The 55,918-nt window shown below is 66.3% G+C and carries 53 protein-coding genes, 1 other RNA gene, 2 pseudogenes and 2 riboswitches (1 of these 58 cut by a window edge); of the genes and pseudogenes, 23 read left to right on the plus strand and 33 right to left on the minus strand.

What is annotated here, in order from left to right:
• A partial coding sequence (locus tag F792_RS0109155) for an integrase core domain-containing protein (protein WP_018169329.1) occupies positions 1–333 on the plus strand: 333 nt, incomplete at its 5' end.
• Positions 334–351: 18 nt separating this feature from the next.
• Positions 352–507, plus strand: a pseudogene (locus F792_RS14620) (GGDEF domain-containing protein); the annotation flags it as partial.
• Positions 508–523: 16 nt separating this feature from the next.
• Here the strand turns inward: F792_RS14620 and F792_RS0109165 are convergent.
• The 3 genes from F792_RS0109165 to mscL all read right to left on the minus strand — a co-directional run bounded on the left by F792_RS0109165 (position 524) and on the right by mscL (position 2,734).
• Positions 524–1,291, minus strand: coding sequence for an ABC transporter permease (locus F792_RS0109165; RefSeq protein ID WP_018169331.1), 768 nt, complete (start codon positions 1,289–1,291; stop codon positions 524–526).
• The gene (locus tag F792_RS0109170) at positions 1,288–2,256 is read right to left on the minus strand and encodes a daunorubicin resistance protein DrrA family ABC transporter ATP-binding protein (RefSeq protein ID WP_018169332.1); all 969 of its coding nucleotides are present in this window, start codon (positions 2,254–2,256) and stop codon (positions 1,288–1,290) included. Before F792_RS0109170 ends, F792_RS0109165 begins: the two co-directional genes overlap by 4 nt.
• A 67-nt stretch (positions 2,257–2,323) precedes the next feature.
• Positions 2,324–2,734, minus strand: a complete 411-nt coding sequence (mscL, locus tag F792_RS0109175) for a large-conductance mechanosensitive channel protein MscL (protein ID WP_018169333.1) — start codon at positions 2,732–2,734, stop codon at positions 2,324–2,326.
• A 225-nt stretch (positions 2,735–2,959) separates the two neighbouring features.
• Between mscL and F792_RS0109180 the strand changes: the two genes are divergently transcribed.
• Positions 2,960–4,453, plus strand: a complete 1,494-nt coding sequence (locus tag F792_RS0109180) for a plastocyanin/azurin family copper-binding protein (RefSeq protein ID WP_018169334.1) — start codon at positions 2,960–2,962, stop codon at positions 4,451–4,453.
• Between the two features lie 53 nt (positions 4,454–4,506).
• Here F792_RS0109180 and F792_RS0109185 read toward each other — a convergent pair whose 3' ends face one another.
• Both F792_RS0109185 and F792_RS0109190 read right to left on the minus strand, forming a co-directional pair.
• Positions 4,507–4,854 carry an antibiotic biosynthesis monooxygenase gene (locus F792_RS0109185; RefSeq protein WP_018169335.1) on the minus strand — a complete coding sequence of 116 codons (348 nt, stop codon included), beginning with the start codon at positions 4,852–4,854 and terminating at the stop codon, positions 4,507–4,509.
• A gap of 262 nt (positions 4,855–5,116) precedes the next feature.
• Positions 5,117–5,419, minus strand: coding sequence for a DUF3817 domain-containing protein (locus F792_RS0109190; protein ID WP_018169336.1), 303 nt, complete (start codon positions 5,417–5,419; stop codon positions 5,117–5,119).
• A gap of 109 nt (positions 5,420–5,528) precedes the next feature.
• Between F792_RS0109190 and F792_RS0109195 the strand changes: the two genes are divergently transcribed.
• Positions 5,529–6,146, plus strand: coding sequence for a class I SAM-dependent methyltransferase (locus F792_RS0109195; RefSeq protein ID WP_018169337.1), 618 nt, complete (start codon positions 5,529–5,531; stop codon positions 6,144–6,146).
• A gap of 38 nt (positions 6,147–6,184) precedes the next feature.
• Here the strand turns inward: F792_RS0109195 and F792_RS0109200 are convergent, their stop codons facing one another.
• From F792_RS0109200 to F792_RS0109220, 5 genes are all read right to left on the minus strand, one after another.
• The gene (locus tag F792_RS0109200; protein WP_018169338.1) at positions 6,185–6,454 is read right to left on the minus strand and encodes a hypothetical protein; all 270 of its coding nucleotides are present in this window, start codon (positions 6,452–6,454) and stop codon (positions 6,185–6,187) included.
• A 172-nt stretch (positions 6,455–6,626) separates the two neighbouring features.
• Positions 6,627–7,067: a DsrE family protein gene (locus F792_RS0109205; protein ID WP_018169339.1), complete on the minus strand. Its 441-nt coding sequence runs from the start codon at positions 7,065–7,067 to the stop codon at positions 6,627–6,629.
• Between the two features lie 361 nt (positions 7,068–7,428).
• Positions 7,429–9,063, minus strand: coding sequence for a methyl-accepting chemotaxis protein (locus tag F792_RS0109210; protein WP_018169340.1), 1,635 nt, complete (start codon positions 9,061–9,063; stop codon positions 7,429–7,431).
• A gap of 264 nt (positions 9,064–9,327) precedes the next feature.
• Positions 9,328–9,960, minus strand: coding sequence for a hypothetical protein (locus F792_RS0109215; protein WP_018169341.1), 633 nt, complete (start codon positions 9,958–9,960; stop codon positions 9,328–9,330).
• 69 nt (positions 9,961–10,029) lie between these two features.
• Entirely contained in the window at positions 10,030–10,659 is a 630-nt protein-coding gene (locus F792_RS0109220; RefSeq protein WP_018169342.1) for an alternative oxidase, read from the minus strand.
• Between the two features lie 236 nt (positions 10,660–10,895).
• Here F792_RS0109220 and F792_RS0109225 point away from each other — a divergent pair, with 236 nt between their 5' ends.
• Both F792_RS0109225 and F792_RS0109230 read left to right on the plus strand, forming a co-directional pair.
• Entirely contained in the window at positions 10,896–11,315 is a 420-nt protein-coding gene (locus tag F792_RS0109225; protein WP_018146175.1) for a rhodanese-like domain-containing protein, read from the plus strand.
• Between the two features lie 165 nt (positions 11,316–11,480).
• Positions 11,481–12,407: a hypothetical protein gene (locus tag F792_RS0109230; protein ID WP_018169343.1), complete on the plus strand. Its 927-nt coding sequence runs from the start codon at positions 11,481–11,483 to the stop codon at positions 12,405–12,407.
• Between the two features lie 86 nt (positions 12,408–12,493).
• Here the strand turns inward: F792_RS0109230 and pyk are convergent, their stop codons facing one another.
• Complete coding sequence (gene pyk / locus F792_RS0109235) at positions 12,494–13,957, minus strand: pyruvate kinase (protein ID WP_018169344.1); 1,464 nt, start codon at positions 13,955–13,957, stop codon at positions 12,494–12,496.
• A gap of 294 nt (positions 13,958–14,251) precedes the next feature.
• Positions 14,252–14,836: an ion transporter gene (locus tag F792_RS0109240; protein WP_018169345.1), complete on the minus strand. Its 585-nt coding sequence runs from the start codon at positions 14,834–14,836 to the stop codon at positions 14,252–14,254.
• Between the two features lie 476 nt (positions 14,837–15,312).
• Between F792_RS0109240 and F792_RS0109245 the strand changes: the two genes are divergently transcribed.
• Positions 15,313–15,960 (plus strand): HD domain-containing protein, encoded by a 648-nt coding sequence (locus F792_RS0109245; RefSeq protein ID WP_018169346.1) that lies wholly within the window; start codon positions 15,313–15,315, stop codon positions 15,958–15,960.
• A 445-nt stretch (positions 15,961–16,405) separates the two neighbouring features.
• Here the strand turns inward: F792_RS0109245 and F792_RS0109250 are convergent, their stop codons facing one another.
• The 13 genes from F792_RS0109250 to F792_RS14625 all read right to left on the minus strand — a co-directional run bounded on the left by F792_RS0109250 (position 16,406) and on the right by F792_RS14625 (position 32,575).
• Positions 16,406–17,512, minus strand: a complete 1,107-nt coding sequence (locus F792_RS0109250) for an SEL1-like repeat protein (RefSeq protein WP_018169347.1) — start codon at positions 17,510–17,512, stop codon at positions 16,406–16,408.
• Positions 17,513–17,769: 257 nt separating this feature from the next.
• Positions 17,770–19,566 (minus strand): SLC13 family permease, encoded by a 1,797-nt coding sequence (locus tag F792_RS0109255; protein WP_018169348.1) that lies wholly within the window; start codon positions 19,564–19,566, stop codon positions 17,770–17,772.
• 167 nt (positions 19,567–19,733) lie between these two features.
• The gene (gene modC / locus F792_RS0109260; RefSeq protein WP_018169349.1) at positions 19,734–20,840 is read right to left on the minus strand and encodes a molybdenum ABC transporter ATP-binding protein; all 1,107 of its coding nucleotides are present in this window, start codon (positions 20,838–20,840) and stop codon (positions 19,734–19,736) included.
• Entirely contained in the window at positions 20,837–21,529 is a 693-nt protein-coding gene (gene modB / locus F792_RS0109265; protein WP_018169350.1) for a molybdate ABC transporter permease subunit, read from the minus strand. Before modB ends, modC begins: the two co-directional genes overlap by 4 nt.
• Before the next feature lie 6 nt (positions 21,530–21,535).
• Positions 21,536–22,336 carry a molybdate ABC transporter substrate-binding protein gene (modA, locus tag F792_RS0109270; RefSeq protein ID WP_026305943.1) on the minus strand — a complete coding sequence of 267 codons (801 nt, stop codon included), beginning with the start codon at positions 22,334–22,336 and terminating at the stop codon, positions 21,536–21,538.
• A 254-nt stretch (positions 22,337–22,590) separates the two neighbouring features.
• Positions 22,591–22,977, minus strand: coding sequence for a winged helix-turn-helix domain-containing protein (locus F792_RS0109275; protein ID WP_018169352.1), 387 nt, complete (start codon positions 22,975–22,977; stop codon positions 22,591–22,593).
• A 423-nt stretch (positions 22,978–23,400) separates the two neighbouring features.
• Entirely contained in the window at positions 23,401–25,359 is a 1,959-nt protein-coding gene (acs, locus tag F792_RS0109280; protein WP_018169353.1) for an acetate--CoA ligase, read from the minus strand.
• A gap of 102 nt (positions 25,360–25,461) precedes the next feature.
• Complete coding sequence (locus F792_RS0109285; protein ID WP_018169354.1) at positions 25,462–26,073, minus strand: 3'-5' exonuclease; 612 nt, start codon at positions 26,071–26,073, stop codon at positions 25,462–25,464.
• A gap of 125 nt (positions 26,074–26,198) precedes the next feature.
• Positions 26,199–28,025 carry a putative nucleotidyltransferase substrate binding domain-containing protein gene (locus F792_RS0109290; protein WP_018169355.1) on the minus strand — a complete coding sequence of 609 codons (1,827 nt, stop codon included), beginning with the start codon at positions 28,023–28,025 and terminating at the stop codon, positions 26,199–26,201.
• A gap of 195 nt (positions 28,026–28,220) precedes the next feature.
• Positions 28,221–29,990 carry a sodium:solute symporter family protein gene (locus F792_RS0109295; RefSeq protein ID WP_018169356.1) on the minus strand — a complete coding sequence of 590 codons (1,770 nt, stop codon included), beginning with the start codon at positions 29,988–29,990 and terminating at the stop codon, positions 28,221–28,223.
• A 7-nt stretch (positions 29,991–29,997) separates the two neighbouring features.
• Entirely contained in the window at positions 29,998–30,261 is a 264-nt protein-coding gene (locus tag F792_RS0109300; RefSeq protein WP_018146154.1) for a DUF4212 domain-containing protein, read from the minus strand.
• Positions 30,262–30,304: 43 nt separating this feature from the next.
• Positions 30,305–32,179: a DUF294 nucleotidyltransferase-like domain-containing protein gene (locus F792_RS0109305; protein WP_018169357.1), complete on the minus strand. Its 1,875-nt coding sequence runs from the start codon at positions 32,177–32,179 to the stop codon at positions 30,305–30,307.
• A gap of 231 nt (positions 32,180–32,410) precedes the next feature.
• Positions 32,411–32,575: a DUF1328 domain-containing protein gene (locus tag F792_RS14625; protein ID WP_018146152.1), complete on the minus strand. Its 165-nt coding sequence runs from the start codon at positions 32,573–32,575 to the stop codon at positions 32,411–32,413.
• A gap of 342 nt (positions 32,576–32,917) precedes the next feature.
• On the opposite strand from F792_RS14625, the gene F792_RS0109315 reads away from it, so the two are divergent.
• Both F792_RS0109315 and F792_RS0109320 read left to right on the plus strand, forming a co-directional pair.
• Positions 32,918–33,211 carry a hypothetical protein gene (locus F792_RS0109315; protein WP_018169358.1) on the plus strand — a complete coding sequence of 98 codons (294 nt, stop codon included), beginning with the start codon at positions 32,918–32,920 and terminating at the stop codon, positions 33,209–33,211.
• Between the two features lie 314 nt (positions 33,212–33,525).
• Complete coding sequence (locus tag F792_RS0109320; protein WP_018169359.1) at positions 33,526–34,134, plus strand: porin family protein; 609 nt, start codon at positions 33,526–33,528, stop codon at positions 34,132–34,134.
• Positions 34,135–34,229: 95 nt separating this feature from the next.
• On the opposite strand, the gene gorA is transcribed toward F792_RS0109320, so the two are convergent.
• Entirely contained in the window at positions 34,230–35,624 is a 1,395-nt protein-coding gene (gene gorA, locus F792_RS0109325) for a glutathione-disulfide reductase (protein ID WP_018169360.1), read from the minus strand.
• A gap of 195 nt (positions 35,625–35,819) precedes the next feature.
• Positions 35,820–36,569 carry a glutathione peroxidase gene (locus F792_RS0109330; RefSeq protein ID WP_018169361.1) on the minus strand — a complete coding sequence of 250 codons (750 nt, stop codon included), beginning with the start codon at positions 36,567–36,569 and terminating at the stop codon, positions 35,820–35,822.
• Between the two features lie 264 nt (positions 36,570–36,833).
• Between F792_RS0109330 and ffs the strand changes: the two genes are divergently transcribed.
• From ffs to F792_RS0109355, 6 genes are all read left to right on the plus strand, one after another.
• An RNA gene (ffs, locus tag F792_RS14630) (signal recognition particle sRNA small type) lies at positions 36,834–36,930 on the plus strand.
• A gap of 86 nt (positions 36,931–37,016) precedes the next feature.
• Positions 37,017–38,861, plus strand: a complete 1,845-nt coding sequence (dnaX, locus tag F792_RS0109335) for a DNA polymerase III subunit gamma/tau (RefSeq protein ID WP_018169362.1) — start codon at positions 37,017–37,019, stop codon at positions 38,859–38,861.
• A 51-nt stretch (positions 38,862–38,912) separates the two neighbouring features.
• Positions 38,913–39,239 carry a YbaB/EbfC family nucleoid-associated protein gene (locus F792_RS0109340; RefSeq protein ID WP_018146146.1) on the plus strand — a complete coding sequence of 109 codons (327 nt, stop codon included), beginning with the start codon at positions 38,913–38,915 and terminating at the stop codon, positions 39,237–39,239.
• A 22-nt stretch (positions 39,240–39,261) separates the two neighbouring features.
• Positions 39,262–39,852 (plus strand): recombination mediator RecR, encoded by a 591-nt coding sequence (gene recR, locus F792_RS0109345; protein WP_018146145.1) that lies wholly within the window; start codon positions 39,262–39,264, stop codon positions 39,850–39,852.
• Between the two features lie 34 nt (positions 39,853–39,886).
• The gene (locus F792_RS0109350) at positions 39,887–40,231 is read left to right on the plus strand and encodes a histidine triad nucleotide-binding protein (protein ID WP_018169363.1); all 345 of its coding nucleotides are present in this window, start codon (positions 39,887–39,889) and stop codon (positions 40,229–40,231) included.
• Between the two features lie 30 nt (positions 40,232–40,261).
• Complete coding sequence (locus F792_RS0109355; RefSeq protein WP_018169364.1) at positions 40,262–41,056, plus strand: hypothetical protein; 795 nt, start codon at positions 40,262–40,264, stop codon at positions 41,054–41,056.
• A gap of 311 nt (positions 41,057–41,367) precedes the next feature.
• On the opposite strand, the gene rsgA is transcribed toward F792_RS0109355, so the two are convergent.
• The 3 genes from rsgA to F792_RS0109370 are packed head-to-tail and all read right to left on the minus strand — an operon-like array spanning position 41,368 to position 42,934.
• Positions 41,368–42,264, minus strand: coding sequence for a ribosome small subunit-dependent GTPase A (gene rsgA, locus F792_RS0109360; RefSeq protein ID WP_018169365.1), 897 nt, complete (start codon positions 42,262–42,264; stop codon positions 41,368–41,370).
• Between the two features lie 21 nt (positions 42,265–42,285).
• On the minus strand, positions 42,286–42,621 hold the full coding sequence (locus F792_RS0109365; RefSeq protein WP_018169366.1) for a 4a-hydroxytetrahydrobiopterin dehydratase: 336 nt from the start codon (positions 42,619–42,621) through the stop codon (positions 42,286–42,288).
• Positions 42,614–42,934 carry a cytochrome c gene (locus F792_RS0109370; RefSeq protein ID WP_018169367.1) on the minus strand — a complete coding sequence of 107 codons (321 nt, stop codon included), beginning with the start codon at positions 42,932–42,934 and terminating at the stop codon, positions 42,614–42,616. The genes F792_RS0109365 and F792_RS0109370 overlap by 8 nt, the downstream gene beginning before the upstream one ends.
• A 128-nt stretch (positions 42,935–43,062) precedes the next feature.
• Between F792_RS0109370 and orn the strand changes: the two genes are divergently transcribed.
• Positions 43,063–43,626: an oligoribonuclease gene (orn, locus tag F792_RS0109375; protein WP_018169368.1), complete on the plus strand. Its 564-nt coding sequence runs from the start codon at positions 43,063–43,065 to the stop codon at positions 43,624–43,626.
• 314 nt (positions 43,627–43,940) lie between these two features.
• Here the strand turns inward: orn and F792_RS15005 are convergent.
• The 3 genes and pseudogenes from F792_RS15005 to F792_RS0109385 form a co-directional block, all read right to left on the minus strand.
• A pseudogene (locus F792_RS15005) lies at positions 43,941–44,147 on the minus strand (hypothetical protein).
• Positions 44,148–44,589: 442 nt separating this feature from the next.
• Positions 44,590–45,423 carry a carboxylating nicotinate-nucleotide diphosphorylase gene (nadC, locus tag F792_RS0109380; protein WP_018169369.1) on the minus strand — a complete coding sequence of 278 codons (834 nt, stop codon included), beginning with the start codon at positions 45,421–45,423 and terminating at the stop codon, positions 44,590–44,592.
• A 64-nt stretch (positions 45,424–45,487) separates the two neighbouring features.
• On the minus strand, positions 45,488–46,879 hold the full coding sequence (locus tag F792_RS0109385; RefSeq protein ID WP_018169370.1) for a sodium:alanine symporter family protein: 1,392 nt from the start codon (positions 46,877–46,879) through the stop codon (positions 45,488–45,490).
• Between the two features lie 158 nt (positions 46,880–47,037).
• Between F792_RS0109385 and F792_RS0109390 the strand changes: the two genes are divergently transcribed.
• The 7 genes from F792_RS0109390 to F792_RS0109420 all read left to right on the plus strand — a co-directional run.
• On the plus strand, positions 47,038–47,958 hold the full coding sequence (locus F792_RS0109390) for a ZIP family metal transporter (protein WP_018169371.1): 921 nt from the start codon (positions 47,038–47,040) through the stop codon (positions 47,956–47,958).
• A gap of 328 nt (positions 47,959–48,286) precedes the next feature.
• A riboswitch (glycine riboswitch) is annotated at positions 48,287–48,388 on the plus strand.
• A 1-nt stretch (position 48,389) separates the two neighbouring features.
• Positions 48,390–48,501, plus strand: a riboswitch (glycine riboswitch).
• 120 nt (positions 48,502–48,621) lie between these two features.
• Positions 48,622–49,725, plus strand: a complete 1,104-nt coding sequence (gene gcvT, locus F792_RS0109395) for a glycine cleavage system aminomethyltransferase GcvT (protein ID WP_018169372.1) — start codon at positions 48,622–48,624, stop codon at positions 49,723–49,725.
• A gap of 75 nt (positions 49,726–49,800) precedes the next feature.
• On the plus strand, positions 49,801–50,193 hold the full coding sequence (gene gcvH / locus F792_RS0109400) for a glycine cleavage system protein GcvH (RefSeq protein ID WP_018169373.1): 393 nt from the start codon (positions 49,801–49,803) through the stop codon (positions 50,191–50,193).
• Between the two features lie 84 nt (positions 50,194–50,277).
• Positions 50,278–51,630, plus strand: a complete 1,353-nt coding sequence (gene gcvPA, locus F792_RS0109405) for an aminomethyl-transferring glycine dehydrogenase subunit GcvPA (protein WP_018169374.1) — start codon at positions 50,278–50,280, stop codon at positions 51,628–51,630.
• A gap of 63 nt (positions 51,631–51,693) precedes the next feature.
• Entirely contained in the window at positions 51,694–52,221 is a 528-nt protein-coding gene (gene tpx, locus F792_RS0109410; RefSeq protein WP_018146132.1) for a thiol peroxidase, read from the plus strand.
• 81 nt (positions 52,222–52,302) lie between these two features.
• A complete protein-coding gene (gcvPB, locus tag F792_RS0109415; protein WP_018169375.1) occupies positions 52,303–53,811 on the plus strand; it encodes an aminomethyl-transferring glycine dehydrogenase subunit GcvPB in 1,509 nt (502 codons plus the stop codon).
• A gap of 247 nt (positions 53,812–54,058) precedes the next feature.
• Positions 54,059–55,918, plus strand: the 5' portion of a protein-coding gene (locus F792_RS0109420) for a PAS domain S-box protein (RefSeq protein WP_018169376.1). The gene runs 513 nt beyond the window's last position; 1,860 of the gene's 2,373 nt are visible here — the first part of the coding sequence; the start codon lies at positions 54,059–54,061; the stop codon falls past the right edge of the window.

Here is a 55,918-nt window from a genome sequence, read left to right on the forward strand (position 1 = left end):
CGGGGCTATCCGCAGCAGCTCCGGCTCGATAATGGCCCCGAGTTCGTCTCGGCCGCGATCGCCGACTGGGCCGAACAGCGCGGCGTGGAACTGAGCTTCATCCAGCCGGGCAAACCGATGCAGAACGGCTTCATCGAACGGTTCAACGGCAGCTACCGCCGCGGGGTCCTGGACCTCTACGTCTTCCGAACGCTGACCGAAGTCCGGGAACACACCGAGCAGTGGCTGCAGGACTACAACGAAACCATCCCTCACGATTCGCTGGGGGACCTGACGCCGGTCGAATACCGGCAGTTACACACCCCGGAAACCTCTAGTTATGCGTGGACCTAATCCGGGGAAGTCGACACCTACAAGACCGCCAGCGTGGTGCTGGACGAAGCCGATCAGGCCCTGTACTACGCCAAGGCAAACGGCAAGAACCAGGTCTGTTTGTTCGACCGCCTGGTTGCCGAAGGCGCGATTCAGCCACCCACGATCAGGACCGGGGAAATCGAACTGTTCTGACCGCGCTTGTCGGCCGCTAACCGCGCGCCAGGCGGCGGTTGAGTGCGTAGACCGACAGCGGCGCGAACACCAGCACGATGCCCAGTGCCCAGGCCAGCGACCAAAGTGCCGGCTCAAGGGCCGGACCATCGGCATTCATCAGTGCGCGCGCCGCGTCGGCCAGCAGCGACACCGGGTTGGCCTGCACGAAGCCCTGCAACCACGCGGGCATCGTATCCACCGGCACGAAGGCCGAGCTCACGAAGGTGACCGGGAACAGCGCGGTAAAGCCGAACAGCTGCACGTGTTCCGGGTCGCGTGCGATGACGCCGACCAGCACCATCACCCAGGAAAAGGCCACGGCAAAGGTCAGCACCAGCGCCACCATCGCCAGTAGATGCGCCCACGAAGTCTCGAGGCGAAAGCCCAGCAGGAATCCGACGACCAGCAACAGGGCAATGCACAGCAGCTGCTTGACCACGTCCGCCAGGATGCGCCCGGCCAGCGGCGCCCAGCGCGGGATGGGCAGGGCGCGAAAGCGGTCGAACACGCCGCGGGTCAGGTCGGTGTTCAGGCCGTGGCCCACGTACACGGTGACGAACAGCATGTTCATTACGATGACACCCGGCAGCACGAACGCCAGGTAGTTCTCTGGCGAGCCGGCAATTGCCCCGCCGAATACGAACAGGAACAGCACCAGAAACAGGATCGGCTGGATGCTGTAGTCGCCCAGCTCCCAGGGGTTGCGCCGCACCTGCACCAGGCTGCGCCAGGCGAGCGCCAGGGTCTGATCGAGGGCCTTCATGGCGTGTCCTCCGCGTTGCCCGACTCTTCGCGGCAGGCCCCGCTGCGCCCGGTCAGGGACAGGAACACATCATCCAGACTGGCGCCGCGCAGCCCCAGCTCCGCGACCTCGATGCCGGCGGCGTCCAGCTCTCGCAGCAACGCGGGCAGCAGGGCCGGGTCCGACACCGGTACGCTGATCGTTTCGCCCTCCACACGGGGCGGGGTGCCCACCATCGCGGCGACCCGCTCGCCGGCCGCCGCGGCCTGTTCCGCGCGGGCCACCATCAGGAACAGCGAGCGTCCGCCGACCCGGGCCTTCAGCTGTGCGGCGGTGCCTTCGGCGATCACGCGTCCGTGGTCCAGTACTACGATGGCATCGGCCAAGGCGTCGGCTTCCTCCAGGTACTGGGTGGTCAGCAGCACGGTTGTGCCGTCAGTCTGCAGTTGGCGGACACGCTCCCACAGGTCGCGGCGGGCCCGCGGGTCGAGGCCAGTGGAGGGCTCGTCGAGGAACAGGATGCGCGGGCGCCCGACCAGGCTGGCGGCCAGATCCAGCCGGCGCCGCATCCCGCCGGAGTAGGTCTGGGCCGGGCGCTGACCGGCCTCGCGCAGGTCGAAATCCTGCAACAACTCGTCAGCGCGGGCCCTGGCGTCACGGCGTTTCAGGCCCAGCAGGCGGCCGATCAGGATCAGGTTCTCCCGTCCGGTCAGCTTCTCGTCCACCGAGGCGTACTGGCCGGTCAGGCCGATGATCTCGCGCACCCGAGCGCCGTCGCGAGCCACATCGAAGCCGCCTACACGGGCGACCCCGGCGGTGGGCGTCAGCAGAGTGGCGAGCATACGCACTACGGTTGTCTTGCCGGCGCCGTTGGGCCCCAGCAGGCCCAGCACGTGGCCGGCCGGCACCCGCAGATCCACGCCGTCCACGGCCCGCGTACCGCCAAAGTCGCGCACCAGGCCTTCCACTTCGATGGCGTTGTCCAAACTCGTCTCCCTGTTCGATGCCCTTGCTGAGACGCCGTCTGGCCGTACCGGTTCCTCAGCGTGTCCCTCAGTCACCTTGCCGCACCTTCAACAGGTCGCGGATCTCCGTCAACAGTTTCTCTTCGTTGCTGGGCGCCGCGGGTTCCTCCGCTTTGGCCTCTTCCTTGCGCTGCAGGCGGGCGATCCCCTTGATGGCGGCGAATACCACCACGGCGATAATCAGGAAGTCCACCACGCGCTTGATGAACAGTCCGTAATTGATCGTGACCGCCGCCACGCCGTTCTCCGCCTCGCGCAGCACGATCGCGAGTTCTCCAAAGTCGACCCCGCCGATCAGCAGGCCGATGGGTGGCATCACTACATCGGATACCAGTGATGACACGATCTGGCCGAACGCCAGCCCGATGATGACACCCACGGCCATGTCGACCACGTTGCCGCGCGCCACAAACTGCTTGAACTCGTTCACGATGCCCATGGCCCCTCTCCAGTCGATGACGTTGCTAGATCTATAGGCCACAGCCGGGGCTGTTGCTGTGGAAGGACGGAGGGGGAGACCCAAGTTTGCACGGGGGATACGTCAGTGCGAGTGCCGCGGCGTTGCACTCGACGCGCGTGATTTTTCGGCGCGATGCTGTGAATAGATGCATAGTCTATAAAGGTTATAGCGGAGCGTTGTGGATCCGCTCCAGAGGAGGGGGCAATGAAACGACCAGAATCGGCATATCCTTCGGCCATCGGACGTAATCCACTGGGTGCCCATTTCGCGGCCGGGCTCGCGGTGGTCCTGTTGTGGTATTTCGCCTCAGTGGCCCAGGCGTCGATGGGGCCGGATTTCAGCGAGCTGTTTGGTAACAGCGACTTTATCGAGATCATCGAGCGTGACGAGGGGCTCGAGACCCGGCCGACCGGGTACGTCTCCCAGGAAGCCGAACCGGATCATGTATTCCGGATCGACCTGGACGAGGGGCAGGTGCCGATCGGGCAGGGCGTGGTCTACGACGGCTTCCTGATCGACGGAAAACTGCCCGGGCCAACCTTGCGGGTGACCGAGGGCGACATCGTGCGTATGGAGATCAGCAACAGCGGGGATGTGATGCACGGCGCCTCGATCCACGCGGCCTACACGCAGACCTCGAAGCATGTCGGGCACATCCTTCCCGGGCAGACCAAGTCGATCACCTTCCGCGCGACCACACCGGGGGTCTTTATGTATCACTGTGCCCCGGGTGGTCATGCGATCCCCATGCACGTGATGTTCGGGCAGTACGGCATGATCGTTGTCGAGCCGCGCGACGAACCCTACAAGCTGGAAGCCGACCTGGGGCAGGAGCCGGACCTGAAGCTCTATATGTTGCAGCACGAGCTGTATGCCAGCGGCAAAGAGGCGGTGGAAGGGGATGCCAGTTACACCGCGTTCAACGGCCAGCTGTTTCGCTACGTGGAGAACCCGATCCCCGTCCGTCCGGGGGACTACGTACGCATGTACTTCCTCAACGTGGGCCCCAATCTGCTGTCGACCTTCCATATCGTCGGCATCGTCTGGGATTACGTGTACTGGCAGGGGCATCCCGAGGCACTGTGGCCCGGTGGGCAGACGGTGACCACGGGCCCGTCGGATTCCTGGGTGATCGAGTTCCGTATACCGCCGGAGGAAGGGGTCTACACCATGCTGGATCATGGCGTCGGGGCCACCAGTCGGGGTGCCATTGGGCTGCTGGATGCCCGAGCGGATGCGGATACACCAGCCGCGATTCTGGCCGAGGGGCCCGTTTACGAGTCGGAGGAACGTGTGGAACGGATCAGCGAAGCCCGCCGCATACTTTCACCGTTCGGGATTCCCGAAGTCGAGGCCAATCCGATTCCCGCGCGGGCCGACCGTCCGGTTCGCTTCGGAGCGGATGTGGACGAGGTCGTGATCGAGATGAAAGGCAATTCCTTCTATCCGAAGAGCGTTGAGGTGGCCCCCGGCACGAAAGTCACCTGGGTCAACGAGGATGTCTTCACCTATGGGCTCGGGGAGACCTCGGGCGCTCACAACGCCGTCGCCATGCGGGGGCCACAGTCGTTTTCAACGGCGATGCTGGAGCATGCCGAAAGCGACAGCGTCACGCTGACGGAGCCGGGTACCTACGACTACATCTGTGCCCCGCATCCCTACATGCAGGGGCGCATCGTCGTGCGTGACCCCGACTGAGAGTTGCCTGCCCGACCGCCTGTAGTCGTCCAGGATTGGCGCGCCGGCGGGTTTCAGGATCCGTGGGCGGTGCGCGAGTCTTCAGGCGCCTGGGCGCGCTCGTGCATCCCGTAGTCGCGGACCACCTCGGCCACGCGCAGGCGGTAGTCGGCGAAGATGCCGCCGCGGCCGGCCGCCTGCACCTGGCGGTGTTCCTCGAGGTTGCGCCATTCCCGAACGGCGGCTTCATCCCGCCAGAAAGACAGTGACAGCACCTTGCCCGGCTGGCTCAGGCTCTCGAAACGCTCGATGGAGAGGAATCCGTCGACGTCCTTCAGGTGTTCGCGCAGACTCGCGGCCGCATCCAGGTAGTCCTGTTTGCGTTCGGCGTGTGGTTCCACTTCGAAGATTACGGCGATCATGGTGGGCTTTGGTATGGGGATGAAGGGCCGATTAGACCACGCGAACGTCGGTGTTGGGGAAGGCATTCAAGGGACGAGTGGCCAGTCCGATTCATCGAGGCACACCTGGGGCCGTCATCCCGGACGCCGCGCAGCGGCGATCCGGGATCTCCGGCGCTGGGGGAGTCGCTGACGTAGGAGATCCCGGCTCTGCGCTTCGCTCCGGCCGGGATGACGAGCGGGGGCAGCAGCCGGTTGGGTGGTGGCCCGTGATGAGTGAGCGTCAGGCCGTCCTGGCCGCGCTTGCGTTGGGGATTTCGCGCCGGATCAGGTGGTCGACGTAGAGAAAGCCGAAGGGCACCACCCCAAGGAACAGGACCAGCAGCCATTTCCAGACTGGCCACCCGCTCAGGTGGCTGGCGATCAACGACGTCGCGCCATAGACGATGAACAGGATGCCGTGCAGCCAGCCCACGTAGGTCACCGCCAGTGGCATATCCGCGTAGGTGCGTAGCGGCATGGCGACAAAGAGCAGGGTGACGAGGGAAATGCCCTCGACAATGCTGATCAGGCGGAAGAATTTCATAGGGCTGGCCCGGCGGCATGGGAATCGGCGCGGAGGGTAGCACACGGGGCCCGAACGCCTGATAACCTTCCGGTACGAGAAGCCTTTGCTCCGGTAACCAGGAACCCGCATGAGCACCAAGCCGCACTGGGAAGACGTCTACCAGACCCGCGCCACCGATGCCGTGGGGTGGTATCAGGCGGAGGCGCGGACGTCGCGGGCCCTGATTCGGGCGGTGGCGTCGGCCCCCGATGCCGCGATTGTCGATATCGGTGGCGGTGCCTCGGTCCTGGTGGACGAACTGCTGGCTGAGGGCTATCGCAACCTGACGGTGCTCGATCTGTCCGGGGCGGCGCTCGAGAAGGCGCGCGAGCGGGTCGGGGAGCGCGCCGCAGCGGTCGCATGGCAGGAAGCGGACGTACTGGAACACGCATTCCCGGAGGCAGCGCTTGATGTCTGGCATGACCGCGCGGTGTTTCACTTCCTGATCGCCGCGGATCAACGGGCCCGATACGTGCAGCAGGTGCAGCATGCCCTTCGCCCGGGGGGGCATATCGTAATCGGGACCTTTGCGCTGGATGGCCCGGAAAAATGTTCCGGCCTGCCGGTGCAGCGGCATTCCCCGGAGACCCTGCAGGACGCGTTCGGTCCGGGTTTCGCGCTGGTCAAGTCGCAACGCGAGGTCCACGTGACCCCGGGCGAGACCGAGCAGCCGTTCAACTGGTGCGTGTTCCGCAAGAACGCCTGATCCCGACCGCACCACGTTCAGCGGTGCCGCCGCGGCGATCAGCGGCGTTTGACCTCCGCGGCATGGGCCTTGGCCCGGGAGCGGATCTCCTCGAAAAACAGTGCCTCCCAGCGGGTGTTGCGTTCGTCCCTCGACAGGGCGTTGTCCTGCGCCTCGCGCTTGAGGCGCTCATCCGCCCCCGCCTCCGCAGCGTCCAGGATCTGCTTGAAGCTCTCCTGTGCCGCGGCCGCCTTCGGGTCGATCCCTTGGCGTTGCAGGACATCGGCCAGCAGTGCCCCGCCTTTCTTCCACTTCGACCAAAGCCTCATAAGTGGCCCCCTGGGGTTCGTTTGGAACGGCCCGGTCCCATGCGTGACGGGCTTGGAGCCTGGGCTCCGCCAGACAACAAACAGTGTACCCGGGCGCGCCTGCGATGGAATCCGGCCGTCCAAACGGAAAAGGCCCTCCGAAGAGGGCCCCGTCAGCATCGAAAGCGGGCGATCAGTTCGAGAAGAAGCGCACGTTCGGATCGGCCATATAGGCACCGACTTCTTCCGGGTCGGCCGGGGTGATGCCGTCAAGCAGGTCGGCCTCGGTGTAGTCCGTGTTCGGCAGGAAGATGGCGCAGGTCTCAACGGTGGCGCCGTTGTTGAGCAGGTTCATCATCAGCTGCTGCGCGTTCCGGTCGGCCGGCTGCATGGTGGCGCCCTCAAAATCTTCGGTCGCCATCGTAGCGGCGGGGCCGCACAGCAGGACGCGGATCTCCTGACCCTGACGCATGCTCTGGTTGGCCAACACCATGGACATGAACTGTGTGTGGTCGTCGGCCGAGGTGACGCTGACGAACAGCTTGGAGGGCTCATCCGCCTGCGCAACTGTGCCGGCACCGGCACCGGCGAGGGCGAGAAGGGCGGAAGCCGCTAGAGTCTTGATGGCTCGCATGGAGTCTCCTGATTGGTTCGAAAAATGGAACGTCAGAAGATAAGCGTATGCTGATCATAAATGCAAAAGAATGCGTCTAGATCGTGTTTATCGGGCTCCCCGAAATTCATCCACCTTCGGCAGGTGGAAGCATCGCGAACAACCTGAGGTACTGAGGCTCGGAGTGCGGCCGGGGTCTCGAGTTCCCGGTGGCCCTTGACGAGCCTCCATTTTTTGCATCGCAAGTTCGGAGCGCGTGGCTTCTCCTGACGGATCCGTTTCTTCGGATGCTTTCGTGCAAAGCGGTGGCCGCCCGCCTGGCAAGCCGGCACGCCGGAGCCGAAGCCGAAGCCGAGCTCGCGGTGCTCTGTAGGAGTGGGGGTCAGCCAATGCGGTAGGCGGAGGCCAGGTCGCGTACACGCGAGGCGATGTCCGCGACCTCCTGGCTGGCGGTCGCCGTCTGGCGGGCCCCGTTGGCGGTATCGCCGGTGATGTCATTGATGGCGTAGATGTTCCGGTTGATCTCCTCGGCCACCGCGTTTTGTTCTTCGGCCGCGCTGGCGATCTGCGTGGTCATGTCGCTGATCCGACCGACTGCCTGGACGATGGATTCCAGCGCCTGGCCGGCGCGTTCGGCGTCGTTGCTGGTGGCCTCGGCCATTTCGCGGCCGCGGCCCATCGCGGTGACGGCGTTGCGGGTACCCGCCTGGAGCGACTCGATCATCGCCTGGATATCCGCCGTGGAGTCCTGCGTGCGCGAGGCGAGGGTACGCACCTCGTCGGCGACCACGGCGAAGCCGCGTCCCTGTTCGCCGGCGCGGGCGGCCTCGATGGCCGCATTCAGGGCCAGGAGGTTGGTCTGCTCGGCAATGCCGCGAATGACGTCGAGCACCGAGCCAATCTGCTGCCCCTTCTCGTCCAGGTTGCGCACGGATTCCTCGATGGTCGCGACTTCGCCCGACAGGCGTCCGATGTCGCTGACCACCGTGCGCACCACTTCGCCACCCGCGCGGGACTCCTGATCGGCTTCCTGGCTGGAGGACGCGGCATCGGAGGCGTTGCGCGCGACCTCCTGCACCGTCGCGGCCATCTCGTTCATCGCCGTCGAGACCTGTTCGGTCTGCGAGCGCTGCTGGTCGATGTTCCCGTTGGTCTGGGTACTGACGGCGGACAGCTGTTCCGCGGCAGAGGCCATCTGATCCGTCAGGGTGCGCAACTCGCGGATCGAGTCCTGGAATTGGTCGAGCATGCTGTTCAGGGCGCCTGCAGTGGCGCCGATCTCGTCGTCGGAGCGAACGTCGACCCGGCGCGAGAGGTCATGGTGCTCGGCGATCTCCGTGAGTGTCGCGCGCATCCGCGAGATCGGGAGTGCCACCGAGCGATACGTCCACACCCCGGTGACCACGACGATGATCAAGACCACCAGCATCAGCGCGCCGCTGCGCACCAGAACCTGGGTGTAGAACGCCGATACCCGCTCGGCCTCGGTCCCGGCAACATCGATCTGCAGGTCGACCAGCTGGGTGATCTGGTCGCTGATCGGATCGATGGTGTCGTACAGGGGACCGTTGAAGGCGTCGAGCTCGCCCTGGACATCGCCGGACATCCCGCCCAGAGCCCCCTCCAGGCGGTCCAGGTGGGCGTTGGCTGCGCGGAACAACCCGCGGGCACCATCAGCCAGTTCCTGCTCACGGGGCGTCAGGGTCGTGGCCAGGTAGGCGTCCCAGATCTCGGCGATCTCCTCTCGTGCCTCACGGACGTCGGCGAGTGCCTCTTCCGCCGTCATCCGTCCGGCGTCCGCCTTGTTGACCGCGTCGATGACCAGCACCGCATAGTTGTCGGCGATGGTCTTCAGCTGCTGCAGGGGCACGACGCGGTCGTGATAGATGTTCTGCACGCCCTCTTCGATGTTGGCTGTGCCGCGTGCGGCCAGGGCCGCCAACAGCAGGAGCGCGGCCACGGGTACCACGATGGTGATGACCAGCTTGGATCGAACAGAGAGCGAGCGGAAATTCATGGGCGGTCCTTGTGTGGCCAGTATTGGGAGCAGCCCGCAACCTCGGGCCTTGACCACAGTAAACGGCCTGGCCGGCCAAACCTTGAGGTGGGTCACCCGTGGCGACGTCCGCTAGAGTCCGCCGCCAGCCGGTTCGAATGGGTGTCGGGCCTGCACGGTTGGCGGTGTATTTGCTGGGGGTTCCGCGGCGTTTTCTGCGGGGCCGACTGACGAAGCAAAAGGCAAGGTTTGACCCCGAAGGTCGCGAAGGTCTCGCGTTCTACTTCATCTCGCGGACGGTCCGGACGACAGGGTTTCGCGGATGCGCCGCACGTCGCGCACATACTCCAGCATGGCTGTCATGGCATCGGCGAACAGGTAGGCCCCGAACAGGACCATCCCGCCCGCGAACAATCCGGCGAGGGGCCACAGGATCGCCGTCAGGATGGCCAGTCCCCAGCTCGCCGGTTCCACCAGCTCGGCTTCAAGGCCGAACGCGGCCACCGCAACGCCCGCAAAGGGCTCGACCGCCGTCAGGGAGATGACCGACAACGCCAGTGCGAGCAGCACGAAGGCAATCGCCAGCAGTTCGCCGACCAGCCGTGTGCAGACGACAACGCAGGTGATGGCGGGATAGTCCCGCGTCTCCAGCGCGCCCAGTGCGCGGGCCCTTCGCCACAGGAGCACGACCCAGGCCAGCACCGCAACGGCAAAGAGGGCCTGCAGCAACACCAGGGATGCGACCGGCCAGGGCACCTGCGGCGTTTCCTGTGCCAGCGTCCAGAGCGTCACCGATGTCAGTAGCCCGACCAGGCCCGTCAGGACCGCGATACCGCGCAGCCCCCATCCTGCCAGCCGCTGCAGGGGGAGTGCGCCCTCGGTCCCGCCGGTTGTCTCGTCGTTCACGGCCGTCTCCATGTCGTTCGCATACGGCCACACGATAGTGCCCGAAAACCGGCCCCGTCAGGTCGCGGGAGAGCGCCCGGGTCAGTCTTTCTTGCCGAGCAGGTCGGCGAAGCCGTGGTTAACGTCCCGGTGGCCTGCCTCGTCGGCGCGTACCGCGCGGATCACATCGGACAGGCGGGCATCTTCCGGAAGGTTCCAGTACTGGATTGCGCGTGCCGGCGCGGCGACGTTATCGAGCCCGCCGGACTCCACTTCCTCCAGGTACTCGGTGTAGCTGACGACCGCTTCCTCTTCAAAGTAGCCTACGATCCGGTGCGCCGTGCGCGACGAGATGATGTAGATCATAAAGAACAACGTGTAGAAGAAGCCCTGCGCCAGGATGATCAGGAAGCGCTCCAGCCAGTTGGGCGAGGTGATCTCAATGAAGGTGAGCAGGTGCATGCGCTCGTTCTCGGCCTCGTCCATCAGCGTGCGGATCCAGCCGTGGTCATCCTCCATGCGCCGCAGCGAGCGCAGGTGCTGCAGCGTGGCGCCCACCATGCCGGGGACGCCCGCAACCGTCTCCAGGACCACGGCGCGGTGTCCGTAGCGCCGGGCAAAGAAGGTGTCGGCGAAGAATCGCATCAGCGAGGTAAAGCCCCGTGCGACGCGGTCGGAGAAATCACGGGGTTCGTGGTGGCGGCTCAGGTCGATATCGCGGTCGTTCGGCATGCTGCCCCTAACGCTGATCAGTGCGCCGTTTCAGGCGGCAGGTATCCATGGAGCATAGAACCCGCCGTCTGAAATGTCGTGGGGCCGCTTCACAGAGCGTGAAACCCCATGCATGACAGAAGCCCGGACCGGGTTTCTGATGTCCAATGTCGAGGTTGTGGATGGGGCGGTGCAAGCGGGGGAACCGGGAGCCGAGAAGGCGGCCTCAGAGAGAGGCGAACATCAAAGGAGAACGCATGGCGAACGAAACGAGCAAGCCGCAGCTGGAGATCAGCGTGAACGCGGCGCGCGAACTGGTCGATATCGGCCTGGCCGTGTTGCTGGATATCCGTCAGCCCTTCGAACTGGAGCTGGAAGGCGCGGTAGAAGGTGCCGTCCCTGTGCCCCTGTTCCGCCTGAAGCAGTTGCTGGGTCGCGAGCTGTCCGAGGAGGAACAGGAACTGCTGGATGCGGACGAGCCGGACGAGCGGGATTTCCAGCACTTCATCTCCCTGATCAACCGCCACCACGTCACCCAGGACCAGATCCTGCTGTGCCTGTGCAACAGCGGCCGCCGCAGCCTGCGTGCCGCAGAGCTCCTGCGGGACCTCGGGTATGCACGCTGCCTTTCCGTCCGGGAAGGTTTCCGCGGCTGGACCAGCAAGGGAGACACATGATCCATGGGCATGTTCGCCAGTGCTGATCGCGGATATGGGCTATCTAAGGAGGTGAGTGGGGGCGACTTCGCCTCAATGGTCACCGTTTCGGGCCCTGACCCGGGGCCGACCCCGTCATGACCGTCAATGGGCGCCGGCCGGGTGATTCTACGGAGGGGCGCTGCCATGCTTCGACTGCCGGCCGTTCCGTTTGCCCACCAATCCTGGTGCCGACTGCACATCGTCGCGCTTGTCGGGTTGGCTCTGCTTGTCGGAAGCCCTCTACTGGCGCATGCGGATGGCGCCGAAGACTGGCTGGCCGCCATTGCCGAATCACCGCTGGGCGAGCCGATTGCCGTTACCTCCACTGTGCAGGGCGGCGTCGTCGAGGGGGCGGTGCACGCCCGGCTGCCGTATTCGTTTGCGCTGGTGGCCAGTGAGCTGGAAGCGCTTTCGGCGTGGTGCGAAATCACCGTCCTGCACATCAACATCAAGAGCTGCGTCTACCGCGAGGGGGCGGACGCCTTGCTGCACCTGTACGTGGGCCGTGCGCGTTACGAGCAGGCGGAGTATGCAGAGCGTGTGGAACTCGTCAGGCGGTCGGCCCAGATGGGTGAGGACTGGCTGCTGATCGAGCTGGAGGGCGATCGTGGGCCGTACGGAACCCGGGATTACTCCATTGTCGTCCACGTCGTGCCGCACGACACGGGGACCCTCGTCAACCTCGAGTATTCGTTGCGCTTCGGGGTGATTGCCCGGCTGGCCGCGCTCGTCTACCTCGCCACCGGGGGACGCGAGCGGGTGGGTTTCACCGTGGTCGGTTACGAAAACGGCGAGCCACAATACATCGGCGGCCTGGAAGGCATGATCGAGCGCACCGTCATGCGTTTCTATCTTGCACTGCAGGCCTGGCTCGACGTCCGCGACCGGCCGGCTCAGGAGCTCCTTTTGGCCCGCCTGGAACGCTGGTTCGACCTGACCGACGAATACCCGCGCCAGCTACGCGAGCTGGACCGCGAGACCTACCTCGAGCAGAAGCAACGCGAGTACGCGAACCAGCAGAGGCTGCAGGATGCCCCACCGCCCCGCCGGCGCATCCTGCCCCTGGACTGACGGGCTATCCGAATCTCCCTGACCTTGCAGCTCGGCCAGGAGGCGGGTGTCGTGTTCTTCCGTCTTCGACCGCACGGGGGTGTGGGTCAGGGGTGCTCCGGTGCGTTGGCGTATTGCTGGCGGGGGCGGTCGAGTTCGAGCAGTTCCAGGCGGTGGTTGCCGGTCGGATGGGGCCCCGAGGGGCCCTGGACGAGGAGGGCGAGGCCGTCGTCGATGCCGTGCTCGGTGAGCCACTGGCGCGCGAAATCGTTCCAGTCGGCGCGGTCCTCGGCGACATCCACGGGGTGGACACCGTAGGAAAACTGCAGGCCCTGGGCGGTGGCCGGGGTCGGGGTGAAGGCGGCGATCCAGCAGGGCAGGCGCAGGCGGGCGATGCGCCGGGCGGTGGCCCCACTGGCGGTAGGCGCCAGGGTGACCCGTGGCAGGCGCCGCTGCGCGGTGTGCAGTACGCTGCGCGCGATGAGGTCGACGGCTCGATCAAGACCTGCCTCGTCAGGGTCGCCCGGGCCGTCGGCGCTGATGCCGCCGTCGCGTTCCGGTTCGATGGAGCGGGCAATGGCCGCCAGCATCGCCACGGCCTCCACCGGGTAAAGCCCCATCGCCGACTCGGCGGAAAGCATCACGCAGTCGGTGCCGCCGAGGATGGCGTTGGCGACGTCGGTGGCCTCGGCGCGGGTAGGGCGGCGCGAGGCGACCATGGACTCCAGCATCTGGGTGGCGGTGATCACCGGGCGGTTGTGCCGGTTGGCGCGTCGGGTGATGCGCCGCTGGGCGAGGGCAATGCGCGCGATCGGAATCTCCACTCCGAGATCCCCGCGCGCTACCATGATGCCGTCGGCGGCTTCGAGGATGCTGTCGAGCTGCTCCAGCGCGGCGGCGCGCTCGATCTTGGCGATGATGAAGGGGGCGTAGTCCAGTGCTTCTGCCGCCTTGCGCACCGCAAGGATGTCGTCGCCGTCGACTACGAAGCTCTGGCTGACCGCATCCACGCCGTGTTCCGCTGCAAACCGCAGCCATTGGTGGTCTTCCGTGGTGAAGGCGCGGATGCCGAGATCGATGCCCGGCAGATTCAGGCCCTTGCGCGAGCGCAGTTCGCCGCCGGTATGTACGCGGCAGATCACTTCGCTGCGCTCGACCGTCACCACCTCCAGCTCGATGAAGCCATCGTTCAGGAACAGGGCATCGCCCGGCTGCACCGCCTCCGGCAGGCTCGCGAACGACACGCTGACCCGCGAGGCATCGCCAATGCAGTCCTCGGTAGTCAGGGTGATGGTCTGGTCGGGGTGCAGTTCGATCGGCTCTTCCGCCAGTTCGCCGATACGCATCTTCGGACCGGGAAGGTCACCGAGGATCGCGACGCGGGTGCTGTTCGCCTGCGCGGCGTCGCGGATGCGACCGATCAACTCGGCATGGTAGGCGGCATCGCCGTGCGAGAAATTCAGCCGAGCTACATCGAGCCCGGCCAGCATCATGCGCCGCAGCGTCTCTGGTGAATCGGACGCGGGCCCAATGGTGGCAACGATCTTGGTCTTCTGCGCGGGAAACGGCATGGGCGGGTTATTCATCCGGGCGGTGTCTTAGGAGGGTAGACCGTACCGCGGGTACCTGTCGCCGTGCCCGTGGCGTGTCCATGTGCGGCCGCTGGAATCGGTAGACGACCTTCGTAGACGACCCTCCGTGCGATGCGTCCGCTTTAATCGTGGCGTAACCCTGCCGGAGCAGTGATAGCGGCCCGTTGGGTCGAACGTTCGGACCATCGGAACAACATGGGTGTCCTCTTCTTCCTGGTCCTGGAGCAAGAAGGATGAGCGAGATAACAGCACAACCCGTCGAGCGGTTTCCGTTTATTCGTTCATGTCTTCGCGCTTTGAGCGCTCCTCCTGACGTCGCTTGCGAATGGTGCTGGACTTTATGAATGGCAGGAGTTTCAGCAGCCCCGTAACAAGGCGTGAACGATAGTACTCGACGCGCACGATGAAGCGGACAGCCCAGTGTTCCTTACCCAGCTTTTCCTTGGCCTCCGTCATCGCGGCACTGCTGCCGGCATTGCGGACGCTGGCCAGGCGGAACAGTTCAATCTGTCGGAGCAGGGCCGTGTGTCGCAGCAGCGGCAGGGGGCGGAGAAGTCGGATCAGGCGAGTGGATTTGAGTATCTCGTGAAGCAGTGGAAAGGAGAAGATGATAATCAACACCGACAGCCAGTTTTCTTTGGTCGTCTTCCAGCGGTCATGCGAGATGGCCATGTAAAAAGCATACTCGACCACGAACACTGCCCAGATCAGCCAATCGGCGACCGTGATCAGGGGGTGTCCCACGTCTAACCAGTAAGTGAGCGTCAGCGGTGCGGTCAGTATGGCGGCAATGATGACGGCAGCGGTCAGGTAATTGCTGAGCGATTCTTCAAGCGCCGATTCAAGCTTCAGTCGCACCGGCTCCCTCCCGCTACCCTGAGTGGCCGCCTTCCAGCGCACGAATGGCAATGGATAACGTCACGCCAGGGATTCGTGCCTTTGCATGGCGCGTTCGTCATCAACACAGACTGTTCGCCACCATAGGCCGAGGTCAGGCTGGCGTCGGTACGGTGCCAAACAGAACGGTTTTGCGGCTCTTTGCGGCGGAAAATCCGGCCTTTTCCAGCAGGGCGAGCGCCGCGGCTGACGCCAGGAGCCCGTACCGCTGGGGTCGGTGAAGGCCGGCTGCAAGAAGATGGGGATCTCTTCTTCCGGCTGAGGGGGTACCACTAGCTCCGCCATGATCGGAAGGAGGGGCAACAGGCAAGGTCGACCCCATGCCATGCGCGCAACCAATAGCGTGACGCACTTGACTGAGACCGGCGCCGTAACGTGGAGCCCTTCTGATTCGGTTTCTCTACAATACCCGGCATCACACCCTTCCGGATCAACCCATGCAGCTGGAACAACGCGCCCGTTCCTTCGCCATTGCCGCGCATGCGCGCGTCGAGCACGTCTGCCGGTATACCGGCGAGCCCTATATCGTGCATCCGGCGCGGGTTGTGGAACTGCTGCGTTCGGTGCAGCACACCGAGTGCATGCGGGCGGCCGTCTGGCTGCAGGACACCATTCGGGATACCGGGGTCAAACCCGAGACCCTGGAGCGGCTGTTTGGTGCGGAGGTCGCAGAAATGGTGGTGATGATCAGCGACGTGAGTCATCCGGAGGACGGCAACCGGGCCCAGCGCAAGGCGATCGACCGGGCGCATCTGGCGCGGGCGACGGCCCCGGCCAAGACCGTGAAACTGGCCCAGCTGATCGATCTGGCCTGTACCGTATTCATGCATGATCGTGCCTTCACCCCGGTGTTTGTTCGCGAGAAGGCGGCCTGGCTGGAGGTGCTGAAGGGCGGCGACCCGTTGCTCTGGCGCCAGTTGCGGGATCTGACACCGGCCATGCACCCGGAAATGGCGGACAAGGACGCCGACTGGCGTCGAAACTGCCCCTTCGCACGGCGCTCTCCCCTGCGCCGGTACGATGTCGCAGTGGGGCGTGGTATTCGGGAAGGATCCAGCAACCAGGACACGGCTGCGGCCGGGTGAAGCGACAGTCCGAACCGCGCAGGAACAGGAACCGGTCCCCATTATCGCGGTCGGCGGCGGATTGTTTCTAGCGCGAGTCTTACACCGTCCCCAGCAGCGTTGGCCTCACTCGCCGGGGACACTCGCGGTGCTCGTGCCGAACGGGTGATGGACTAACTAACTGGAGGCTCGGCCTTGCGCGCCTCGGGAAGTAAGGGGTCAGACCTGGTCTTTTTCTCTGCCTTCATCACAGGGGCAAAAGGCAAGGTGTGACCCCATGCCATAGCGGGAGATGCCGCATTGCCGTCTGTCTGCGAGCAAGTTGGCCATTTTCGTCCCTGAAATTGTCCGTTCAAGGCCATCTGTGGGCCTGGAAAGCGCTATAACCGAAAGTATTTCAGGCTCTTGTCGTGGTCCGACCCCGTCGCGCTTGTCCCGTCGCGCTTGTCGGCGCGTGCGCGCTCGCCTATCGAGTGATGGGCGGACCGAAGGGTTCGGTCTTGCGCGTCTCGGCCTGCGCGCGTTGTTCCGGGGTGAGTTGCTGGTGGATGTAGTCGCGCGCCTCGGCCGCCGGCTTGTGGCCCTGATCGGCGGCGCGCGCGAACCAGACCCAGGCGGCGACATAGTCGACCTCCACACCATGGCCGTCGGCCAGCACGATGCCCAGGTTGTACTGCGCCGGGGCCAGACCCTGCCGGGCAGAGGCTTCATACCAGCGCGCCGCCGCCGTTTGATCCCGGGGCACGCCCAGACCCCGATCCAGCAGGACCCCAAGATTGGCCTGGGCCTGGGGGTGGCCCGCTTCGGCCGCCGCCCGATACCAGTGAGCGGCAGCTTCCATGTCTTCCTTTGTGCCCTTGCCATCGCGGCAGAGATTCCCCAGTTTCGCCGCGGCGTCGGGGTCCCCGGCCTCGGCCGCCTGCTGATACCAGCGGACAGCGGCGGTCAGGTCCGCGTCCACTCCATCGCCCTGTTCCAGGGCGAGGGCGAGGTTGAAGGCCGCGTCGCGGTGTCCCGCGTTGGCCGCCTGGGCGTAATACCCGACGGCGGCCGTTCGATCTCGCTGGCAGCCGCTGCCCTGCTGGTGGGCGACCCCAAGGCTGTTCAGGGCATCGGGGTCGCCGCGTTCCGCGGAGCGTTTCCACCATTGGACGGCCTCGGTGGCGGCGGCGTCGCCGCCCTGGTTGAGCAGCAGAACCGCCAGATTGTTCTGTGCCGCGACGTGTCCAGCCTCGGCCGCGCGGCGATGCCAGTGTTCGGCTGCCCTGGTGTCCGCCGGATCTGACTTTTCGGCCATCACGCCCAGGTTGAAGCTGGCATCGCTCAGACCCTGTTCCGCAGCCTGTGTCCAGTACTCGCGTGCACGTTCCGGGTCCGCCTCCAGCCCCAACCCCTCCGCGTAGAGGATTCCCATGCCGAGTTGCGCCCAGGCCGAGCCACCATCGGCGCGGGCCTCCCAGATGTCCCGGGCGGCCTGGTAGTCGCCCCGTTCGAAGGCAAAAAAACCCTCGCGGTCGGCGCCGCCCGGACTTTCGGGGGGCAAGGGGTTGGAGGATGAGATGGGCGTGTCCATGGCTGATGCGCTCGGTGGCAGGTGACAGCCCGAGGATACAGGCCCGGATGCCTACCGCAAGGCACAGCACGGAACATCGTCGGGGTTGCACGGCTCGCCACCCATTCGCCCGGCCGAGCCGTTCGGTCATGGCCCGTCTCCAGCCCGGACCTTGGCTCTTGGGGAACTACGATCCGGCAGCGACCGCTCGATGCTCAGTACCTTGTCGAGGTCCGCACGGGCAACGCGTGGCTGGCCCCGCTAGCCTCTACAACCTTTTAGGGCGGCCAAATCCACAGGATCAGCGGCACGGCAGTCACGATGACGATCAGCGACAGTGGCAGGCCCATGCGCCAGTAGTCGCGGAATTCGTAGCCACCGGGGGCCATGACCAGGGTGTTCGACTGGTGCCCGATCGGCGTCAGGAAGGCGCAGGACGCACCCACGGCGACCGCCATCAGAAACGGATCCGGGGCGGCCTCCATCGACCGGGCCAGCGCGATCCCCACTGGCGCCGCCAGCACTGCCGCGGCGGCGTTGTTGACCACGTTCGACAGCAGCATGACCACGGCCATCAGCAGCGCGAGCATCCATGCGGGCGAGGCGGCCGCGCCTAGTGCGAACAGCCCATCCGCGATCAACTGCGATCCGCCGGTTGTTTCCAGTGCCTGTCCCACCGGCAACAAGGCCGCCAGCAGCACAATCACCGGCCATTCGATCCCGCGGTACACCTCGCTCGGACCGATCAGTCCCACCAGCACCATGGCCACAGCTGCCCCGACCAGCGCCGGTGCTGCCGGGACCCAGCCCAGGGCCACCAGTCCCAGGGCCAGGGCAAACAGGCTGGTGGCCAGGATGACCTTGCGCGGCCGGGCAATGCGCAGCCCGCGAGAGGCCAACGGCAGACAGCCGAGCTCGCCCAGCGCATCGGGTAACTCCTCTTCGCTCCCCTGTACCAGCAGGATGTCACCGGCCCGGAAGCGCACCTGATCCAGCCGCTCGCGCAGCCGGACCCCCTGACGTGCAACCGCGAGTACGTTCAGTGCGTAGCGCTGGCGCAGTTCCAGGGCGCTGGCAGTGGCACCGACCAGACGCGAAGTGGGTGTGACGATGGCCTCCTCCAGTGCCAGTTCGCCCATGGGGCTATCGCGGCCCTCTCCGCGGCCCTTTTGCGCGTCTTGTTCCTGTGCCTCTTCGAGACGTGCCTCCAGCTCCATTCCCGTCACGTCCAGTAGCGTCTTCAGGCTGTCGGGGTCCGCCTCGACCAGCAGGATGTCGCCCGCGCGCAGTACTTCATAGATGGCCGGCATCGGCTCGCGGCGTTCTCCGCGCACCAGACCGACCACCACCACCTCGGCCTCACCCTGCAGTTCGCGCATCAGCTCGAAGACGGTGTGCCCCACATAGCGATTCTCCTCGGTGACCCGCACCTCGGTCAGGTAGGCGCTGATCTCGAACAGCTCGCCGGTCGCGGCCGGGCGTTCCCGCTGGGGTATCAGGCGCCAGCCGATCAAGGCGATGAAAATCACGCCGACCGCGGTGACGCCCAATCCCACCGGCATGAAGTCGAACATCGCGAACGGCGCGCCCGTAATCTCCGCGCGGTACCCTGCGATGATGATGTTCGGTGGCGTGCCGATCATCGTCAGCATCCCGCCAAGCAATGACCCGAACGCCAGTGGCATCAGCAGGAAAGAGGGTGACCGGCCGCTCTGGCGCGCCATCCACACGGCCACCGGCATCAACAGGGCCAGTGCGCCCACGTTGTTCATGAACCCCGAGGCCAGGGCGACAATCACGGTCAGCGCGGTCACCTGCACCCAGGGACGTTCCCCCACCCGGGTGAGTTGCCGCGCCACTGCGTCCACCACGCCCGCATTCAGCAGCCCTCGGCTCAGTACCAGGACCGCCGCGACCGTAATCACCGCCGGATGACCGAATCCGGAGAACATCTCGCCGAACGGGACCAGCCCCAGGAACGCCGCAGTCAGCAGCGCCGCAATGGCGACGATGTCGTAACGCCAGCGGTTCCACACGAACAACGCGAGGGTTGCCGTCAACACCCCAAAGATCATCCACTGCTCGGTCGTCACACCCGGATCCCTGGCTTCCGTCTGCAATCAATGTAAGGCCTTCACCCCCCGATTGCATCGCTCATGGCGGTCGGCGTGAGCCTGGTCCGTCGTTGTCTCCAGTCGCCGACACCGCTCGGTTACCCGGGGCGCAGCACATCCGGAGAGAGTCAATCCAGGAAGGCTGCCGACTTGACCAGGGCGTGGACGCGGATGCCGGGTTTCAGGCCGAGGCGTTCGGTGGAGAGGCGGGTGAGTTCGGCCATCAGGGTCTGGCCGTCGTCCTGGCGGCAGGTGGCGAGGATGCGGGCGGGGCCGTGGTGGCCGGGGGCCTCGTCCAGGGCTTCGATGGTGACGGGGATGATGTTGAGGATGGAGACGTCCTGGGGTGGGGTCAGGGCGATGGAGACGTCGCGGGCGTCGATGCGCAGGCGGGCCTCGCTGCCGGCGCCGTTGGTGGAGCCGGGCGTGGCCGGAACGCGATAGCGTGCGTCCGGGGAGCCGAAGGGGTGCAGGCCGTGTTCGTCTGGCGGACCCAGCTCGCCCTGCAGGACAGATACGGCGCCCTCGTCGCGGAACAGGGGGGAATCGGGGCGGGCGAGGGCCTCGCGCAGGGGTTCCAGGCGTTCGAGTTGGCCGTCGTGCATGAAGGTGACGCGGTGGGCGAGGCGTTCGACCTCGTCCGGGGCGTGGGTGACCAGCAGGGTGGGGATGCCGGTTTTGTCCGACAGGCGCGCGAGGAAGGGCATGATCTCGCGCTTGGTCTGGGTGTCCAGCGCGTTCAGGGGTTCGTCGAGCAGCAGCAGGTCGGGGCTGATGAGCAAGGCGCGGCCCAGCGCCACGCGCTGGCGCTGGCCTCCGGAGAGCTGGTCGGCGCGGCGCTCCAGCAGCTCGGTGATGCCGAGGAGGTCGGCGACCTCGTCCAGGTGCAGGCGGCGCAGGGGCTCCGGGGTGCGTTTGTAGCCGTAGAGCAGGTTGCCGCGCACGGAGAGGTGCGGGAGGAGGGTGGACTCCTGGAACACCAGTCCGACGCGGCGGCGGTGCAGCGGGACGAAGGTCTTGCCGGATTGCCAGATGGTGTCGCCGAAGTGCACCTCGGCGCCGGGCGGATGCTCCAGGCCGGCGATGATGCGCAGGAGGGTGGTCTTGCCGCAGCCGGAGCGGCCGAACAGGGCGGTCACGCCCTCCAGCGGGAAGGCCGTGTCCACGTCCAGCGTGAAGCCGGGGCGTTCCAGCCGGGCCTGGATGCGCAGTGTTTCGCTCGTGGGTCGGGTCACAGGCGCACCGTGTCGAAGCGACGGTTGATCGCGTAGACCACGAACAGCACCACGAAGGCGAAGATGAGCAGCCCGAGCGACAGGCGATGCGCGGAGGCGAAGTCCATCGCCTCGGCGTGGTCGTAGATCAGGATGGACAGCACCTGGGTCTCGCCGGGGATGGCGCCGCCCAGCATCAGGATTACGCCGAACTCGCCGAGGGTGTGGGCGAAGGCGAGCGTGGCGGCGACGATGAAGCCGCCGCGCGACATCGGCAGGATCACGGTGAAGAAGCGGTCCATGCGCCCGGCGCCCAGCGAGCCGGCGATCTCGGTGGGGCGGCGGCCGAGGTTGGCGAAGGCCTGCTGCAGGGGCTGCACGGCGAACGGCAGGGAGTAGATCACTGAGGCGATCAGGATGCCCTGGAAGGTGAACGCCAGGTGGTTCAGGCCCAGGTTCTCCAGCGTGCTGCCGACCGGGCCGGCCGGGCCCAGCAGGACCAGCAGATAGAAGCCAAGCACGGTGGGCGGCAGGACCAGCGGCAGGGCGACCAGTGCCTGGATCGTCGTGCGCAGGCCGCCGGGGGCGCGGCCGTTGGCCAGCCACCAGGCGATGGGGGTGGCGATGACCAGCAGGATCAGCGTGGTGTACAGCGCAAGCTTGAGGGTGACCTCGATCGCCATCCAGTCCGTGGGGCTCAGCTCGAACATGGCCGGTTACGGGGTTGCCGTGGCCGTGTCGGCGGGTTCGTCTTCGGGGAGTGCTTCGCCGGGCATCACGAAGCCGTAGCGGCGCATGATGTCGCGTGCGGTATCGCCGTTCATGTACTCGGCGAAGCGGTGGGCCGTGTCGTTGTGTTCACCGCGTCGGGTGATGATGAAGCCCTGGGTGAGGGGTTCGTGCAGGGCGTCGTCGATCAGATGGTAGTTGTGTTCGGCGAGGTCCGGGAACTCGGCCAGCGACAGGGCGATGATGCCGATCTCGGCGCCGCCCGCCTGAATCATGCGCGCGGTCTGGGCGATGTTGTCACCGTTGACGATCTTCGGTTGCAGGTCGTCCCAGATGCCGACGGATTTCAGCGCCTCCATTGCCCGCACGCCGTAGGGGGCGTGGGTGGGGGAGGCGATGGCGACGCGGCGGATGTCGTCGCGTAGCAGGTCTTCCAGTGTCATTTCCGAGGCATCCATGCGGTTGCTCCACAGCACGATGCGGCCGATGGCGTAGACCTCCGGCTCGGTCACCGCGTGGCCCTCGGCGCGCAGCTTCTGTGGGTAGGCGATATCGGCGGAGAAAAACACGTCGTAGGGGGCGCCGTTCATGATCTGCGTGGTCATGCGGCCGGAGGAGCCGTAGGTCACGCGTACGGCATCGTCCGGGTGGGCCTCGCGGTAGGCGTCCAGGATCTCGTCCAGGGCGAAGCGCAGGTCGGAGGCGGCCGCGATGGTCAGCGGGCCGTTGGCGGTGGTCAGGCCGGGTAGCAGGAGCAGCAGGGTCAGGAGGAGGGCGCGCAGGTGCATGGTGTAGGTTGTTCCCTGTGGCTGGGTCTTGGTGGACTCGGGTGGTTCCATTGGCGATTACTCGCTGCGCTCGCCCTTCGGGCCGGCTTTTGGCCGTTCAACGCAGCTTCGCTGCTTTTGTGCTTCGTCGCGTTGCTCCTCGCAGCGACGCGGCTCTTGTCTGGGTGGATATGCGTTTCGTTATATTTCAGTTTGCATATCGGTAGGCGCAATGATGCGGGGGCCAGGGAGACCCGTCAAGGCTGGGGTCGGGGTTACGGCTTGGGGTCGTCGGCGAGGAAGTCGGCGAAGGCGTGCAGCTCGTCGCGCAGGGCCTCGCAGGCTTGGCGTTCCATGTCGCGGTAGCGTGCCAGTACGGTCTCGCCGAAGGCGGTGACCTGGGCCCCGCCGCCGCCGGAGCCGCCCTTGGCGGTGGCCACCATGGGCTCGCGGAAGCTCTGGTTCATGGTCTCGACGAGGTCCCAGGCGCGGCGGTACGACATGCCGACGCTGCGCGCGGCCGCGGAGATCGAGCCCTTGTCGCGGATGGCCTCTAGCAGCATGGCCTTGCCCGGGCCCATGGCCGTGACCTCGCCCAGCAGCACGCGCAGGCGCGGGGCCTGTGGGTGGTCCTTGGGGTTGCCGGAGTGGTGGGTGCTCATGCGTTGTGGGGCCTGGGGTTTGCCGGTGATGGTGCCGGGGAGGGGTTGTGAGTACGAATGATAACCCCCGCCCCCGTCATTGCGAGGAGCCGAAGGCGACGCGGCACAAAAGCGCGCAGCGCGTTGAATGGCCGGAGGACAATTACAACGAGCCTACCCCGAACCTCGACCGAAATCCCCGTCATTGCGAGGAGTGCAACGACGCGGCACAAAAGCAGCAAAGCTGCGTTGAACGGCCGAGGGCCGGCCCGAAGGGCGAGCGCAGCGAGTAATCTCCTGATGCTGGCACTGCGCGAGTGGTCAGATTCCGGTGGTTACGGACGGAGATTGCCGCGTCGCCTTCGGCTCCTCGCAATGACGGGGGGAGGGAGGGGGCCCGGGAAAGCCGGGAAGAGGCCGGGGCGCGGGGCCCCGGCCCGGGGCTCAGGCCTTGCCCTGGAGCTGCGGGATGACGGCCTCGTTTTCCAGCGTGGAGGTGTCGGAGGTGATCTCCTCGCCCTTGGCGATGGAGCGCAGCAGGCGGCGCATGATCTTGCCGGAGCGGGTCTTGGGCAGGCCGTCGGCAAAGCGGATGTCGTCCGGCTTGGCGATCGGGCCGATCTGGTCGGCGACCCAGTTGCGCAGTTCCTTGACCATCTCCTCGGCCTCCTCGCCGGTCAGGCGATCGCCCTGCAGGATCACGAAGGCCACGATGGCCTCGCCCTTAACGTCATGCGGGCGGCCGACCACGGCGGCCTCGGCGACCGCCTTGTGCGCGACCAGGGCGGATTCGACCTCCATGGTGCCCATGCGGTGGCCGGAGACGTTCAGCACGTCATCGATGCGCCCCATGATCCAGAAGTTGCCTTCGGCGTCGCGGCGGGCGGAGTCGCCGGCCAGGTAGTACTTGCCGCCGAACTTGGGCCAGTAGGTGTCCTTGTAGCGCTGGTCGTCGCCCCAGACGGTGCGCAGCATATGCGGCCAGGGCTTCTTGATGACCAGGTAGCCGCCCTCGTCGGCACCCAGGCTCTTGCCGTCCTCGTCCACCACGTCGGCCGCAATGCCGGGAAGGGCCTGGGTGCAGGAGCCGGGGACCAGCGTGGTCGCGCCCGGGATCGGGGCGATCATGTTGGCGCCGGTCTCGGTCTGCCACCAGGTATCGACGATCGGGCAGCGCTCTTCGCCGACGGTGGTGTAGTACCACATCCAGGCCTCGGGGTTGATCGGTTCGCCGACCGTGCCCAGCAGGCGCAGCTTGGACAGGTCGTACTGCTTGGGCAGGTCCGGTCCGGCCTTCATCAGCGCGCGGATGGCGGTGGGGGCGGTGTAGAACACGGTCACGCCGTGGTCCTGGCACATCTTCCACCAGCGCCCGGCGTCGGGCACGGTCGGGGTACCCTCGTAGACTACCTGGGTGGCACCCACGGCCAGCGGGCCGTAGGCGACATAGGTGTGGCCGGTGATCCAGCCGACATCCGCGGTGCACCAGTAGACGTCGTCGCCCTGCAGGTCGAACACCCACTCGTTGGTGACGATCGCGCCCAGCAGGTAACCGGCACTGGAGTGCTGGATGCCCTTGGGCTTGCCGGTGGAGCCGGAGGTGTAGAGCAGGAATAGCGGGTGCTCGGCCTCCACCCATTCCGGCTCGCAGTCGACGGATTCGCCGTCCACGGCGTCTTCCCACCAGACGTCGCGGTCGGCGTGCATGGTCACGTCGTTGCCGGCCCGCTTGCAGACGACCACCTTTTCGACGTCGCCCGGGTTGGAGTCCAGCGCCTTGTCGACGTTGGCCTTGAGCCCCACGACCTTGCCGCCGCGCTCGCCGCCGTCGGCGGTGATCACGACCTTGGAGCCGGAGTCCACCACGCGGTCACGCAGGGCGTCCGCGGAGAAGCCGCCGAACACCACCGAGTGGATCGCGCCGATGCGGGCGCAGGCCTGCATGGCGATCACGGCCTCGGCGTTCATCGGCATGTAGATGATGACGCGGTCGCCCTTCACCACGCCCATGCCCTTGAGGGCGTTGGCGAGCTTGCCGACCTCGTTGTAGAGGTCACGGTAGGTGAGGTGGCGGGTGTCGCCGTTCTCCGCCTCGAAGACGATCGCGGTCTTGTTGCCGCGGACTTCCAGGTGGCGATCGATGCAGTTGTAGGAGACGTTCATGCGCCCGTCGGCGAACCACTGGTAATGCGGCGCCTTGGACTCGTCGAGACCCTGGGTGAACTCGGTCTGCCAGTCGATCTTCTCGCGCGCGAGATCGCACCAGAAGCCCTCGTAGTCGGCCTCGGCCTTCTGGTGCAGGGCCTCGAGATCGGCCGGCTTCAGGCGGGCGTTTTCGGTGAACTCCGCCGACGGCGCAAAGTGGCGCGTCTCGGTGAGGGTGGACTCGATGTTGTCACTCATCAGGGCCTCCAGATCGGTTTTTGGTATGGGGTATGGGAGTGGCCAACCGCCAGCCCCTTTGGTGGGTGCGAGGATAGCATGCGAACCGGGCGCTGGCCGCGCTTACCAGAGCCACGCGGGGCGGAACAGCACGCGCCCCAGTGGCAGTTTTCCGTCCGGCGATTGCCGGCTCAGCAGCGCGGCGAACAGTTCGCCCGCGGCGATGGCGTCGAACAACGCGTCGTGCGCGCGATAGGCCGGCAGGTTGTAGCGCGCGCGCAGGGTATGCAGGCGCAGCCCGTGGGCCGGGATCGGCTGGCCGGCGCGGCGCAGGGCCGTCTCCGCCAGGCGCAGCGTGTCCACGATGGCCAGCGGGGCGCTTACGCCGTACAGGCGCTGGCAGGCCTGCTCGAGGAAGCCGATCTCCAGGGCCGCGTGGTGCGCCACCATGACGCGCCCGGCGAGTGCGTGGAACAGGGCGTTCAGGGCCTCGTCCAGCGGTACCCCGCTGGCGGCGCGCTGATCGGTGATGCGGTGGATGACGGCGCTGGCCTCCGGCACGGGCCCTTCGGCGCGCACCAGGCGCTGGTCCGCGGTGGCGAGGTCGATGCGCGGGCCCTCCATTGCCACCCAACCCATGCTCAGGATGCGGTCGTGTTCCGGGTCCAGGCCGGTGGTTTCCAGATCCACTGCGAGAAAGCGGCTGGCGGCCACCGGCTGGCCGGCGGGCAGCATGGGGGCCTCGAGGAGCTCGCGCAGCGGGCCCGGCGGGGCGCGGCGCGCAGCCCGACGCCGGGCGCGGCAGAAGCGCCAGTGGCCAGGCGGGCGGAGCCATGCGGCAGCGTGCAGAGGGCAGACCATCAGAGGGCCGTCTTGCGGGCGTCGTTCACCAGGCGGAAGGCGGTCTTCAGGTGACTGCGCTCCAGGGTGGACAGTCCGGCCGGGTCCAGCGCGTTGTCCGGGGGCTGGCCGTTGCGGATCTGGCGAGCCTGATGACGGGCGCGCAGGTTAGCGATGTACAGCCAGGCATCGGCCAGGTTGTCGGCCGTGCTCTCGTTGATAACCCCCGCCCGGGCCGCGGCGCTCAGGCGTTCCACCGTGCTGCGTGCCGCGCTGCCGGCGTGCAGGGCAAAGACCCGCGCCATGGCGACGATCGGCAGCAGCCCACGCATTTTCAGGTCGAGGGTGTCGGCGTGTGCGCCGCTGTCCTCCAGCACGAACTGGCGGAAGAAGCCGAGCGGCGGGGGCAGGTTGCGCGCCTGGTCGGCCAGGGTGCTCAGCAGGGCCTCGTGGCGCGCACCAACCTCCAATGCCTGTTGGCGCAATGGTTCGAACAGTTCGGCCGCACCGTGGATCACGCGCATGTCGAGATAGTGGGTGGCCAGCATCGCATCGCGTGGGGCCGGGTGGTGCAGCACGCGTGCCATCTCGCGCGCCCAGGCAGCCGCGGGTCGGCGCCAGTCGGGATGGGTGGGATCGACATCGCCGGGGCAGGCGCGGATGCCGCAGGCGTCGAGGCCGGCGGTTACCCCGCGGGCAAGCTCCGCGAACCAGACGTCGACGTCCGGCGAGGCGTCATCGGCAATGATGAGAGCGGTGTCCTGGTCAGTGAACACGGTCTGCTCGTGGCGGCCCTGGCTGCCGCTCGCAAGCCAGGCAAAGGCGCAGGGGGCCGGGCCGCGGTCGCGTTCGTCCAGCTCGATCAGGCGCTGGGTGAGTGTGTCGATCACCGTGGTAACAGTCTGGGTGAGTTGGGCGGCGTCGGCGCCGGCCTCCACCAGTTGCACCTGCAACTGGGGCAGGGCCTGCATTACGCCCTGCAGGCCGGCAAGGTCGTCGGCACGGCGCAGGTCGCGCACCAGGTAGATGGCGCTGGTGCCCTGGTGGCGGATCAGGTCGGTGCTGGAGAGGATGCCGGCGAGGGTCCCGTCGGCCTCGTGGACGACCGGGAGGTGGTGGATGTCGTGGCGCGCCATGCGCAGCAGGGCCTCGAAGGCGGGGGTGCCGCGCTCAACCGTGGTCAGCGGGCTGGCCATGGATTCGGCAACGGGCTGGCCGGGGTCCACGCCGGTGGCGACCGCACGGCGCAGGTCGGTGTCGGTGAGGATGCCGCAGGGTTCGCCCGGGCGCTCGGGCGTGTGCAGCAGCAGCGCGGAAATGTCGCCGCGGTCCATCAGGCGCGCGGCCTCGCGCAGGCTGAGCGTGCTGACCGCCAGTATCGGGTCGCAGGTCATCAGGGCGCGCACTGGCGTGGTTAGCAGGCTGCGGTCCCCGTGCCCGCCCTGTGCTGTGCGGTCGGTGGCCAGTGGGCGCGGGGCGTCGGCGTCGAGGAACTGGGCGATGGCGTCGTCGCGCGCGGCCAGCTCAAGGGCGCGATCCAGCGGCAGGTGGTAGACCAGGGCGTCCTCGGTGACCGGGCCCAGCGGGTGCGCCGGGGTGTTGGGGATGTGCACCAGATCGCCCTCGCCCAGGCGGTCGTGCAGGGTGTCCTGCGCGTCGCGGATCTCCAGCGTGCCGGTGCGCACGATCCACAGGCCGGGTTCGGCGTCCGGGGGAAAGCTGGTGCCCTCACGCAGGTAGCGCAGAGTGAGCTGGCGCAGAAAGGCATCCCGGCTGGCCTTTGGCAGGGGGGCCAGATCGGGGCAGTGGTCGAGAAACTCGCGGATCTCTTCGAGTTCGCCGTTCATGCGTGGGTCCGTGTGGGGTGGGGCAACCGGCAATCGACCGGGGTGGGGTCGATTGCCGCTTGGCCCGCAGACACTGTGCCAGATAAAAGGGGCCGACCCGGTGCACCCGAGCCGACCCCGTCTTTTCTCCTGTCGAATGACCATCCAGTCATGGTGGCAGGGGTCCCGCCATGTTGATCATGGCGGGACCGTCCATCAGCCTTCGGTACGCGGTACGCGCACGCTTTCCACCAGATCCTGGATGTCCTTCGGCGGCTCCTTGGTCAGCTTCATCACGATGTAGGCGGTGACGAAGTTGAAGACCGCGCCGATGGCGCCGAAGCCGGTCGGGTTCACGCCCAGCAGCCAGCCGTCCGGGTTGTCCGGGAGCATGGCGGTGCCGGAGAAGAAGAACCAGCCCTTGTACGTGAAGATGTACAGAAGGGTGGTCAGCAGCCCCACCAGCATGCCGGCGATCGCGCCTTCCTTGTTCATCTTCTTCATGAAGATGCCCATCATCAGGGTCGGGAACAGCGAGGCCGCGGCGAGACCGAAGGCCAGTGCCACCACCTCGGCCGCGAAGCCGGGTGGATTCAGCCCCAGATAACCGGCGAACAGGATGGCGACACCCATGGCGATACGTCCGGCCATGAGCTCTCTCTTCTCGCTGATCCTTGGCATGAACACGCCCTTCAGCAAGTCATGCGAGATGGCCGATGCAATGGCCAGCAGCAGTCCCGCTGCGGTCGACAGTGCGGCGGCGATACCGCCCGCTGCGACCAGTGCGATGACCCAGCCCGGAAGCCCGGCGATCTCGGGGTTGGCCAGCACCATGATGTCGCGGTCGAGGGTGACGATCTCGGAACCTTCCCAGCCGTATTCCTCTTCGGCGAAAGCCGCGAACTCTTCGTTGCCGTCGTTGTAGTACTGGATCACGCCGTCGTCGTTCTTGTCCTCGAAGGCGAGCAGGCCGGTCTGTTCCCAGCGCTCCATCCACGCCGGCCGGTCCGCATGGGCCAGATGCCCCTCTTCGGTGCCGATCTCGCCCGGGTGGACGGTGTTCACCAGGTTCCAGATGGCCATCGCGCCGACTGCCGGGGCAGTGGTGTAGAGGATGCCGATGAACACCAGCGCCCAGCCGGCGGACTTGCGGGCATCACGCACGCGCGGAACGGTGAAGAAGCGGATGATGACGTGCGGCAGGCCCGCGGTACCGATCATCAGCGCCAGCGTCAGCAGGAACATGTTGAGCATGCTCATGCCGCCCACTTCGGTGTAGGCGTGGAAGCCCAGATCGACCATGGTCTGGTCCAGCGCCTCCAGCAGGTAGGTATCCGTCCCCTGCAGGGTGGAGCCCAGTCCCAGCTGCGGGACCGGATTGCCGGTCAGGGTGATGGCAATGAAGATCGCCGGCACCGTGTAGGCAAAGATCATGATCACGTACTGCGCGATCTGGGTGTAGGTGATGCCTTTCATCCCGCCGAGCACGGCGTAGATGAACACCACGGTCATACCGGCGATCAGGCCGGTGGCCAGTGGCACTTCCAAGATGTTGGAGAAGGCGATCCCGACCCCGCGCATCTGCCCGATCACGTAGGTCACGGACATCACGATCAGGGAGATCACCGCGATAATGCGCGCGGTCTTCGAGTAGAAGCGGTCACCGATGAATTCCGGCACCGTGAACTTCCCGAACTTGCGCAGGTACGGGGCCAGCAGCAGTGCCATCAGCACGTAGCCGCCGGTCCAGCCCATCAGGTACGCACCCCCGGTGAAGCCGAGGAACGCGATCAGGCCGGCCATGGAGATGAACGACGCGGCGGACATCCAGTCCGCGGCCGTGGCCATGCCGTTGGCGATCGGGTTAATGCCGCGCCCGGCGACGTAGAACTCGCTGGTCGAACCGGCGCGCGCCCAGATGGCAATGCCGATGTACAGGGCGAAGGTCGCCCCGACCACGAGCAGGCTTAGAGTCTGTTGATCCATGACAGGCTTACTCCTCGTGGACGTTGAACTTGCGATCCAGGACGTTCATGCGCCAGGCATAAACGAAAATCAGGATGATGAAGGTGTAGATCGAGCCCTGTTGCGCGAACCAGAAGCCCAGCGGATAGCCCCCCAGCTGGAACGCGTTCAGCGGCTGGGAGACCAGAATGCCCAGCACGAACGACACCAGGAACCAGATTGCCAGGCAGATGCCCAGCAGACGCAGATGCGCCCGCCAGTAGGCCTGCCGGCTCAGGTCTTCTTGTGACATGACGATGCTCCTCTCGTAAGGTTTTGTTGTTTGCCGTGTTCCATCACAGCTGGTATTGCACCTCAAGCTGTCCCTGCAGCTTGCGGGCCTGCCGGAAACTCTCCTTGAGCACCCGTCCCTCCAGGGCACCCAGCTCTTCCGGCCGGATTCGGTTGTCGTCGTCGCGTCCCTCGCGCAGCGCCTTTTGCTGGGCGCGCAGGCGCAGCATCTGCAGGTAGCGCAGTGCGGCGTGGTAGTCCTGGGCATCGGCGGCGCGCATTACGTCGGCCGCAACGGCCTGGTCCAGACGTTCGTGGGTGCGTGTGGCCGGCAACTCGGCCGCCAGCGCGATCACCCGTGCGCCGTCGACGAAGGGCGTGACCCCCTGTTTCTTGATATCGATTCCGTTGGACCCGCTCTTGATCTCGCCGAACAGACCCAGCGGTGGGCGGAACATCTGCTGGTTGGCGGCCATCTGGCGGCGGAAACGGCTGTTGAAGGCGGTCTTCTGCAGCAGGCGGGTGCGCAGTGCCTCGACGGGTCCGGCATCGCCGTCCACGGCGCGCAGATCGAAGAAGATGCTGCTCTTGAGCAGGTGCTCCGGCGTGCCCTGCTCGATCCAGCGGGTGAAACGCTGATCCCACTCCGGGCCGCTCAGGCAGCACTCCGGGTTGCCGGCCATGATGTTGCCGGGGCACAGCATGAACCCGCACTCGGCCAGCGCCTGGTTCACGTCCTTCGCGTACGGCAGCAGGCGCTCGCGGATTGCGTCCGCGTCGCTGGCCGCGGCGTCGAACAGGATGCCGTTGTCCTGGTCCGTGACCAGGGCCTGCTCCTCGCGCGCCTGGGAGCCGAACGCCAGCCAAGTGAAGTCGATGCCCTCGATCGCCTCGTGCTGCGGCCGCAACAGGGCCAGCACCCGGCGGGTGGCGTGTTCGTTGAGACGCGTGATCAGGCGCAGGACCTGATCGGCTTCTGCGCCCTGGCCGGCCACGGCCTCGATCAGGCGTGGCACCTGGCGCAGGCGCTCGGCGACGGCGGTGACAGAGTCGGCGCGGCGGATCGCGCGCACCAGACCGTCCAGGGTCAGCGGCTGACTGGTCAGCAGGTCGCGCTCGCCCAGCACGCCGACCAGGCGGCCGTCGCGCACCACACACAGGTGGGTCATCCCGTGCTCGGTCATCGCCTCGATACCCTCGAAGCCCGGGGTGCTCTCCTCCAGCGCCACCGGGTCGGGGGTCATCACGGCCGCGACCGGGGTGTCGAGGTCGACATCCGCGAGCGCCACGCGCGAGAGCAGGTCATGCAGGGTGAAGATGCCCACCGGCCGCTGGTTGTCGTCGACCGCGACGATGGAGCCGACCCGCTCGTCGCGCATGGTGGTCAGGACCTCGCGCAGCCGGGTGTCCGGGCGGCAGGTAACCGGGCTGCGCGCCAGGCGCAGGACCAGCGGCGTATTGAGTTGTCCGGCGCCACCGTCGCGGGCGGACAGGGTGTCCAGGCCCTGCTGCAGGCGGTCCAGCAGGTTGGCCAGGCGGCGCGTGCAGAAGTCGTTAAAGACCCGCGAACGGGCGCGCAGGCGGTCGAAGTCCTCCAGGCTCAGTTCCAAGCAGACGGTGTCCTCCGCTGCGCGATGCACGGTATGTACCGCGCGGCGGCCGAGCAGCGCGCCGATCGGGAAGCATTCGCCGGGGATCAGCTCCCAGGCCTTGCCGGAGAGCTGTTCGTCCTCGCTGGGGGTCTCGCCGCGGATGCGGCCCTGGCGGATGATGTGGAAACGCTGGGCCGGACCGGCCTCGGGGTCGGTGATGCGCGCGCCACGCGCGTAGAAGCGGCTCTCCAGGCGGGGCAGCAGGAACTCCAGCGCATCCGTCTCGAGCTGGTCGAACGGGGCGTGGGCGCCGAGGAACTCCCGGGTGCTGTCGAGCGCGTCGGACATGGCGGTAGCGGCATCCCCAAAGTGATGGTGTTCACGTCTCGGGGGTCTGCTGCAAGTTGCACGCCAATTCTTTGGCCCCCGCGAATCAGCAGGTTGTGGCCAAGCGGTCTGTTCCGTGCGTTACGTTGCGTAACGTGGGTGTTTCTTCTCGTTACACCGGCCCGCGGCGTAACGGAGGCAAATGCGAATGCCGACGTGTTCGCATTCGCCCCGGTCGTCAGCAAGCCTTCGTTACACCGGGGGGCGCCTGCCGGTGACGAAGAACACCACCGCCAGGATCAGGCCCACGACAAACAGGATCCAGGCGATTTGCGTGGCGGCCCCGGCAATCCCGCTCAGCCCCAGCGCGCCCGCGACGATCGCAACGATCAGGAAAAGTAGTGCCCATCCCAGCATTGGTTCTCTCCTTTCGACTCGTTTGAAATTTCAGTGTAGGCCAGAATTCGCTGTCCCATGGCTTCTTGTATTCGGCTTGGCGTACCAGTTCTCAGTTCCGGATTCCCATGGGCGACCTGGCGTATCCACCAAGGACACACTGGGGGCAGGTGGGTGATGCTCGCTATGGGTTTTCAATCGGATGAACGTGTGTCCGGTCGGGAAATGTGAACCTGTTCAGGACGGCTTCGGTGCATGCCGAGATAGAGGTCGCCGGCGTCGGTAAAAGAATGTTGCCTTTTCGATGGATTGGGAAGCATTGATCGGCGCGCCCTGGAAAAGAATTCCTGGAGGGAAAATGCAATGAGCAGCGTTATCCGAAAATCATGCAAGGATGCGGACGGTCCGTCGCGATTCCTGTCGCTGCCGGTATATGCGGTAGCCCTGGTGCTTGGCGGCATGCTGGCGGGCTGTTCCGATCCGGGCCCGGCGCAGGAGGCCGGCGAGGCAGTGGACGAGACGGTCGAGGAGGTGGACGAGGACCTGCGTGGCTGGATCGAGGATCTGCGCGAGGATGAGGTGCAAGAGGGCGAATCCGGCCGCGGGGGGCATGACGACGCGTTCTCCGAGGAGGATCCGGCGCACGATATGGACTGATCAGAGGTCGCCGTGCCGTGGGGCCGGGTCGGAAAGGGACTCGGTCAAACGGATGCAGCGATCAGGAAACAAAAGGCTGGTGGGTGGGTCGCCATGAGCGGATGGCGGTTCGCCCATCAGCCTTTTTCTTTGGGTTCTGTGGGTGTGCGCGGTATCACGAGTCGGGTCTCGGGGTGGTGCTTTTTTTCACGTGTTTAAAAATGAGTCACGCATTTCTGCTTTCCCAAACTGGGGTGGTTCGGGAAAATCGCCGGCGTCTTTATGGGAGTCAAGAAATTTTACATTTCGAGCACGATCAGGAAGGAGACGCGAAGATGAAAAAGATCTTGTTGAACACGGTTGTGGTGGCCGCTGCAGGGATCCTGGCGCCCCAAGTGGTGATGGCAGATGAGTCTGATCGGGGCGAGGGCCTGTACATGGGGCTCGGTACCGGTTTCAGCGCTCTGAAGAACGACCGCGACGAAGTCGCCGATTTCATCGGTTCCGGGGCCTCGGACTACCGCCTGGACGACGACGACAACGTCTGGCGCGGGTTTGTCGGGTACAACTTCAATCCGTATGTAGGGGTCGAGGGGTTCTACTCGGATCTCGGAAAGGTGAAGCTGCGCGGTGACGAGTCCGGTGCGCATACCGACATCAAGTCCCGAGCCTATGGCGCGAGCGTCCTCGGCAAACTGCCGATCGGGCAGCATTTCGAGTTCTTTGCGAAGGCGGGCCTCGCCAAGTGGGATGCAGACGTCCGGGGCAACCTGGGTGATGAGAGCATCACCCTGCGCGACAACGATGGCGTGGATCCGGTCTACGGACTCGGTGCTCAGGTGAATCTGGACAGCTTCCTGATTCGCGCCGAGTACGAACGCTATGACTTCGACAGCGACTACAAGGTCGACGCGTTTACTGCCTCGGTTGGCTGGCGATTCTAGAAAATACGGGCACAGACGGCCCACGAGATAACGTCTTGACGCCGCCCCGGTTGGTTGCCGGGGCGGCGTTTTACGTGGGGAGAACGGCGTGACCCTCAGGCGGCCTTGGCAATGCCTTCCTGGCGGCCCGGGCGGCCTTCCTTCAGGGTGACCAGTTCCTCGGCGCTGGTCGGGTGCAGCGGGATGGTCAGGTCCAGGTCGCGCTTGGTCGCGCCCATGCGCACGGCCACCGCGAAACCCTGCAGCATCTCGTCGACATTGGCGCCGATCATGTGGATGCCCACCACCTTTTCGTCGTCCCCGACGCAGACCAGCTTCATTGCCACCGGCGGCAGCTCGCCCTCGGCGAAGGCGCGGTTCAGGCCGCCGAACTGGGTCTCGTAGATACGCACCTTGTCTCCGTGCTTCTCCACTGCCTGCGGCTCGGTCAGGCCCACCATGCCCGCGGTCGGGTGCGTAAAGGTGACCGTGGGGATCTGGTCGTAGTCCACCGGCACGGGGTTCGTCTCCGGGGCATACCAGTGCGCGGCCAGGCGGCGACCGGCGGCGATGGCCACGGGGGTCAGCGGCCCCTTGCCGATGATATCGCCCAGGGCGTAGATGCCCTCGACATTGGTCGCCTGCCACTCGTCTACCGGGATGGTGCCGCCGCGGGCGATCTCGACGCCGACCTCTTCCAGGCCCATGTCCTGGGTGGCCGGCTTGCGGCCGACGGCCCACAGCACCTTCTCGTACGGGCCCAGTTCCTTGCCGCCTTCCAGTTTGACGGTGACCGCGCCGGGCTTGCCGCCCAGACCCGCGGCCTTCATGCCTAGGTGGCGTTCGATGCCCTGGTGCTCCATGTGCTGGTCCAGCGTCTGCGAGATCATCGGGTCGGCGATCTCCAGCACGCGGTCCTCCATGGCGACCACGTCGGTCTTCACACCCATGGAGCGCAACATGCCGGCCATTTCCAGCCCGATGTAGCCTCCGCCGATTACGGCGATGGATTCCGGCAGCTCGGTCCACTCGAAGAAGTCGTCGGAGGTGGCACCCAGCTCGGCGCCCTCGAGCGGCGGTACCAGCGGGGCGCCACCCATGGCCAACACGATGCGCTCGGCGGTGTACTCGGTGCCGCTCTCGCTGACCACCTTGTTCGTGTCGGCCAGGCGGGCCCGTTCCGGGATGTGGGTCACGCCCAGCTTCTCCAGGTGCCCGGACCAGAAGTTGTTCAGGTCCTTCAGCATTGCCTGGCGTTTGTTCGCCAGGTCGGCATAGCGGATGCCCTTGATCTCGACGTCCACACCGAACTCGCCGGCCTCGCGGGCGTGCGACAGGTGCTCCGCGGCGTACCAGGTGAGCTTTTTCGGGACGCAGCCCTCGTTCACGCAGGTGCCGCCCAGGGGCTTGGGATCGAACACGGCGACGCGGGCGCCGTGCGGGGCGGCACGTTCCGCAACGGCCAGGCCGCCGCTGCCGCCGCCGATCACGATGATGTCGTAGTGTTCCATGTCGGTTCCTCGAAGGATTCGGTCAACGTTGGGTTTAGTCGAAGTTTCGCATAACGACCGCCGTCGTTACGGTCGTCAGGGTTTGCCATCCGTGTCCGGACGTCCGGATTCGACGTCCGGACACGGATGGCCACCTGTGGGAGCAGATGGCCATCCGGGGCGGGCCGTGGACCCGCCCCGGGTGGTGGTGACGAGTTACGCCGCCTTTTTTTCGCGGGAGATCCACTCCTGCAGATCTTCCGCGCCGCCGATGCGGTGCCCGCCGACGAATACCTGCGGCACGGTCATCGCACCGGTAGCCGCCCGCAGGCTGCGCAGGCTGGCGTCGCGACCCAGCACGATCTCCTCGTAGTCGAGACCGGCGTTCTCCAGCATCTCCTTGGCGCTGGCGCAGTACGGGCAGCCCGGCTTGGTGAAGACCACGACGTCTTCGGGGCAGGCCGCATCCGGGGCGACGTGGGCGAGCATCGTGTCGGCGTCGGAGACGACGAAGGGGTCGCCCGGCTCGTCCGGCTCGATGAACTGCTTCTCGATCACGCCGTCGCGCACCAGCATGGAGTAGCGCCAGGAGCGGTGACCAAAGCCAAGGTCGCTCTTGTCGACCAGCATGCCCATCTGTTCGGTGAATTCGCCGTTACCGTCGGCGATGAAGGTCACCCGGTCGGCCTGCTGATCGGCCTGCCAGGCTTCCATCACGAAGCCATCATTGACCGAGATGCAGACGATCTCGTCGATGCCATGCTGCTTGAGCACCGGTGCCAGCTCGTTGTAACGCGGCACGTGGGCGGACGAGCAGGTCGGGGTGAATGCGCCCGGCAGGGCGAACACGACCACGTTGCGACCCTTGAACAGGTCTTCGCTGCGGACGTCATTCCAGTCGTTGTCCTTGCGGCAGCGGAAGGTGACTTCCGGGACGCGCTGACCTTCGCGATTTTCGAGTTCCATGTTTCGTACTCCTGTTTGGGTGTTAATTGCAGTAGACCAGAAAGAAGATTTTGGTTCGGTCGGGGCGATGCCCGACTGCGAGACTCAAGATAAGGGCTGGCCTCTCATTGATCCAGTTTTCGTTCTCTATACGGTTGTTAGTTTCGGGCTATCGTCAGTTCCGGCCCTTTGTGGCGTCTCAAGGTTGACGCGTCCGCCGGAAATGCGGAAGCTTGCCGCCCGGATTCGGAAAGCCCGAATCGCGGTCCGCGTTATGGTGGTCCGTATCAGTCCCCTCGCGACGACAGGTTGTGAACCCCGCCAGGCCCGGAAGGGAGCAACGGTAGCAGCTGCGTCGGGCGCCGGGGTGTGGCGGGTGCGGGCCACCACCCTTTTCCTTGCGGCCCAGATTCCTGCGGTGATTGCCCCGCACCCGGGCACGCAACAGACTCCACTGACGGGGGAGGCATGAGTCACCAGGTTCTGGCCCGCAAGTGGCGCCCCTCGCGCTTCGAGGACCTGGTCGGGCAGCCGCATGTGGTGCGCGCCCTGGCCAATGCCCTGAGCGGCGAACGCCTGCACCACGCCTACCTGTTTGCCGGTACCCGCGGGGTGGGCAAGACCTCCATTGCCCGGATTCTTGCGCGCTGTCTCAATTGCGAGACCGGTGTGACGGCCACGCCCTGCGGCGAGTGCCGTTCCTGCGTGGAGATCGCCGAGGGTCGCCACCTCGACTTGATCGAAGTGGATGCCGCCTCGCGCACCCGGGTGGACGATACCCGCGAGCTGCTGGACAACGTTTCCTATGCCCCGACCACCGGGCGCTTCAAGGTGTACCTGATCGACGAGGTACACATGCTCTCGGAGAAGAGCTTCAACGCCCTGTTGAAGACCCTGGAGGAGCCGCCGGAACACGTGAAGTTCCTGCTGGCGACGACCGATCCGCAGAAGCTGCCGGTCACCGTGCTGTCGCGCTGCCTGCAGTTCAACCTGAAACCGATGCCGCCGGCGATGATCGCCGAGCACCTGACCCGGATCCTGGCCGCCGAAGGCGTCGAGGCGGAGCCGGGTGCCCTGCTGCGTCTGGGCGAGGCGGCCGAGGGCTCGATGCGCGATGCCCTGAGTCTGACCGACCAGGCGATTGCCTATGGCGGCGACCGCCTGAGCGAATCCGACGCCTGCGACATGCTTGGATTGCTCCCGCGCACGCGACTGGCCGCGCTGCTGGATGCGGTGTTTGCCGGGGACGGCCCGGCCCTGCTGGCGGGCCTGGCGGAGCTGGAGACGCTGGGACCCGACTGGTCGCGCCTGCTGGACGAGCTCGCCGCGCTGGTGCACCAAGTGGCGGTGCAGCAGGTGGCCGGTGCCACACCGGCGGCGGGCGAGGAGGCGCTGGTCTGGGCACACGAGGCCGCCGGCCGGGTCGACCCGGAAACGATTCAGCTGACCTATCAGATCCTGATCCACGGGGTGCGTGATCTGCCCTACGCGCCGGACGCGCGCATGGGCGTGGAGATGACCTTGCTGCGCCTGCTGGCCTTTCGCCCGGAGCCAGCCCCGGGGTCTGGGGAGGACGAGGGCCAGGCCGAACGCCGGCCGGCCACGGTGCGCGGGGAAGCGTCTGCGCCGCGCGCCGCGCCCTCCCGTAATGCCGCACCCGCGGTGCAACCCGCTGCAGTCGAACCGGCCATGCCGAAATCGGCCGCGCAGGCGGCCTCGCGCAGCGGTGAAAACTCGCCGCCGCCCCGCGAGCGGGTGAGCGAGCCGCCACCTCCGCGGGAGGCACCCACACCGCCGGTGCACGCCGATGAGCCCACGCACCGGGAGTCGTCGCCGCGACAGGCCACGCCGGCGGCGTCTTCGACTGCGGAACCGGTCGCACCCGCCGTGGCCGCAGACGGGATGTTCGACTGGCATCGTTTTGCCGAGGGTCTGCCCATGGGGACGGTGCGCGAACTCGCCCTGCACGCGGAGCTGCGCAAGCATGACCAGGAGTGCGTGGTGATTGCGGTGGCTCCGGGTACGTTATGTACCGACCGGGCCAGGACCCGCCTGAAGGAAGCGCTGGAGAAGACGCTGGGGCACTCCCTTCGCCTGGAGATTGTCAACCAGTCCGAACCGTCGGAGACGACACCCGCGGCGCGGCTTGCGGCGGCCTCGGCAGAGCGTCAGGCTAGCGCCGAGACGACCATGCGCGAGGACCCGGTGGTCCAGGCCCTGGGCCTGGAATTTGGCGCCGAACTGGGCGCGGTGCGCATTCGCGAAACCAACGAAGACAACTCCGCGGGCGACGCGTCGTCGGCCCCGCGCTAACCCGTCGAGTACGGACAAACCCGCCTTTGTGCGGGGCAGGAGATCGAACCGATGATGAAAGGTGGCATGGGTGGCCTGATGAAGCAGGCCCAGAAGATGCAGGAAGACATGCAGAAGGTGCAGGCCGAGCTGGCCGAGATGGAGATCGAGGGCCAGGCCGGCGGCGGGCTGGTCAGCGTGGTGTTGACCGGCAAGTACGCCGCGCGCCGCGTGAAGATCGACCCCAGCCTGTTCGACGATGATCGCGACATGCTCGAAGACCTGGTGGCCGCCGCGATCAACGATGCGGTGCAGAAGGTCGAGTCCACCACGCAGGAGCGCATGGGCAGCCTGACCGAGGGCATGGGCCTGCCGGCCGGCATGAAGCTGCCGTTCTGAACCGGCGGAGCGGGCGCGCCTGATGGAAGCGGAACTGGACGAGCTGGTCCAGGCGCTGCGCTGCCTCCCCGGGGTCGGGGCAAAGTCGGCGCGGCGTATGGCGCTGCACTTGCTGGAGCGCGACCGCGAGGGCGCGCGGCGCCTGTCGCGGGCGGTGGACGAGGCCGTGGCGCGCATCGGGCATTGCTCGGTATGCCGCACGCTGACCTCGGCCGAGACCTGTTCGCGCTGCGCGGACCCGGAGCGCGATTCGCGGGTGGTTTGCGTGGTAGAGAGCCCCGGCGACGTGCTGGCGATCGAGTCGGCCACGGATTTCGGCGGTCGCTTTCACGTTTTGCTGGGCCGGTTGTCGCCGCTGGACGGGATTGGCCCGGAGGAGCTGGGGCTCGACCGACTGGAGGCCCGCTTGCAGGCGGAGGGTGTGGAGGAGCTGATCCTGGCGACGAACACGTCGGTAGAGGGCGAGGTGACCGCGCATTACCTCGCGGAGATGGCCGCACGTCACGGGATTCGTACCACGCGTATCGCCCAGGGTATCCCCAGCGGCGGCGAGCTGGAGTACATCGATGCCGGCACCCTGGCGCATGCACTTTCGGGTCGGCGCGAATATTGATGCGTGGTAATATTTTGATATCAGGAGTAGCGGCATGACGGATTGCGTGTTCTGCAAGATCGTGGCGGGCGAGATCCCGGCCCGGGTGGTGTTCGAGGACGACGCGGTGCTGGCCTTCGAGGATCTGAACCCGCAGGCGCCCGAACATGTGCTGGTGATCCCGAAAACGCACATTGCCACGTTGAACGATTTGAGCGCTGCGGAGGCCCCGGTGATCGGGCAGATGGCCCGGGCCGCGGCGGAGATCGCACGCGATCGCGGATTTGCGGAGAACGGTTATCGAACCGTGATGAATTGCAACGACCACGGTGGGCAAACGGTCTACCATATACACATGCATGTCCTCGCTGGGCGTGCACTGAGCTGGCCCCCCGGCTAGCGGCCAAGAACGACAACACGGATTGCTGGTGTGACGCGACAAGGATCGAACGGTGCAGCCCTGAAGCGGCCGCAGGCACAATGCCTGCGGCCGCTTCGTGCGCGCGCGTGGCGCTCGGGCTGGTTCGTGGCTTCGCTGGTGGTTGCGGGTCTCGCACTGGGCACGGGCGCTGCCAGCGCCGCCGACCGTTACTCGTTGGTTACGCCACCCCAGACCCAGGGGATCGGTGGGGCGGGGGTGACGTTGCGCGACGAGCCGGAAACGGGTCGCGACACCGAATCGCGCTACCGCCTGTCGGTGCGCAGTACCGGCGATGCCTCGGCCCTGGACGAGGCCGACAATGCCTTAGGCGGGACACGCCTGTTCGAGGCGGTGGGTGGCTATCACCAGGAACTGGGTGGGGGCTTCGGTTACGGCCTGAATCTTGGGGTGGGCATGGAGACGCGTCCGGACTGGAACGAACTCGGGCCGGCCGGTGAGTCCACCGCGTACTTCACCGATTTCAGTTTCGGGCCGACCTTCGCCTCCGGGCGTTTCGACAGCCAGTTCCGGGTGGGCGTGCGCCAGCCCCTGTCCAGCGAGGATCGGGATCTGGGCTTCGGCTACGGTGATCGCAGTCGCGAGACGGGCCGCACCGCCGGTTACCTGAGCCTGGATGGCCGCCTGCGTCTGCAGAACCAGTCCGAGCTGTCCCTGAGCCTGTACTACGACGACTATTCGCTGAACTCCGCGGATAACTGGCTGGCCGATCGCCTCGAGTTTGAAGGCGTGAGCCGCGAGCCGGCCTCCTCGGTCATCGGCGTCGAGATGGGCCTGACCTTCTGATCCCGGTCCCCCCGGCCGCGACACCTGCCACACGTTCCGCCGCAACTCTCACTGCACGCCACCGTGCGGGCTCTCCGAGTTCGTCTGGTGCAACCACGACGTACACGAAGGCACGAAGAAGGGCCGGAAAAGCGATTCACAGGGCATTGGGAGGTTGGAAGAAATTCCGACTGGAATTCTCTGACTCGCACGGATCGTTGCGGGGCGCCACCGAACACGCGGTTTCCAATGCCTTTCTTCGTCCAGGCTTCCCCTTCCCGTTAATCGCTTTGTAACCCTGGGTGTTCTTCGTGTGCTTCGTCGAGGAAAAGTTACCCGCGCGCGCGGTTCTGGGCGGGGATCTCGGCGGCGAGGGCGTGCCAGGCCTGCAGGCGTGCGGCGGGGAGTTCGCCGGCCTCGATCGCGGCCAGTACCGCACAACCGGGCTCGCTCTGGTGGCGGCAGTCACGGAAGCGGCATTGATCACCGCGCTCCGCGATGTCCGGGAAGCCGCGCTCCAGGGTGTCCAGGGACGGGATTTCGGGCGTGAAATCGCGCACGCCGGGCGAGTCAATCCAGGCGCCGCCGTTGGCCAGTGGAAACCACTGGGCGGTGACCGTGGTGTGGCGTCCCTCGCCGGAGGCGGCCAGGTCGCCCGTGGTTGGCGCGATCGCGTCGACGATCCCGTACTGCTCGAGCAGCGCGGCGACCAGCGAGGACTTTCCGACACCGGACTGCCCGACCAGGATGTTGGTCTGGCCGGCCGCAGCCGCCGCCAGGTCGTCCAGTCCGAACCCGCTTTTGGCGCTGACGAATAGCGGATCCAGGTCCAGCTGGCGGTAGGCGTCCAGCCACTCGGGCCGGGCCGCGGGCCCCTCGTCCTGCTTGTTGATCAGCAGGCGGGGGCGGGCGGGCAGGTTGAGGATTGCCACCAGAAAGCGGTCGATCAGGTTGCGCGAGGGTGCCGGTTCCGGCGCGATCACAATCCACACGCAGTCGATATTGGCCGCGATGACCTTGCGCCGGCCGAAGCCGTCGCGACGCACGAGCACGTTGTTGCGATCCAGCTGGCGGGTCACCTCGTCGCCGGTGGCATCCAGCTCGACCAGGTCGCCGCAGGCGAGGTCGCGGAAGCGGCGGTGCAGGCGTAACCGACGCGGGGCCGCGTCGGGCCCCGCGATGTCGGCCATCTGGTTGTGGCGGGCGAAGACCCGGGCGATCCGCGTCAAGCCGGGGCTCCTTGTGGCTGCCTAGTCGAACAGGGCATCGACGCGCGCGGCACAGATAAAGTCATTCTCGCTCAGCCCGCCGATGGCATGGGTCGAGAACTCCACCGCACAGCGGTTGAAGCCGACCGCCATGTCGGGGTGATGATCCTCGCCATGCGCGATCCAGGCGACGGCGTTCACGAACGCCATGGTCTCGTGGAAGTTCTTGAACTTGAAGCTGCGCTGGATGCTCTTGCCGGTCTCGTCGATACCCCAGGCGTCGTGCAGCTGTCCCAGGGCGCGCTGGGCATCGTCCCGTGGCATCGGGTTGGTAAAGCCTTCGCAGGACTGGCAGTGCTTGGTCTTCAGATCAGTCATCGAACTGGTAGTACTCCGCGTTGAGGTAGGCGACCACGGCATTGACCTCGTCGTCGAACCAGTTGGTGCCGAGATTCACATTGCAGTTGTTAACCTGGGCCACCAGTTCGTCGTGCGAGCCGACCATGCGGTTCGATCGCGTGTAGAGGTCGGAGCCATCGCCTCCGACCATGTCGGCGTGACAGCTGATGCAGTTGTCGCTGTGCAGCTCCTGTCCCATGCGGATGTCATCCGCCAGCGCGATGTTTGCGCCGCCAAGGCTCAGGGCCAGCGCGGCAGTGCCGGCGGCAATACGTGCGTTGGTATGTCGCATTGTTCCCTCCTGATCACGGGGGTTGGAGTCCGGGGCCACAGGCCCCGCAACCATGATGATAGACTCCTGCGGCATATGAAAGGGCCGTGGTCGTCACACGACGGCCTCCCCGCGAAGGAGTACGCGACATGGCCGTGAATGCCGAAAACCTGATCTGGATCGATCTCGAGATGACCGGTCTGGAGCCGCAAACCGACCGGATCCTGGAGGTGGCGACCATCGTCACCGACAAGGACCTTAACATCCTGGCCGAAGGGCCAGTCATCGCCCTGTACCAGCCGGCCGAGGTGCTGGAGGGGATGGACGAATGGAACCAGCGCACCCATGGAACATCGGGGCTGATCGAACGGGTGCGCAACAGCTCGTCGGACACCCGCGATGCGGAGCAGGCGACCCTGGAGTTCCTGGCGCAGTATGTGCCGAAGGGGGCCTCGCCGATGTGTGGCAATTCCATCTGCCAGGACCGGCGCTTCATGGCGCGCCTGATGCCGGAGTTGGAGCAGTACTTCCACTACCGCAATCTGGATGTCTCCACCTTGAAGGAGCTGGCGCGACGCTGGGCGCCGGACGTGATCGCGCAGTTGCGCAAGAACGCGTCGCACCAGGCCATGCAGGATATCCGCGATTCCATCGACGAACTGCGCCTGTACCGCGAACGCTTCATCCAGATGCCGCCGGCGTCGCAGAACTAGCCTCCCGTCCTTCCAGGTCCCATGGTGCACTCGGGGTGTGTGCTGCGTGGCGCACAGGCCGGGCCCGGTTCTTCCTCGGGTGTTTACGGTGGGCTCTGTCCGGCGCCGACCCGAGAGGCTGGTCCCGGTTCATCCTCAGTGTTTACTTGCCTCTGGTCCGCCGCCTGCCACGCGCTCTCTCGCGAGCGCACCGCGAGGTACTTTCTTGCTTGCCCAAGAAAGTACCCAAAGAAGGGCACCCGGATTTCGCCCGGGAACCTTGCTCCAGGGCCCTCGGGCCGGCGGCGCTGAACTCGCTGCGCCTTCGGCTTCGCTCAGACATCCAGCGCCTTCTCCCGGCCCGAGAACCCTTCCGCAAGGGGCTCCATACGGGAGGAGAAAGTCAAAACCGACGCTACTCCGACATTCCTGCCCAGCCATAGGCACTGCCACCCGAACAGCCCCGGCGCCCGCTACGCGGGCGCGGCACGCAACGGCCAAAGGCCGAGCGTGCCGAAGATGTCCGAAAGCCTAGCCATCATCCATTAGCCATAGCGCCGGGATAGCCGTTGTTTGGACCTTCCTCCCCGTTGTCGTCGCGCCGAGTGGAGAGGCTTTTCGCGGGAGAAAAGGCGCTGGATGTCTGAGCGAAGCGCAGCGTAGCGAGTTCAGCGCCGCCCGCGAAAAGCCTCGGAGCGAGGGAAACCCCGGCCCGCACAGCGGGCCGGGGTCGCGGCAGTCGGGCGTGTTTCTTGGGTACTTCTTTGCACGAGCAAAGAAGTACCTCGCGGTGCGCTGGCGAGTCAGCGCGTGGCAGGCGGCTGGACGCAGCCACCGTAAACACCGGATGGCGAACCGTGGCCAGCCACAACCAGGCAGGCGGCGGACCGAAGCCATCCTAAACACCAGTGGATGAACCAGGCCCGGCCCCAGGCGGTGAACGGCGCGCAGTAATCGCCGGGATTGCAACGCGAAAGCCGCGGGCTAGTCCAGGCGCAGGGAGTAGTCGATGGCGTGGAGGTGCTTGGTCAGCGCGCCGACCGAGATGTAGTCCACGCCGGTGGCGGCGATGGCCGCAAGGGTATCCGGTGTGACCCCGCCGGAGGCCTCGGAGATCGCGCGGCCGCGAATGCGCTGCACGGCCGTGGCCAGATCTGCCATCGACAGCTCGTCGAGCATGATCACGTCGGCCCCGGCGGCCAGGGCCTGATCGACCTCGTCGAGGTTCTCCGTCTCGACCTCTACCCAGCGCCCGGCGCCCAGGGTACGGGCTCGTTCCACCGCGGCCGCGATGGAGCCGCAGGCGGCGATGTGGTTTTCCTTGATCAGCACGGCATCCCACAGGGCGAGGCGATGGTTGTGGCCCCCGCCGCAGCGCACGGCGTACTTCTGCCCGTGGCGCAGGCCCGGGAGGGTCTTGCGGGTATCGAGGATGCGGCTGTCCGTACCCTCCAGGCGGGCGACCCAGCGGGCGGTCTCGGTGGCCGTTCCGGAGAGGGTCTGGAGCAGGTTGAGGGCCGCGCGTTCGGCCGCCAGAACGGCCCGTGCGGGGCCTTCCAGGGTGGCGATCACGCGCGGTGCGTCGTCCACTTCCACGTGGGTGCCTTCGGCTACCTGCCAGTCGATCCGGGTCTCCGGCGCGAGGCTGGCGAACACCCGGTCGAACCAGGGCTGGCCACAAACGATCGCGCTTTCCTTCAATAGCAGCGTGGCGCGCGCCACCCGTTCAGCCGGGACCAGGGCGGCGGTCAGGTCGCCGTCGACACCATCGGGGCCCAGATCCTCCGCGAGGGCGCCTTCGACCTCGCGCACCAGCATGGCCGCGTCCGGACGTGCGGGGCCCTGTGCGAACGGGTCGGATGGACCGCCCGCAAAGCTGTGCTCATCCCTCATGGCGATCCGGCATCGGGCGATGCGCCACGTAGTCGTCGCGCAGCTTCTTGACCAGGCCGGCCAGCAGGATCAGCGCGATCAGGTTGGGTGCGGCCATCAGGATGTTGGCGATGTCGGAGAAGTTCCAGACCACGCCCAGCGGGATGGTCGCGCCGATCACGATGAGGATGACGAACACGACGCGGTAGGGCATCACCGCGCGTTCGCCGAACAGGAAGTAGGCCGAGCGGTCGCCGTAGTAGGACCAGGCGATCATGGTGGAGAAGGCGAACAGCATCAGGCTGATGCCGACTACCATGGCGCCGAACGGACCCAGCGTGGAGCTGAAGGCGGTGGCGGTCAGCGAGGCACCGACCACGTCGTCGGCGCGGTCGATATAGGCCCCGGTGACGACAATGGCCAGGCCGGTCAGGGTGCAGACCACGATGGTGTCGATGAACGGCTCGAGCATGGCCACCGAGCCCTCGCGCGGCGGGTCGCCGTTCTTGGCCGCGGCATGCGCCATGGCCGAGGAGCCCAGGCCCGCCTCGTTGGAGAACATGCCGCGCGCGACGCCGTACTGAATGGCGAGGCCGATGGCACCGCCGCCGGCGGCCCAGGGGTTGAGCGCGAGATTCAGGATGGTCCCGATCGCGGCCGGGACGGCCTCGATGTTGGCGGCGATCACCACGAAGGCGCCCAGCATGTAGATCACGGCCATGAACGGGACGATGGTCGAGGCGATCATGGCGATGCGCTTCACACCGCCGATGATCACCAGCGCCACCAGCACGGCCATGGTCAGGCCGATGATCAGGGCCATCCAGCCCATGATGTCGTCGTCGGCGCGCAGATCCGGCACGATGAAGGTCAGGCCGTCGACCACCGAGTTGGCCTGCACCATGTTGCCGATGCCGAACGAGGCGATCAGGGTGAAGACGGCGAACAGGATGGCCAGCTTCTTCATCTTGAGGCCGTGGAGCAGGGTGAACATTGGCCCGCCGGCGATGCTGCCGTCCGGGGCGATCTCGCGGTAGCGAACGGCCAGGGTGGTCTCGGCGAACTTGGTGGCCATGCCGAAGAAGGCCGTCACCCACATCCAGAACAGCGCCCCGGGGCCGCCCAGCGCGATGGCCGTGGCCACGCCGGCGATGTTCCCGGTACCGATGGTGCCGGACAGCGCGGTCGACAGCGCCTGGAATGGCGAGATCTGCCCGGTGCCGCCGCCGCGTCCATCTGACCCGCGCAGGGCGCGCCAGCCCTCGCGGAATGCGACGACCTGGACCAGCCCCAGGCGAATGGTGAGGTAGAGCCCGGTGCCCAGCAGCAGGATCAGGGTGAGCGGGTTGCCCCAAAGCAGGCCGGCGGTGTCGCCGAGGAACTGGTCGATGGTGTCGAGCATCGGTGGGTCCTTGTGGTCCGGAGCGGCTTTGGCTGAAAACTCTACCGCGCACAACGGGTGTTGACGATAGCTTTTGTCGAACCCGGCCATTGGGCGCGTCTGTGGAACGCCGCGATGGACCCTGTTTCAATGGCGGCTTCGACTCTCAAGGACGACGCATGACCGAACCCTCTCCCGCCGTTTCCGAGCCGGATCACGGCAAACCGGTACCCCGGATCTTCCTCGTCGGATCGCTGATCGCACTGGCGGTCTTCATCTGGCTGATCAGCCTGCTGTGGCCGATTCTGGAAGAGCGCATTGCCGATCTGAACACGCTGCAGATCGGCTTGCTGGCGAGTTTCGTCGCCGGTCTGATGACCGCGGTGGGGGCGATCCCGATCTTCTTCCTGCGCCGCATCAGCCAGTCGGTCGAGGATGCAATGATGGGTTTCGGCGCCGGGGTGATGCTGTCGGCCACGGCCTTCGAGCTGGTGCTGCCCTCGGTGGAGCAGGCGGAAGCGCAGTACGGCGGCGTGGGCATGGCCATTGTCGTGCTCGCGGTGGGGATCGGGCTGGGTGGCGGTGCATTGCTGGCGCTGCACAAGCTGGTGCCACACGAGCACTTCTTCATCGGGCCGCAAAGCGGTGCCGACCCGCAGAAGATCCGTCGCGTATGGTTGTTTATCTTTGCAATCGCACTGCACAACCTGCCGGAAGGCCTGGCGGTGGGGGTCGGCTTCGGCGGCGATGACGTGAGCGACGGGATTGCGCTGGCCATCGGGATCGGGCTGCAGAATATGCCCGAGGGGCTGGTGGTCGCCATCGCCCTGCTGTCGCTGGGCTACAGCAAGTGGGCGGCATTCGGGGTGACCTTGCTGACCGGGCTGGTGCAGCCGCTCGGCGGCCTGATCGGGGCCGGTGCGATCACGCTGATGGAGTTTCTGCTGCCCTGGGGGCTGGCGTTCGCGGCCGGCGCGATGCTGTTCGTGATCAGTCACGAGATCATCCCCGAGTCGCACCGCAAGGGCCACGAGGCTCAGGCCACGGTGGGGGTCCTGGTCGGCTTCGTCGTCCTCCTCGCGATCGACATGGCGTTGTAGGGCACCGCGCACAATGGTCGCCACTGGCACCGTCATTGCGAGGAGCCGAAGGCGACGCGGCACAAAAGCGCGCAGCGCGTTGAACGGCCGCAGGCCGGCCCGAAGGGCGAGCGCAGCGAGTAACCTCCGAAAGCTGGCAGAGCGTCAGCATCCGCTGGTTTCGTAAGGAGGTTGCTTCGTCGCTGCGCTCCTCGCAATGACGGGGCTTTCTGGATGTGTGAGGGGGCAGGCCGGGGCGTCGGAATAGTGGCGCGGCCCGTCCGGGCTTTCGCAGCGAGGGTATTTTGGTCTACAATTACTTTCGTCTGTGGGCGCCCGACAATGCCCGCACACCGTTCTGGAAGAGATCTGCGATCGCCAGTCGATTGGCAGACGCCGAAGGCGCAACATCCGCCCGGAATCGCTCAGGCTACAGGACCGGAACGGTGCAGGAGACACACTCTGGAGAGCGGCCGGAAACGGCCCACCGAAGGGGGCGGTCACGCAGTCCGACAACGGGCTGACGCGACGCAAACTCTCAGGTTTCAGGACAGAGGGGCGGCTGGCAGATTCATTCTGCCGGCCGCCCCTTTTTTTATGCCCGGAGCGCGGCGGCCGGGCCTCGCGGTTCCACCGGCGGATGCCGGCGAGCCGACCACGACACGCAAGCAAGGCGAGAACTAGATGACGACGTTGAAGACAACTCCGCTCCATGCCGCGCATCAGCGCGCGGGGGCCAAGCTGGTCGATTTCGCCGGTTGGGAGATGCCGCTGCATTACGGCTCCCAGATGGAGGAGCACAAGCGGGTGCGCGAATCCGCCGGCATGTTCGATGTCTCGCACATGCAGGTCGTGGATATCCACGGCCCGCAGGCCCAGGCCTTCCTGCGCTATCTGCTAGCCAACGACGTGGCCAAGCTGAAGACCGAGGGTCGCGCGCTGTACAGCTGCATGCTGAACGAGGCCGGCGGCGTGATCGACGACCTGATCATCTACTGGACCGGTGGCGATACCTACCGCGCGGTGGTCAATGCCGCGACGGCCGAGGGCGACATCGCTCACATGCAGGCGGTCGCGAAGGACTTCGACGTGAACGTGGAGCCGCGCCCGGAGTTCGCCCTGATTGCGATTCAGGGCCCGCAGGCGGTAGAGAAGACCCTGCCGCTGTTGCCGGCCGATCTGCGCAATGCGGGGGATCTCAAGCCGTTTTCCGCGGTCTGGAATGACAAGTGGTTTGTCGCCCGCACGGGCTACACCGGCGAAGACGGCTTCGAGGTGATGCTGCCGGCTGATGAGGCCGACGATCTCTGGGAAAAGCTGAAGGATGCCGGCGTGCACCCCATCGGCCTCGGCGCGCGCGACACCCTGCGCCTGGAGGCCGGCATGAATCTCTACGGCACGGACATGGACGACCAGACCAATCCGCTGACCGCCAACCTGGGCTGGACCATCGCGCTGAAGGATGCCGAGCGCGACTTCATCGGCCGCGCGCCGATCGAGCAGTCGAAGGCCGAGGGCGTGAAGGAACGCATGGTGGGGCTGGTGCTGGATGGTCGCGGGGTGCTGCGTGGCGGCACCCGCATCGAAACCGAGGCCGGCGACGGCGTGGTCACCTCCGGCAGTTTCGCGCCCAGTCTGGGCGTGTCGGTCGCGTTCGCGCGTATCCCGGCCGGGGTCGAGGCCGAGCAGCTGCACGCGGACATCCGCGGCCGCAAGCTGCCGGTGCGCGTGGTCAAGCCGGTGTTCGTCCGCAACGGCGAGCCGCAGATCGATCTGCCGAAAAACTGAAGCGAGGATTGCCTCATCCCGCGTGCACCGGACTACACTGCGCAGGCGGGATCTAACAAGCAAAAGGAAGATGTCATGAGCGAAGCACCGAAGGACCTGAAGTACACCAAAAGCCACGAGTGGGTGCGCAGCGAGGCTGACGGCAGCGTGACCGTGGGCATTACCGATCACGCGCAGGAACTGCTGGGCGATCTGGTGTTTGTCGAGGCCCCGGAAGCGGGCAGCACCATCGAGGCCGGCACGGCTTGCGCCACCGTGGAATCGGTCAAGGCCGCCTCGGATATCTATGCGCCGATCTCCGGTGAGGTGACCGCGGTCAACGAGGACCTGGCCGACAGCCCCGAGAAGGTCAACGAGTCGCCCTTCGAGGATGGCTGGCTGTTCAAGGTGGAGCCGTCCGATGCCGGCCAGCTGGATGCGCTGATGGACGCGGATGCCTATACCGCGCACGTCGAGGCGGAATCCTGAGCGTAGCCGCGTATCACCGGTCCCGGCCGCGTCCGGCCGGGACCCAACCGAACTTCGCCGCAATCGGCGAAAGCGAGACCTGACATGCCGTTTATCCCGCATACCGAAGAAGACATCCGTGCCATGCTCGACAGCATTGGCGCCGAATCCGTCGAGGACCTGTTCGACGAGATTCCCGCCGACCTGCGTGCGCCGCCACTCACGGGGATCCCCGAGGGCGAGAGCGAGATGGGCATCACCCGCCTGATGCAGGAGCGGGCTGCGAAGGACGGCATGCCATCGAATTTCATCGGGGCCGGTGCCTACGAGCACCACATCCCGGCCGCCGTGTGGCAGATCGCTACGCGCGGCGAGTTCTACAGCGCCTACACGCCGTACCAGGCGGAGGCCAGCCAGGGCACGCTGCAGCTGATCTACGAATACCAGACGATGATCAGCCGCCTGACCGGGATGGAGGTCTCCAACGCCTCCCTGTATGACGGGGCCTCCGCCCTGGCCGAGGCCGTGCTGATGGCGGTGCGCGTGAATCGCCGCTCCAAGGCCAAGCGCGTGCTGCTGCCGGGGGCGCTGCACCCGGACTATCGGAAGGTGGTGAAGACGCTGATCGGCAACCAGGGCATCGAACTGGTCGAACTGCCGTTCGACGAAACCACCGGCCAGACCCCGGTGGAGGTGCTGGCGCCGTTTGCGGACGACGACGTCACCGCCATGGTGATCAGCCAGCCCAACTTCTTCGGCATCCTGGAAGACGTGGATGCCCTGACCGGGTGGGCCGAAGAACGCGGCATCCCGGTTATCGCCGTGGTGAACCCGGTCTCGCTGGCGCTGCTAAAGCCGCCGGGCGAGTGGGGCGCCAATGGCGTGGACATCGTGGTCGGCGAGGGCCAGCCGCTGGGTGCGCCGCTGTCGTCCGGCGGGCCGTACTACGGCTTCATGACCACGCTGAAAAAGCATATCCGGCAGATGCCGGGGCGCATAGTCGGCCGTGCCGAGGACGCCGACGGCAAGCCTGGTTTCGTGCTGACCCTGCAGGCGCGCGAGCAGCATATCCGCCGCTCCAAGGCGACCTCGAACATCTGCACCAACCAGGGCCTGGTGGTGACGGCGTCGACGATCCATATGTCGCTGCTGGGTGACGAGGGCCTGACCCGCGTGGCCGAGGCCTGCTACGCCAACACCCATGCGCTGGTGGAAAAACTGGCCGCCAAGGGCATCAAGCCGCGCTTTACCGGCGAGTACTTCCACGAAGTCGCGCTGGACTTCGGCGGCGATGCCGCGACCCGCGTGCAGACCATGGCCGATGCCGGCGTGCTGGCGGGCCTCGAGCTGAGCCGGGACTATCCGCAGCTGGATGGCTGCGTGCTCGCCTGCGCCACCGAGACCAAGACCGAATCCGACCTGGAGCAGTACGTGACCACTTGGGAGCAGGCCGCCTGAGGCGGTTCGGCTTCCCACGGTCAACGACACCAAGCGCCATACACATCAAGCCGGGAGGCAACCATGGCCGAAATCAAGCTGCAAGGTAATCCGATCAACACCAACGGCGATCTGCCGCACGTGGGCTCGCCGGCCCCGGACTTCAAGCTGACCAACAAGGATCTGCAGGATGTCTCACTGGCCGACTTCGGCGACAAGCGCAAGCTGATCTCCATCGTGCCCAGCCTGGATACCCCGGTCTGCGCCGACTCCACCAAGAAGTTCAACGAGATGGTCGCCAGCCGTCCGGATCTCGAGATCCTGATCGTCTCCGCCGACCTGCCGTTCGCGATGAGCCGCTTCTGCGCCGCCGAGAACCTGGAACGCGTGACCGTGCTGTCGATGATGCGCGATCGCAACTTCGCCCAGGACTACGGCGTGCTGATCCAGGACGGCCCGCTGGCCGGGATCACCGCGCGCGGTGTGGTCGTGCTGGATACCGACAACCTGGTGATGCACGCCCAGCTGGTCTCCGAGATCGGCGACGAGCCGGACTACGACGCCGCGTTCGCGGCCCTGGATGATCGGGCCAACCTGAGCCCGACCCAGTAATCGGCCGGAGTCCCTCCGTGCCGCCGGTGGCCGGGCCTGTGCCCGGTCGCCGTCACCCGAATACGCAAGCGAGAAACCGCTATGAGCACCACTGAAGCCAATCTGATCTTCGAACGTTCCCGCGCCGGCCGCTCGGCCGTGGCCCAGGCGCCGCGCGACCACGCCGCGACCCGCATCCCGGCGAACCTGCAGCGCAAGTCCGCGCCGGGTCTGCCGGCGGCCTCGGAACTGGACGTGGTGCGGCACTACACGCGGTTGTCGCAGAAGAACTTCTCCATCGACACCGAGTTCTACCCGCTAGGCTCGTGCACGATGAAGTACAACCCGCGCGCCTGTAACAGCCTCGCGATGCTGCCCGGGTTCCTGAACCGGCATCCGCTTGCTCCGGCCAGCCACAGCCAGGGCTTCCTGCAGACGATGTTCGAATTGCAGGAGATGCTGAAGGAAGTGACCGGCATGAAGGCCGTGTCGCTGGCGCCGATGGCGGGTGCCCAGGGCGAGTACACCGGTGTGGCCATGATCCGCGCCTACCACGATTCCCGCGGCGATACCGAGCGCCGCGAGATCATCGTGCCGGATGCCGCCCACGGCACCAACCCGGCGACCGCGATCATGTGCGGCTACGAGGTGCGCGAGATCCCCACCGACGATACCGGTGACGTGGATATCGAGGCCCTGAAGGCGGCCGTGGGTCCGCACACCGCCGGGATCATGCTGACCAATCCGTCCACTGTGGGCGTGTTCGAACGGCGCATCAAGCAGATTGCCGGCATCGTGCACGAGGCCGGCGGCCTGCTGTACTACGACGGTGCCAACCTGAACGCGATCCTCGGCAAGGTGCGCCCGGGCGACATGGGCTTCGATGTGATCCACATGAACCTGCACAAGACCTTCTCCACGCCGCATGGTGGCGGTGGACCGGGTTCCGGTGCCGTGGGCGTGGCCGAACGGCTGCTGCCGTTCATGCCGATCCCGCACGTGATCGAAGCCGAGCAGGGCGGCTACCGCTTTGCCGAGGAAACCGATCGTCCGCAGAGCATCGGGCGCCTGTCCGCCTTTGCCGGGAACGCCGGTGTGCTCCTGCGGGCCTATATCTACATGCGCATGCTGGGCCGCGAGGGCATGGTGCGGGTCTCCGAATTCTCGACCCTGAATGCCAACTACCTGGCGCGCGAACTGGCCGCGGCCGGGTTCGACCTGGCCTATCCCAAGCGCCGTGCCACGCACGAGTTCATCGTGACCATGAAGAAGCAGGCCAAGGAACGTGGACTGACTGCGGGCGATGTGGCCAAGCGCCTGCTCGACCACGGCTACCATGCGCCGACCACTTACTTCCCGCTGCTGGTGCCGGAGTGCCTGCTGGTAGAGCCGACCGAGACCGAGTCGAAAGAGACCCTGGACGGCTTCGTCGAGGCGATGGCCTGCATCTTGGCCGAGTCGGAGAACGACATGGACACGATCAAGGGCGCGCCACACACGCTACCGAACCGGCGCTTCAACGAAGTGGCCGCCGCCAAGGCGCTGGATGTCGTGTTCCAGCCCGCCGAGGACGGGGACGCCAGCGCGCCGCGCACCGGTACGCACGGCTGACGGGATTCCCGGGGACCCGCCCCGGGCTTCCTGGTTCGTCCTGTAACGCCCCCGCTTGTCGGGGGCGTTTCCGTTTTGCAGGGCAGTAAACGCCTTATTGTGGGGTCAAGCGGAAACCGGACTGGTTATCTGGTAGGTTTCTGGACTCAGTCTACCAATCCACCGCCAGGTCCGAGGGCAGAAGACACGCCGGGCGTGTCTTTGACGAAGTCTCTGCAAAGAGAGACGCAGACGGACAAGGAACCCAATGAGCGAGATTTGTGCCATCCACGGCTATGCGGCGCTGTTCGAGCATGCGCCGGTGGGGCTGGCCGAGATGGATACCGAGGGGCGCATCCTGCGCGCCAATCCCCGCCTGGGCGCCTTGCTGGCCTGTGATCCGGCGGATCTGGCGGACGCGATCCTGCAAGACTACGTGTGCCCGGACGACCGCGAGCGTTGCGCGGCGCGGCGTCACGTCCTGTTGAACGGGGATTGCAGCACCAGCAGCTTCGAGGCGCGTCTGCTGGATGCCACCGATCAGGCGCACTGGGTGGAGTTGGCGGTTAGCCGGATCCCGGCCACCGAGGACTGCCCCGAGGCCCTGCTCGTGGCAGTCGCCGATATTGGCGTGCGCAAGGAGACGGAGCAGCGTACCGAGACCCTGCTGCGCGCCAGTCCGGCCGTGATCTACACCATGGACCCCTCGGACTTCGGCACCATGACCTGGCTCAGCCCCAACGTGCAGGCCGTCACTGGCTGGGCGCCAGAGCAGGTTACCGGCCAGCCGGACTGGTTGCAGGCCCACCTGGCTCGCGAGGATTACCAGCGTTGCGCCGGCCAGGTGAAGCGCTGGCTGGCCGATGGCGCGCGCGGATTCTGTCGCCTGAGCTATCGCCAGCGCATGCCCAGCGGGCACTGGCAATGGCTGGAGGATCAGGTGACCGCGATCCGCGACGGTCAGGGCGCGGTCGTCGAACTGGTGGGTGCCTTCCAGGACGTGGGGGCGCGGGAGGAGACCGAGCGGCATCTGGAAAAGATTGCGCACAACCTGCCCGGGGTGATCTACCAGTACCGCCAGTACCCGGATGGCCGGGCGTCGTTCCCGTATGCCAGTGAGGGCATGGCCGATGTGTACGGCGTGACGCCCGAGGCCGTAATGCTCGATGCCCGCCGCGTTTTCGACGTGATCCACCCGGATGATGTCGAGCGGGTCGCCGCCAGTATCGAGGCCTCCATGCGCTGCCTGGAATCGTGGCGTCAGCGCTATCGCGTGCGCCACCCCGAGCGCGGCGAGATCTGGGTGGAAGGGCATGCCAGTCCCGAGGCACTGGAGGATGGCAGTGTGCTCTGGTTCGGGGTGATCCTGGACATCACCGAACGGGTGCAGGCCGAAGAGGTCCTGCATCTGCGCGAGCGCGAGCTGGCCGAGGCCCAGCGCATCGCGCATATCGGCAACTGGGTGTCGGACTTTGTCCGCAACGAGGTTCGCTGGTCGGACGAGGTCTTCCGGATTTTCGGGATGTCCCGCGGTGAATGGGGCGGGACGCACGAGGCCTTTATGCATGCGGTGCATCCGGGCGATCGCGAACAGGTCCAGGCCGAGGTGGATGCCTCGCTGGGTGGGGACGGGGCGCTTGATATCGTGCACCGGGTTCTGCGCCCGGACGGCGACGTGCGCGTGGTGCACGAACGCGGTTATGTAGAGTTCGATGCCGCTGGACGCGTCCAGCGGATGATCGGCACGGTCCAGGACATCACCGAACGCCATCATCTGGAGCAGGAGCAGCGTCTGCTGGCGGCGACCTTCGACAGCAGTCAGGCGATCTTCATCACCGATGTCGAGGGTACGATCCAGCGCGTCAACGCGACCTTTGCCGACCTCACGGGATTCACCGAGGAAGACGCGGTGGGCCAGAATCCGCGCATCATGAATTCGGGCCGTCAGGACCGCGGCTTTTATGAGGAGATGTTCCAGTCCGTGCGTGAAAACGGCCACTGGTCCGGCGAGGTGTGGAACCGGCGCAAGGATGGCCGGATCTTCCCCCTGCACGAGATCGTGACTGCGATCCGGGATGCCAGCGGCGTGATCGAGTACTACATCGCCATGTTCCACGACATCTCGCGG

This window comes from Thioalkalivibrio sp. ALMg9, from assembly GCF_000380625.1.
Taxonomy (GTDB): domain Bacteria; phylum Pseudomonadota; class Gammaproteobacteria; order Ectothiorhodospirales; family Ectothiorhodospiraceae; genus Thioalkalivibrio; species Thioalkalivibrio versutus.

What these genes read in the sequence shown, in the direction of transcription:
- F792_RS0109165 (WP_018169331.1), bottom strand. Translation starts at nt 1,291, where the DNA reads ATGAAGGCCCTCGATCAGACCCTGGCGCTCGCCTGGCGCAGCCTGGTG.
- mscL (WP_018169333.1), bottom strand. Translation starts at nt 2,734, where the DNA reads ATGGGCATCGTGAACGAGTTCAAGCAGTTTGTGGCGCGCGGCAACGTG.
- F792_RS0109180 (WP_018169334.1), top strand. Translation starts at nt 2,960, where the DNA reads ATGAAACGACCAGAATCGGCATATCCTTCGGCCATCGGACGTAATCCA.
- F792_RS0109185 (WP_018169335.1), bottom strand. Translation starts at nt 4,854, where the DNA reads ATGATCGCCGTAATCTTCGAAGTGGAACCACACGCCGAACGCAAACAG.
- F792_RS0109190 (WP_018169336.1), bottom strand. Translation starts at nt 5,419, where the DNA reads ATGAAATTCTTCCGCCTGATCAGCATTGTCGAGGGCATTTCCCTCGTC.
- F792_RS0109195 (WP_018169337.1), top strand. Translation starts at nt 5,529, where the DNA reads ATGAGCACCAAGCCGCACTGGGAAGACGTCTACCAGACCCGCGCCACC.
- F792_RS0109200 (WP_018169338.1), bottom strand. Translation starts at nt 6,454, where the DNA reads ATGAGGCTTTGGTCGAAGTGGAAGAAAGGCGGGGCACTGCTGGCCGAT.
- F792_RS0109205 (WP_018169339.1), bottom strand. Translation starts at nt 7,067, where the DNA reads ATGCGAGCCATCAAGACTCTAGCGGCTTCCGCCCTTCTCGCCCTCGCC.
- F792_RS0109210 (WP_018169340.1), bottom strand. Translation starts at nt 9,063, where the DNA reads ATGAATTTCCGCTCGCTCTCTGTTCGATCCAAGCTGGTCATCACCATC.
- F792_RS0109215 (WP_018169341.1), bottom strand. Translation starts at nt 9,960, where the DNA reads ATGGAGACGGCCGTGAACGACGAGACAACCGGCGGGACCGAGGGCGCA.
- F792_RS0109220 (WP_018169342.1), bottom strand. Translation starts at nt 10,659, where the DNA reads ATGCCGAACGACCGCGATATCGACCTGAGCCGCCACCACGAACCCCGT.
- F792_RS0109225 (WP_018146175.1), top strand. Translation starts at nt 10,896, where the DNA reads ATGGCGAACGAAACGAGCAAGCCGCAGCTGGAGATCAGCGTGAACGCG.
- F792_RS0109230 (WP_018169343.1), top strand. Translation starts at nt 11,481, where the DNA reads ATGCTTCGACTGCCGGCCGTTCCGTTTGCCCACCAATCCTGGTGCCGA.
- pyk (WP_018169344.1), bottom strand. Translation starts at nt 13,957, where the DNA reads ATGCCGTTTCCCGCGCAGAAGACCAAGATCGTTGCCACCATTGGGCCC.
- F792_RS0109245 (WP_018169346.1), top strand. Translation starts at nt 15,313, where the DNA reads ATGCAGCTGGAACAACGCGCCCGTTCCTTCGCCATTGCCGCGCATGCG.
- F792_RS0109250 (WP_018169347.1), bottom strand. Translation starts at nt 17,512, where the DNA reads ATGGACACGCCCATCTCATCCTCCAACCCCTTGCCCCCCGAAAGTCCG.
- F792_RS0109255 (WP_018169348.1), bottom strand. Translation starts at nt 19,566, where the DNA reads ATGATCTTTGGGGTGTTGACGGCAACCCTCGCGTTGTTCGTGTGGAAC.
- modB (WP_018169350.1), bottom strand. Translation starts at nt 21,529, where the DNA reads ATGTTCGAGCTGAGCCCCACGGACTGGATGGCGATCGAGGTCACCCTC.
- modA (WP_026305943.1), bottom strand. Translation starts at nt 22,336, where the DNA reads ATGCACCTGCGCGCCCTCCTCCTGACCCTGCTGCTCCTGCTACCCGGC.
- F792_RS0109275 (WP_018169352.1), bottom strand. Translation starts at nt 22,977, where the DNA reads ATGAGCACCCACCACTCCGGCAACCCCAAGGACCACCCACAGGCCCCG.
- acs (WP_018169353.1), bottom strand. Translation starts at nt 25,359, where the DNA reads ATGAGTGACAACATCGAGTCCACCCTCACCGAGACGCGCCACTTTGCG.
- F792_RS0109285 (WP_018169354.1), bottom strand. Translation starts at nt 26,073, where the DNA reads ATGCTGCCCGCCGGCCAGCCGGTGGCCGCCAGCCGCTTTCTCGCAGTG.
- F792_RS0109290 (WP_018169355.1), bottom strand. Translation starts at nt 28,025, where the DNA reads ATGAACGGCGAACTCGAAGAGATCCGCGAGTTTCTCGACCACTGCCCC.
- F792_RS0109295 (WP_018169356.1), bottom strand. Translation starts at nt 29,990, where the DNA reads ATGGATCAACAGACTCTAAGCCTGCTCGTGGTCGGGGCGACCTTCGCC.
- F792_RS0109300 (WP_018146154.1), bottom strand. Translation starts at nt 30,261, where the DNA reads ATGTCACAAGAAGACCTGAGCCGGCAGGCCTACTGGCGGGCGCATCTG.
- F792_RS0109305 (WP_018169357.1), bottom strand. Translation starts at nt 32,179, where the DNA reads ATGTCCGACGCGCTCGACAGCACCCGGGAGTTCCTCGGCGCCCACGCC.
- F792_RS14625 (WP_018146152.1), bottom strand. Translation starts at nt 32,575, where the DNA reads ATGCTGGGATGGGCACTACTTTTCCTGATCGTTGCGATCGTCGCGGGC.
- F792_RS0109315 (WP_018169358.1), top strand. Translation starts at nt 32,918, where the DNA reads ATGAGCAGCGTTATCCGAAAATCATGCAAGGATGCGGACGGTCCGTCG.
- F792_RS0109320 (WP_018169359.1), top strand. Translation starts at nt 33,526, where the DNA reads ATGAAAAAGATCTTGTTGAACACGGTTGTGGTGGCCGCTGCAGGGATC.
- gorA (WP_018169360.1), bottom strand. Translation starts at nt 35,624, where the DNA reads ATGGAACACTACGACATCATCGTGATCGGCGGCGGCAGCGGCGGCCTG.
- F792_RS0109330 (WP_018169361.1), bottom strand. Translation starts at nt 36,569, where the DNA reads ATGGAACTCGAAAATCGCGAAGGTCAGCGCGTCCCGGAAGTCACCTTC.
- dnaX (WP_018169362.1), top strand. Translation starts at nt 37,017, where the DNA reads ATGAGTCACCAGGTTCTGGCCCGCAAGTGGCGCCCCTCGCGCTTCGAG.
- F792_RS0109340 (WP_018146146.1), top strand. Translation starts at nt 38,913, where the DNA reads ATGATGAAAGGTGGCATGGGTGGCCTGATGAAGCAGGCCCAGAAGATG.
- recR (WP_018146145.1), top strand. Translation starts at nt 39,262, where the DNA reads ATGGAAGCGGAACTGGACGAGCTGGTCCAGGCGCTGCGCTGCCTCCCC.
- F792_RS0109350 (WP_018169363.1), top strand. Translation starts at nt 39,887, where the DNA reads ATGACGGATTGCGTGTTCTGCAAGATCGTGGCGGGCGAGATCCCGGCC.
- F792_RS0109365 (WP_018169366.1), bottom strand. Translation starts at nt 42,621, where the DNA reads ATGACTGATCTGAAGACCAAGCACTGCCAGTCCTGCGAAGGCTTTACC.
- F792_RS0109370 (WP_018169367.1), bottom strand. Translation starts at nt 42,934, where the DNA reads ATGCGACATACCAACGCACGTATTGCCGCCGGCACTGCCGCGCTGGCC.
- orn (WP_018169368.1), top strand. Translation starts at nt 43,063, where the DNA reads ATGGCCGTGAATGCCGAAAACCTGATCTGGATCGATCTCGAGATGACC.
- nadC (WP_018169369.1), bottom strand. Translation starts at nt 45,423, where the DNA reads ATGCTGGTGCGCGAGGTCGAAGGCGCCCTCGCGGAGGATCTGGGCCCC.
- F792_RS0109385 (WP_018169370.1), bottom strand. Translation starts at nt 46,879, where the DNA reads ATGCTCGACACCATCGACCAGTTCCTCGGCGACACCGCCGGCCTGCTT.
- F792_RS0109390 (WP_018169371.1), top strand. Translation starts at nt 47,038, where the DNA reads ATGACCGAACCCTCTCCCGCCGTTTCCGAGCCGGATCACGGCAAACCG.
- gcvT (WP_018169372.1), top strand. Translation starts at nt 48,622, where the DNA reads ATGACGACGTTGAAGACAACTCCGCTCCATGCCGCGCATCAGCGCGCG.
- gcvH (WP_018169373.1), top strand. Translation starts at nt 49,801, where the DNA reads ATGAGCGAAGCACCGAAGGACCTGAAGTACACCAAAAGCCACGAGTGG.
- gcvPA (WP_018169374.1), top strand. Translation starts at nt 50,278, where the DNA reads ATGCCGTTTATCCCGCATACCGAAGAAGACATCCGTGCCATGCTCGAC.
- tpx (WP_018146132.1), top strand. Translation starts at nt 51,694, where the DNA reads ATGGCCGAAATCAAGCTGCAAGGTAATCCGATCAACACCAACGGCGAT.
- gcvPB (WP_018169375.1), top strand. Translation starts at nt 52,303, where the DNA reads ATGAGCACCACTGAAGCCAATCTGATCTTCGAACGTTCCCGCGCCGGC.